The sequence below is a fragment of the Halobacterium sp. KA-6 genome, assembly GCF_021029015.1.
Classification (GTDB): domain Archaea; phylum Halobacteriota; class Halobacteria; order Halobacteriales; family Halobacteriaceae; genus Halobacterium.
Genome location: NZ_JAJJZH010000008.1, coordinates 1 through 57,671 on the forward strand (window position 1 = coordinate 1; position 57,671 = coordinate 57,671).

50 protein-coding genes and 4 pseudogenes (1 of these 54 running past the window's edge) are annotated in these 57,671 nt (G+C 53.7%); 31 read left to right on the plus strand and 23 right to left on the minus strand.

What is annotated here, in order from left to right; translation table 11 throughout:
• The 3 genes and pseudogenes from LPA46_RS14260 to LPA46_RS14270 all read left to right on the plus strand — a co-directional run.
• Positions 1-251 (plus strand): annotated as a pseudogene (locus LPA46_RS14260) (transcription initiation factor IIB); the annotation flags it as partial.
• Between the two features lie 462 nt (positions 252-713).
• Positions 714-1,262 carry a DUF7342 family protein gene (locus tag LPA46_RS14265; RefSeq protein WP_330166346.1) on the plus strand — a complete coding sequence of 183 codons (549 nt, stop codon included), beginning with the start codon at positions 714-716 and terminating at the stop codon, positions 1,260-1,262.
• A gap of 98 nt (positions 1,263-1,360) precedes the next feature.
• The gene (locus LPA46_RS14270; protein WP_230893055.1) at positions 1,361-1,819 is read left to right on the plus strand and encodes a hypothetical protein; all 459 of its coding nucleotides are present in this window, start codon (positions 1,361-1,363) and stop codon (positions 1,817-1,819) included.
• 49 nt (positions 1,820-1,868) lie between these two features.
• Here the strand turns inward: LPA46_RS14270 and LPA46_RS14275 are convergent, their stop codons facing one another.
• Positions 1,869-3,410, minus strand: coding sequence for a phytoene desaturase family protein (locus LPA46_RS14275; protein ID WP_230893056.1), 1,542 nt, complete (start codon positions 3,408-3,410; stop codon positions 1,869-1,871).
• A gap of 93 nt (positions 3,411-3,503) precedes the next feature.
• Here LPA46_RS14275 and LPA46_RS14280 point away from each other — a divergent pair, with 93 nt between their 5' ends.
• Positions 3,504-4,172, plus strand: coding sequence for a helix-turn-helix domain-containing protein (locus LPA46_RS14280; protein WP_230893057.1), 669 nt, complete (start codon positions 3,504-3,506; stop codon positions 4,170-4,172).
• 13 nt (positions 4,173-4,185) lie between these two features.
• On the opposite strand, the gene LPA46_RS14285 is transcribed toward LPA46_RS14280, so the two are convergent.
• Positions 4,186-4,854 carry a helix-turn-helix domain-containing protein gene (locus LPA46_RS14285; RefSeq protein ID WP_230893058.1) on the minus strand — a complete coding sequence of 223 codons (669 nt, stop codon included), beginning with the start codon at positions 4,852-4,854 and terminating at the stop codon, positions 4,186-4,188.
• Between the two features lie 98 nt (positions 4,855-4,952).
• Here LPA46_RS14285 and LPA46_RS14290 point away from each other — a divergent pair, with 98 nt between their 5' ends.
• From LPA46_RS14290 to LPA46_RS19240, 4 genes and pseudogenes are all read left to right on the plus strand, one after another.
• The gene (locus LPA46_RS14290) at positions 4,953-5,753 is read left to right on the plus strand and encodes an SDR family oxidoreductase (protein WP_230893059.1); all 801 of its coding nucleotides are present in this window, start codon (positions 4,953-4,955) and stop codon (positions 5,751-5,753) included.
• A 233-nt stretch (positions 5,754-5,986) separates the two neighbouring features.
• Positions 5,987-6,136 (plus strand): DUF1684 domain-containing protein, encoded by a 150-nt coding sequence (locus LPA46_RS14295; RefSeq protein WP_230893060.1) that lies wholly within the window; start codon positions 5,987-5,989, stop codon positions 6,134-6,136.
• Between the two features lie 32 nt (positions 6,137-6,168).
• A complete protein-coding gene (locus LPA46_RS14300) occupies positions 6,169-6,537 on the plus strand; it encodes a hypothetical protein (protein ID WP_230893061.1) in 369 nt (122 codons plus the stop codon).
• 254 nt (positions 6,538-6,791) lie between these two features.
• Positions 6,792-7,171 (plus strand): annotated as a pseudogene (locus tag LPA46_RS19240) (type II toxin-antitoxin system VapC family toxin).
• A gap of 146 nt (positions 7,172-7,317) precedes the next feature.
• Here LPA46_RS19240 and LPA46_RS14310 read toward each other — a convergent pair.
• Positions 7,318-8,133: a hypothetical protein gene (locus LPA46_RS14310; protein ID WP_230893062.1), complete on the minus strand. Its 816-nt coding sequence runs from the start codon at positions 8,131-8,133 to the stop codon at positions 7,318-7,320.
• Positions 8,134-8,369: 236 nt separating this feature from the next.
• Here LPA46_RS14310 and LPA46_RS14315 point away from each other — a divergent pair, with 236 nt between their 5' ends.
• The 4 genes from LPA46_RS14315 (at position 8,370) to LPA46_RS14330 (ending at position 10,696) form a co-directional block, all read left to right on the plus strand.
• Positions 8,370-8,621: a hypothetical protein gene (locus LPA46_RS14315; RefSeq protein WP_230893063.1), complete on the plus strand. Its 252-nt coding sequence runs from the start codon at positions 8,370-8,372 to the stop codon at positions 8,619-8,621.
• 270 nt (positions 8,622-8,891) lie between these two features.
• On the plus strand, positions 8,892-9,188 hold the full coding sequence (locus LPA46_RS14320; protein ID WP_230893064.1) for a hypothetical protein: 297 nt from the start codon (positions 8,892-8,894) through the stop codon (positions 9,186-9,188).
• A 235-nt stretch (positions 9,189-9,423) separates the two neighbouring features.
• Positions 9,424-9,840, plus strand: a complete 417-nt coding sequence (locus LPA46_RS14325) for a twin-arginine translocation signal domain-containing protein (RefSeq protein ID WP_230893065.1) — start codon at positions 9,424-9,426, stop codon at positions 9,838-9,840.
• A gap of 226 nt (positions 9,841-10,066) precedes the next feature.
• On the plus strand, positions 10,067-10,696 hold the full coding sequence (locus LPA46_RS14330) for a DUF3558 domain-containing protein (RefSeq protein WP_230893066.1): 630 nt from the start codon (positions 10,067-10,069) through the stop codon (positions 10,694-10,696).
• Between the two features lie 63 nt (positions 10,697-10,759).
• On the opposite strand, the pseudogene LPA46_RS19245 reads toward LPA46_RS14330, so the two are convergent.
• Both LPA46_RS19245 and LPA46_RS14335 read right to left on the minus strand, forming a co-directional pair.
• Positions 10,760-11,200 (minus strand): annotated as a pseudogene (locus tag LPA46_RS19245) (hypothetical protein).
• Positions 11,193-11,762, minus strand: coding sequence for a DUF7342 family protein (locus tag LPA46_RS14335; RefSeq protein ID WP_230893067.1), 570 nt, complete (start codon positions 11,760-11,762; stop codon positions 11,193-11,195). The pseudogene LPA46_RS19245 and the gene LPA46_RS14335 overlap by 8 nt, the downstream one beginning before the upstream one ends.
• A gap of 693 nt (positions 11,763-12,455) precedes the next feature.
• On the opposite strand from LPA46_RS14335, the gene LPA46_RS14340 reads away from it, so the two are divergent.
• From LPA46_RS14340 to LPA46_RS14350, 3 genes are all read left to right on the plus strand, one after another.
• Complete coding sequence (locus LPA46_RS14340; protein WP_230893068.1) at positions 12,456-13,115, plus strand: hypothetical protein; 660 nt, start codon at positions 12,456-12,458, stop codon at positions 13,113-13,115.
• 307 nt (positions 13,116-13,422) lie between these two features.
• The gene (locus LPA46_RS14345) at positions 13,423-13,944 is read left to right on the plus strand and encodes a hypothetical protein (RefSeq protein WP_230893069.1); all 522 of its coding nucleotides are present in this window, start codon (positions 13,423-13,425) and stop codon (positions 13,942-13,944) included.
• 60 nt (positions 13,945-14,004) lie between these two features.
• Positions 14,005-15,237: a hypothetical protein gene (locus tag LPA46_RS14350; RefSeq protein WP_230893070.1), complete on the plus strand. Its 1,233-nt coding sequence runs from the start codon at positions 14,005-14,007 to the stop codon at positions 15,235-15,237.
• Here the strand turns inward: LPA46_RS14350 and LPA46_RS14355 are convergent.
• The gene (locus LPA46_RS14355; protein WP_230893071.1) at positions 15,215-15,847 is read right to left on the minus strand and encodes a hypothetical protein; all 633 of its coding nucleotides are present in this window, start codon (positions 15,845-15,847) and stop codon (positions 15,215-15,217) included. The two genes, LPA46_RS14350 and LPA46_RS14355, sit on opposite strands and share 23 nt — an antisense overlap.
• A 164-nt stretch (positions 15,848-16,011) precedes the next feature.
• Positions 16,012-17,448, minus strand: coding sequence for a hypothetical protein (locus tag LPA46_RS14360; protein WP_230893072.1), 1,437 nt, complete (start codon positions 17,446-17,448; stop codon positions 16,012-16,014).
• 270 nt (positions 17,449-17,718) lie between these two features.
• Here LPA46_RS14360 and LPA46_RS14365 point away from each other — a divergent pair, with 270 nt between their 5' ends.
• Positions 17,719-18,243: a hypothetical protein gene (locus LPA46_RS14365; RefSeq protein WP_230893073.1), complete on the plus strand. Its 525-nt coding sequence runs from the start codon at positions 17,719-17,721 to the stop codon at positions 18,241-18,243.
• Between the two features lie 190 nt (positions 18,244-18,433).
• Positions 18,434-19,285 carry a hypothetical protein gene (locus tag LPA46_RS14370; protein ID WP_230893074.1) on the plus strand — a complete coding sequence of 284 codons (852 nt, stop codon included), beginning with the start codon at positions 18,434-18,436 and terminating at the stop codon, positions 19,283-19,285.
• Between the two features lie 232 nt (positions 19,286-19,517).
• On the opposite strand, the gene LPA46_RS14375 is transcribed toward LPA46_RS14370, so the two are convergent.
• From LPA46_RS14375 to LPA46_RS14390, 4 genes are all read right to left on the minus strand, one after another.
• Positions 19,518-19,808 (minus strand): MazG-like family protein, encoded by a 291-nt coding sequence (locus tag LPA46_RS14375; protein ID WP_230893075.1) that lies wholly within the window; start codon positions 19,806-19,808, stop codon positions 19,518-19,520.
• Between the two features lie 932 nt (positions 19,809-20,740).
• Positions 20,741-21,370, minus strand: coding sequence for a hypothetical protein (locus tag LPA46_RS14380; protein WP_230893076.1), 630 nt, complete (start codon positions 21,368-21,370; stop codon positions 20,741-20,743).
• Between the two features lies 1 nt (position 21,371).
• Positions 21,372-22,502: a hypothetical protein gene (locus LPA46_RS14385; RefSeq protein WP_230893077.1), complete on the minus strand. Its 1,131-nt coding sequence runs from the start codon at positions 22,500-22,502 to the stop codon at positions 21,372-21,374.
• Complete coding sequence (locus LPA46_RS14390) at positions 22,499-23,611, minus strand: hypothetical protein (protein WP_230893078.1); 1,113 nt, start codon at positions 23,609-23,611, stop codon at positions 22,499-22,501. Before LPA46_RS14390 ends, LPA46_RS14385 begins: the two co-directional genes overlap by 4 nt.
• A 7-nt stretch (positions 23,612-23,618) precedes the next feature.
• Between LPA46_RS14390 and LPA46_RS14395 the strand changes: the two genes are divergently transcribed.
• Positions 23,619-23,903, plus strand: coding sequence for a hypothetical protein (locus LPA46_RS14395; protein WP_230893079.1), 285 nt, complete (start codon positions 23,619-23,621; stop codon positions 23,901-23,903).
• A 50-nt stretch (positions 23,904-23,953) separates the two neighbouring features.
• Here the strand turns inward: LPA46_RS14395 and LPA46_RS14400 are convergent, their stop codons facing one another.
• From LPA46_RS14400 to LPA46_RS14420, 5 genes are all read right to left on the minus strand, one after another.
• The gene (locus tag LPA46_RS14400; RefSeq protein ID WP_230893080.1) at positions 23,954-24,529 is read right to left on the minus strand and encodes a hypothetical protein; all 576 of its coding nucleotides are present in this window, start codon (positions 24,527-24,529) and stop codon (positions 23,954-23,956) included.
• A gap of 871 nt (positions 24,530-25,400) precedes the next feature.
• On the minus strand, positions 25,401-26,231 hold the full coding sequence (locus LPA46_RS14405) for a hypothetical protein (RefSeq protein ID WP_230893081.1): 831 nt from the start codon (positions 26,229-26,231) through the stop codon (positions 25,401-25,403).
• Positions 26,228-26,494, minus strand: a complete 267-nt coding sequence (locus tag LPA46_RS14410) for a hypothetical protein (protein ID WP_230893082.1) — start codon at positions 26,492-26,494, stop codon at positions 26,228-26,230. Before LPA46_RS14410 ends, LPA46_RS14405 begins: the two co-directional genes overlap by 4 nt.
• Positions 26,494-26,910: a hypothetical protein gene (locus LPA46_RS14415; protein WP_230893083.1), complete on the minus strand. Its 417-nt coding sequence runs from the start codon at positions 26,908-26,910 to the stop codon at positions 26,494-26,496. Before LPA46_RS14415 ends, LPA46_RS14410 begins: the two co-directional genes overlap by 1 nt.
• Before the next feature lie 198 nt (positions 26,911-27,108).
• Positions 27,109-27,399, minus strand: a complete 291-nt coding sequence (locus LPA46_RS14420) for a helix-turn-helix domain-containing protein (RefSeq protein WP_230893084.1) — start codon at positions 27,397-27,399, stop codon at positions 27,109-27,111.
• 456 nt (positions 27,400-27,855) lie between these two features.
• Between LPA46_RS14420 and LPA46_RS14425 the strand changes: the two genes are divergently transcribed.
• From LPA46_RS14425 to LPA46_RS14435, 3 genes are all read left to right on the plus strand, one after another.
• On the plus strand, positions 27,856-28,104 hold the full coding sequence (locus LPA46_RS14425; protein WP_442908259.1) for an ArsR family transcriptional regulator: 249 nt from the start codon (positions 27,856-27,858) through the stop codon (positions 28,102-28,104).
• A gap of 220 nt (positions 28,105-28,324) precedes the next feature.
• Positions 28,325-29,569 (plus strand): AAA family ATPase, encoded by a 1,245-nt coding sequence (locus LPA46_RS14430; RefSeq protein WP_230893086.1) that lies wholly within the window; start codon positions 28,325-28,327, stop codon positions 29,567-29,569.
• Positions 29,566-31,326, plus strand: a complete 1,761-nt coding sequence (locus tag LPA46_RS14435; RefSeq protein WP_230893087.1) for a 5-methylcytosine restriction system specificity protein McrC — start codon at positions 29,566-29,568, stop codon at positions 31,324-31,326. The genes LPA46_RS14430 and LPA46_RS14435 overlap by 4 nt, the downstream gene beginning before the upstream one ends.
• A 14-nt stretch (positions 31,327-31,340) precedes the next feature.
• Here the strand turns inward: LPA46_RS14435 and LPA46_RS14440 are convergent, their stop codons facing one another.
• The 3 genes from LPA46_RS14440 to LPA46_RS14450 form a co-directional block, all read right to left on the minus strand.
• The gene (locus tag LPA46_RS14440; protein ID WP_230893088.1) at positions 31,341-31,724 is read right to left on the minus strand and encodes a hypothetical protein; all 384 of its coding nucleotides are present in this window, start codon (positions 31,722-31,724) and stop codon (positions 31,341-31,343) included.
• A gap of 488 nt (positions 31,725-32,212) precedes the next feature.
• Complete coding sequence (locus LPA46_RS14445) at positions 32,213-34,891, minus strand: DUF1156 domain-containing protein (protein ID WP_269073709.1); 2,679 nt, start codon at positions 34,889-34,891, stop codon at positions 32,213-32,215.
• Between the two features lie 483 nt (positions 34,892-35,374).
• On the minus strand, positions 35,375-38,581 hold the full coding sequence (locus LPA46_RS14450) for a DUF499 domain-containing protein (protein ID WP_269073710.1): 3,207 nt from the start codon (positions 38,579-38,581) through the stop codon (positions 35,375-35,377).
• A gap of 229 nt (positions 38,582-38,810) precedes the next feature.
• On the opposite strand from LPA46_RS14450, the gene LPA46_RS14455 reads away from it, so the two are divergent.
• From LPA46_RS14455 to LPA46_RS14475, 4 genes and pseudogenes are all read left to right on the plus strand, one after another.
• On the plus strand, positions 38,811-39,482 hold the full coding sequence (locus tag LPA46_RS14455) for a site-specific integrase (protein ID WP_230893091.1): 672 nt from the start codon (positions 38,811-38,813) through the stop codon (positions 39,480-39,482).
• Between the two features lie 327 nt (positions 39,483-39,809).
• Positions 39,810-42,476: pseudogene (locus LPA46_RS19250) on the plus strand (DUF1156 domain-containing protein).
• A gap of 75 nt (positions 42,477-42,551) precedes the next feature.
• Positions 42,552-44,300, plus strand: coding sequence for a DEAD/DEAH box helicase (locus LPA46_RS14470; protein ID WP_230893094.1), 1,749 nt, complete (start codon positions 42,552-42,554; stop codon positions 44,298-44,300).
• Positions 44,293-45,465 (plus strand): hypothetical protein, encoded by a 1,173-nt coding sequence (locus LPA46_RS14475; protein WP_230893095.1) that lies wholly within the window; start codon positions 44,293-44,295, stop codon positions 45,463-45,465. Before LPA46_RS14470 ends, LPA46_RS14475 begins: the two co-directional genes overlap by 8 nt.
• 410 nt (positions 45,466-45,875) lie before the next feature.
• On the opposite strand, the gene LPA46_RS14480 is transcribed toward LPA46_RS14475, so the two are convergent.
• From LPA46_RS14480 to LPA46_RS14490, 3 genes are all read right to left on the minus strand, one after another.
• Positions 45,876-47,219, minus strand: a complete 1,344-nt coding sequence (locus LPA46_RS14480) for a hypothetical protein (RefSeq protein WP_230893096.1) — start codon at positions 47,217-47,219, stop codon at positions 45,876-45,878.
• Positions 47,212-50,157: an AAA family ATPase gene (locus tag LPA46_RS14485; protein WP_230893097.1), complete on the minus strand. Its 2,946-nt coding sequence runs from the start codon at positions 50,155-50,157 to the stop codon at positions 47,212-47,214. Before LPA46_RS14485 ends, LPA46_RS14480 begins: the two co-directional genes overlap by 8 nt.
• 116 nt (positions 50,158-50,273) lie before the next feature.
• A complete protein-coding gene (locus LPA46_RS14490) occupies positions 50,274-50,624 on the minus strand; it encodes a nucleotide pyrophosphohydrolase (RefSeq protein ID WP_230893098.1) in 351 nt (116 codons plus the stop codon).
• Positions 50,625-50,926: 302 nt separating this feature from the next.
• Between LPA46_RS14490 and LPA46_RS14495 the strand changes: the two genes are divergently transcribed.
• Positions 50,927-51,499: a hypothetical protein gene (locus tag LPA46_RS14495; protein WP_230893099.1), complete on the plus strand. Its 573-nt coding sequence runs from the start codon at positions 50,927-50,929 to the stop codon at positions 51,497-51,499.
• Positions 51,499-52,125 carry a hypothetical protein gene (locus LPA46_RS14500; protein ID WP_230893100.1) on the plus strand — a complete coding sequence of 209 codons (627 nt, stop codon included), beginning with the start codon at positions 51,499-51,501 and terminating at the stop codon, positions 52,123-52,125. Before LPA46_RS14495 ends, LPA46_RS14500 begins: the two co-directional genes overlap by 1 nt.
• A gap of 130 nt (positions 52,126-52,255) precedes the next feature.
• On the opposite strand, the gene LPA46_RS14505 is transcribed toward LPA46_RS14500, so the two are convergent.
• A complete protein-coding gene (locus LPA46_RS14505) occupies positions 52,256-53,425 on the minus strand; it encodes an ISH3 family transposase (protein WP_230893101.1) in 1,170 nt (389 codons plus the stop codon).
• 313 nt (positions 53,426-53,738) lie between these two features.
• Between LPA46_RS14505 and LPA46_RS14510 the strand changes: the two genes are divergently transcribed.
• The 4 genes from LPA46_RS14510 to LPA46_RS14525 all read left to right on the plus strand — a co-directional run.
• Positions 53,739-54,110, plus strand: a complete 372-nt coding sequence (locus LPA46_RS14510; protein WP_330166347.1) for a nucleoside 2-deoxyribosyltransferase — start codon at positions 53,739-53,741, stop codon at positions 54,108-54,110.
• Entirely contained in the window at positions 54,110-54,709 is a 600-nt protein-coding gene (locus tag LPA46_RS14515; protein WP_230893102.1) for a 7-cyano-7-deazaguanine synthase, read from the plus strand. Before LPA46_RS14510 ends, LPA46_RS14515 begins: the two co-directional genes overlap by 1 nt.
• Positions 54,710-55,118: 409 nt before the next feature.
• The gene (locus LPA46_RS14520) at positions 55,119-56,345 is read left to right on the plus strand and encodes a hypothetical protein (RefSeq protein ID WP_230893103.1); all 1,227 of its coding nucleotides are present in this window, start codon (positions 55,119-55,121) and stop codon (positions 56,343-56,345) included.
• Positions 56,346-57,108: 763 nt separating this feature from the next.
• On the plus strand, positions 57,109-57,671 hold the 5' portion of the coding sequence (locus LPA46_RS14525) for a hypothetical protein (RefSeq protein ID WP_230893104.1). The gene runs 28 nt beyond the window's last position; 563 of the gene's 591 nt are visible here — the first part of the coding sequence; it begins with the start codon at positions 57,109-57,111; its stop codon lies off the right edge, out of view.

Here is a 57,671-nt window from a genome sequence, read left to right on the forward strand (position 1 = left end):
TCGCAAGCGACCTCGACCTTTCCGAGGAAACCACCGCAAAGGCCCGCGAAATCATCGACACCTCCGCCGAACAAGGACTACTCTCCGGGAAATCACCATCCGGATTTGCGGCCGCCGCCATCTACGCAGCAAGCCTCCTCTGCAACGAGAAGAAAACCCAGCGCGAAGTCGCCGACGTCGCGAACGTCACCGAAGTCACCATCCGCAACCGCTATCAAGAACAGATCGAAGCGATGGGCTTTGGAGTATAAGGGGTTGCGCGTCCGCAGATACGATTTCCCCGATATGCACACGAACCCGCGTTCGCTCGTGTGCAGATTCGCGCTCGACCGTGATCGCGAGCCCGCACACCTACTGCGTACGTGATAGCAGTAGTCATCAATACGGTTTCTTTATTCAGTGGATAAGGTGAAACGCCCGGTCAGTACAGGGGAATATCTTATCGGCGGTGGAGTTCAGGGTGGGGTATGGGACTGAAGTCCGTCATCGGGAACCTCGCCGGATGAGGACTGCTCGCGGGAGCGGTATTTGCGACGGGTGTCGTCGCCGTCGCCATCGTGGAGAGCCTCTTGTGGGGGCTCACCAGTGGACGGTTTCTCAGAATCTGGTTCTCGGCCGGGTTCGCCCTAACCGCTGGATTCGCCGGGTACGTAGTCCGAAACGTGTCGCTGGCAACGTGCTTCCACTGGATTACGACATTTCAGTCGCGTTCCGTGGCGGGCAAGGAGGGCTGTGATGTATTAGATACGTTCATCGACTCACATGAACCAACCAAACGCGTCCTTGAACGGCTCGTCGACGGCATCCCCCATCGTGACGAGAGCGGCCCACACACGACATATTACCCGGGTTACCGGCGTCAATCGATGCAGAAGGCGATGCGTCTTCGAGACAGCTGGCATTCTGTCGAGGAGCTCACGAACCGTCTCGTGGATATGAAGACCCAAATTCGGGACTGGAAGGACGAATTCGACGTCGAGTCACCGAACCAGCTTCGCGGCATGCTTGCTGACGAGTCTTTCGATGCCGGGGAGGAAGATCGTCGCCCTGAGATTGCCCGCGAATGGGAACATCTTCAACACCGCATCAAAACCGTCGGCTTCGCCATCCGCGAATGGGAACATCTTCAACACCGCATCAAAACCGTCGGCTTCGCCATCCGCGAATGGGAACATCTTCAACACCGCATCAAAACCGTCGGCTTCGCCATCCGCGAATGGGACTTCCTCGCCCCAACAGAGCCTGCTGAGGCCAGCAGCTAACCGATGTCGATTGTACATTCCGGTGGTGATCCGAACGCGAACCTCTACGCCCAACATGTTGGGAAAATTCTGAATGGGGTAGTGGACGATCCCTACCTATGGATATTGAAGACTGGCTCCCGTTCGAAGTCTCCGACGACACGTCCCTGACACCGTTAGTGTACGTGTTTGCCGCCGTTCCGACAGTGCTCGGGGCGGCACATCACATCGACCATATCATCCGGGGAAACCACGTCGGCTGGCCGCTCATACCCGAGGTAAATGCATTCACGTACAGCCTCGCTATCTATCCACTTATCGGAGTGAGTATATACCTAGCAGTCAGCGACCGGGTTGAGGCGAGGTACATGACGGTGTTTTTCGCGTTCAGCGCGGCGGTACTCGCGTTCTTCCACGTCAGCCCGTGGGCGGTCGAACCACCACAAGACGTTATTCAACCGTATGGGAACCCAGTCTTTGGGTACCTTGCGTTTGCAGTCTTGTTGGCGCTCATCGCGTCGGCTGTGATCGGATGCGTGTACTCCGCCATGCTCTGGCAGCAGAGCAAGTCATCGTGAACCGGTTTGACGGCTAGTCAACTGGGAATATTCGGCGATGACAGCTGTTCTATGTGAATTCCGACAGAATCGACTCTGCGGTGAGGTGGCCAGAGATGATTGCTCCGGTGAATCCGCCACCGGGGAACGTCCATGCTGAGGCAAACCGCAGGTTCGAAATCGGCGGTTCGACGCGCCGGTCGAACAGCGATTGGGAGGGGGTTTGGGCAAATCCGTACGCGGTCCCACTGGGGTTCATCGTGTACCGCTGGATGGTTTTCGGCGTCGCCAATTCGGCATGGGCGATTGCATCATCCAGCTGGGGGTACTGGTCCACCAATCGGCGGCGCAGAACCGTCTTGACGAGTGCTTTCTTCTCGCGATACTCCGCGTCTTTGAGGCCAGTCCACTCGTCAAGGTAGTCAATGGTGGAAACTGCACCGACGGATTGCCCATCCTCCGTGAGCTCGGCGTCGATCTGGCTGTAGTCTACGAAAGTGAGGGTTCGCCGCCCGTACGACACCCGCTGAACCGACGCGACGTCAGCAAGTGTGTCGACCGAGGGATGCTGAATTACGGTTGAGTACTGCTCACAGCCGAGGTTCTGTGGGGGTGTGTCGAACCCGAGATATAGCGTCGTCAACGACGGCGCCACCTTCCAGTCGTCAAACTGCGCACCGAGTTGGTTTCCGTGAGGCGCTGGCAGGAGGTTCTCAGCAACAAGGGGGACGGCGGCGTTCGCGACGACGGTATCGGCGTTGTTGGTCTGAACGTCCTGACCGGTTAGCGTGGTCGTTCCGGACCGAGAGTGTTCGTGGCGGACCCCGGTCGCCTGGCCGTCGTCGACGCGTATATCGGTGACGCGGCGGTCCGTCTCGGCCCGTCCCCCCGCCTCCTCAATTAGGGAGACCAAGCAGTCTGCGAGTCGCTGCGAGCCGCCCTTGATGTAGTAGCCGCCGTTGGCGATGTAGCCGCCCTGCGCCACCGCGAAAAACGGGAGCGAGAGCGAGTAGGGGTCGTCGTGATAGTAGCCGAGGTTGGCAGTGAGGACCCGCTTCGGTGCGTCGCCGTCGAGTACGTCGTCGAGGAACGACCCGAGCGTCTCGTTCCGGTGGCGGAGGAAGGTTCTATTCTGGAGGGCGAACAACAGTTTCGAGGTGACTGACGGTTCGCCGGCAGATGCGAATCCGAGGAGCGACTCGCGGAGGTCCAATATCACGTCGTAGAACGTTCGAATCCCCTCCGCGTCCTCAGGGAACTCACTCGCTAACCGTTCGCATGCGTCTTCCCGTCCGTGTGGGATAGCAATGTCTTGGTTTCCACGCCGGTACCGGTAGAAATCCGCGATAGGTTCGAACGAGAGGCGGTCGAGAACGCCGAGATCCGCGAATATCTCGCGTTTGATGTCATGTTCGTCGAAGCCGTCGATTTCGTGCAGACTCACATCAAACTCGAAGTCCTGCCGTTCGAAGGTAGTCGCACAGCCACCCGGGATTGAGTGTTGTTCCAATACGAGAACTTGTTTGCCTGCCTGAGCGAGTTTCGCCCCAGAGACAAGGCCACCGAGACCAGCACCAATCACGACAGCGTCTCGTACCTGTTCACTCGACATTAGCGATCACGGTCAAATATTGATAGTGTTGGAGCAGGAACGTTTGCCCAATATGTTGGCCAACCCTGCGACGGAACCAGCGGAGGTAGATAGATGATCGAAGCCCGATTTCGAATGCAGTTGCCGCCGGATCTCTGGATTACGGAGGTTTCGACATCGTACTCATCGGCGACATTCCGCTTGCTCACCGGCGCACCAGTAGGGGAGAGAGCTCTGGAGCTTGGCGAAGTCACGTACTCGAACCCTAGGGCTGTCTCTGATGCGATTCAAGACCATCCGGATGTCCTTGAGTACGAGCAACTGTATCTCGAAGACGGGACGGCGATCGCACAGTATGAAACGACCGAACAGCAACTCTACGAGTTCTTGGGCGACTCCTCACTGCCACCGGAGTTTCCGCTCATCGTCGAAGATGGCGAAATGGAGTTCGACGTGACCGCGACTCGCGACCAGTTCGAGACGATGGGAACAGCGCTGGACGCAAGCGGCTACGAGTATGAACTTCTTTCAGTCGTCGAGAGACGAAATTCGGAGACGCTGCTCACCGAGCGGCAACACGAGTGCCTCACCGTCGCGTTCCGAGAGGGATACTTCGAGGTGCCACGAGGATGCACTTTAGAGGAAGTCGCCCAAGTGATAGGGGTCGATACGTCAACGGCAAGTGAGACAATCCGTCGTGGAACTGCCCGCATCCTTGAGTGGTTCCTCGTCGGTACCACCGCGTCTATTACGGAGAGTCAAGGGGAAAGCCCCGCCCTTTAGCGCGGGGAGGATGTCAACGTTTGTCGGGGAAATGTGCCTGGAGTGTCTGTGCTTCAGCTTTCCTGAGGTGTTCGGCAACAGTACTTGGCGCACAGTCTAGTTCTGTGGCAATTTCTTCTTGGCTGGCACTGCGAGGAATGTCGTAGTATCCCAGCTCAACTGCCGTTTCGACGACTTCGCGTTGGCGGTCAGTAAGGCGGGCCTCGATCGCAGTTGTTGTCCCGGCAAGCCCACCGACCGCCTCGATAGTCACGTCAATTGGCACCGACACATCTTCGATTGCCTCCTGTACCTCATCGTCAGGACCGAACATCGAGAATACGACTGTCCCACTTGGTCTGTATTCGACTGGGGGGACGACGATTAGGCCGCCGGAGGAGATGGGGCTGAACATTTCTTGGAGCGACTCGGTCGTCGCATCCCGGACGTACACGTAGCAAGACCGTTCATCAATCCGTTCGATATCGTAGCCGACGACTTCTGGGATTTCTTGCAGCGCACTCTCAAGTGCATTCGCGTCGCCGACGACGTAATGGAGGATGCCCAGTGCGTCGCCAGTGTAGTTCCACTGTTCTGCCGTCGCTCGCTTGATGAATGTTGCCTCGGTCAACACGCCGTACATCGGGTGAATACTGCCCGCCCGTCCAGCATCGGCAGTGATGCGAACTCGGACGTGTTTCATGCATGACGATATGCAATCACGAACATAAACCCACCGAGCAAACTCGGCAATAGCCACTCGTGTTGAAGCGACGAATTACCCCTATGATTTGAACGCTGGTGACCGGCGCAACAGGGACACTCGGAACAGCACTCCGACCGCGACTCACAGCGGCAGACCATACTGTCCCGGCGGCGAGCCGCTCGCCTCCCAACGAAGCAAAGGGAAGCGTCAATTGGGTCGAGCTGGACGTGACCGACGGTTCGAACATCAAGTCGGCGCTGGAAAATATCGATGTCGTCATTCACGCGGCGACGGCGCCGCAAGGTGACACAGCGGCGGTTGACGTGCAGGGAACGAAGCGACTTATTGAAGCGGCCGAAGTGGCCGGTGTCGAACACTTCGTCTACCCCTCAATAGTGGGCATCGACGACATCCCCTACTCCTACTACGAACACAAGGCTATCGCTGAAACAGCAGTCGCAAAAAGCGATATCCCAACAACGATCATCCGTTCGACGCAGTTTCACGCGTTTATCGCGGAGCTACTGGATTTTGTAGCGAAACTTCCAGTGTGGCCCCTGCCAACAAAACTGCAACTCCAGCCCATCGATGTCGGTGAAGTGGCGGATATCATCGTGGAGCACGCGACGCTGACAGCAAGCGGCCGGACCGACCCGATCGGCGGTCCTGAGGTTCGCTCAGTCAGGGAACTTGCACGGGCATATCGCGCTGCACGTAATCTCAGACGGCCGATTCTTCATGTTCCCCTCCCTGGGGACACTGTGGCGGCGTTTCGGGCTGGCGATGCGACCTGCCCCGATCACAGGGGTGGAGTGCTCACGTGGGAGGAGTGGCTCGCGCAACGATACGTGACCGGACCAAACGAGACCACCACTCAGATGGAGTCATCGATGTGACTGCTGGTGGCGCAACGAAACCTCATTCTCACTGCGGTGGATAGTTTCCCACTACTGGCAGTTCTGCCTACGCTGGATCACGTTTCTCTATCCTGGCGCCCAAATGAACAGGTAGCGGCTTTCGCTACAATCTCAGTATCCCTTGTAGCAGGTGCGGGTCTTCCGGTAAGTGGAGACGACCTTGCTATCGTTCGGTAAAGGACGAGTACTTCGCCGACCACCCTCGGTCGCCGATGGGGAAGCGCGATGGCGTCTGGCTCCTCGACTTCAACTGTGCGTACAATCCCTTCTGCACGTACTCCGACGCCGACGACTGCCCGTTCGTCTCCTTCGAGAACCACCTTGACGTGCGCATCGAGGCGGGCGGACGCTACGCGGAGTAACACCTAACTTTCCGCCCGAGAGACCCCCGCGTATGAACCGCGCACGCACCGTCTGCGTCCTTCCGCGCGTTCTCGCCGCCCTTGCCCTGCTCGTCCCGTTCGCCGCTTCTCTCCCCGGCATCAAACCTCCACCCGCGACTGCCACCCTTCTCAGCCCCCTCGTTCTCGTCGCCGCCGTCCTCGCACGCGCTGCTGTCACCCGCAACCCCGTTGACATCATCCTCGCCGCCGTCACCGCGCCCTGCATTCTCGCCGTCGCCTACGCCCTCTACGAACACCTCGCCCTCACCCCCGGCGTCGTCTGGGGCCCGCTCTTCGTCGCGCTTGCTACAGCCCTCCTCGTCCTCGCTGTCCTTGCCGACGCCGCCATCGAACGACTCACCGACGCACAGACAGCCTAACCGCAGGCAACACAGTTTCTTCAGCAGAATGGGCGGAACGGCCGATCGATACGCATCCCGACTGAACGGTTGTTTCACGTCAAGTATGGTGATTTCCGGAATGTACACACGGGACGGCGAGATTCGTGTGAACAAGACCGAGCGCCAATCGCACGAATACACGCTATTAGGCCTGGTCTCTGATATCCGGGGCTGTGGGGGAGGTGTTGTTCACACGACAGTCGGTATGTAGGTAACGGATATACCGAAACAATATGTCCTTAATCAACAATGAACCCGCTCGGGAGATCGTCCGAGGAATCGATCACGGTGCTCTCCCCAACGCCATCGTCACGAACTACGTTGTCGCGGAGACGTTGAACCTGACGCGCGAGCGACTCGGTCCGATACCAGCGAACGAATTACTGGACCGTCTCATCGAGGGCGCCCATTTCGAGATCGTGCACGCACCCTAGGCAGACTTCAACGCCGCACAAGCGATCTTCCGCCGGTACCCTGACTTGTCGTTCGTCGACGCGTCCATCGTCGCGTACATGAACCGCGACGAGACCAACTATCTCTATTCATTTAATGACGGATTTGGCCGTGTAACGGGCTTACGCGCCTAGACACTGCTGATAACCCTTTCAACTGAGTTTCTGGAGGTCGCCGTCCAGGAGCTCATCGGAGCAACCTGACTGGGACTTCGGTCTTTCGCGGTCGGAGTCCAGAGTGGATTCGAGCTGCCGGTGAACTAGGTACAGATTAGGTACGGATCGCTACGTTTGGAGAATTCGTTACCTAGAGTGCAACCTCGTGGTTAGGAACATAGTTTTCCTTCGCTCGCCTGGTCTCTGGTCCTTCTGGAACGAGGCCCGGAGACGAGGTGTCGTCATCGAACCGGTCCGGATTTGGAGTGAGTGAATCCAGGATCTCTGCGAAGGTCGTGCCGTCCCGCCCGGTGATGTGTACGAATCCGCCATATTGTCGTTGCTCGCGCGGAGTTGTTTCTGGGTCCGGGAACGCGTCTCGAATACAGGTGACGCGCTCACGAAGGTATGCTGAAGCCTCGTGCTGTGATTGCTGACAGTCTGCGTAGTACTGTTCTTGGTGGCGGTCGTCGAAATCTGCCTCGAGGTGTTTGGTGGAGTCGTATCGAACTGCATCGGAGCTGATCTCGCCGGTGAGGAAGCTGAGGTTCACCGTGAAGCAGTCCGGATATCGCAGAATTACCAAGCAGAAGATTTGGTCGTCAACAGTGTAGCGTTCCTGCAGCCGATAGTAGCACTCCAGATAGTACGCTGCGAGGGCACCAATCCAGTCGTCACGCTCACCGTCGAGGTACGCGGTTGCGACTTCGTAGTAGTCCTCGCCAGCAATCTGTTGTAAGCGATGCTTAAAGCTCTGTCTCATTTCGGCCAATTCGTCCTCGTATACCTCCGTTAACGGGATATCTGGGTCATCGAGCAACTTGCTCTTTCGATCGCCAGCGGCCGCAATTCTCTCCATGTTCTCGTGGAGGGACCGTTCTGCTTGCACGTCTGGCAGCGGAATTCGAACTGCCTGTTCGGACAGGAGCTTCGTCCCGGCGTCCATCCGTTCACTCCAGTCGTTCATAATCCATTATCTGACCGCACTATGTATCAGGAGATATTGAACTCGGCGGTGGCGTTGGTATTTTCGCAATCCTACTGAGCGGCTGTTCTACGCCAAATCCAGTTTGTGAAAACCCGCTTCTTTGGGTTCGGTGAATCGCTAAGTACAGGCGGAGCAGGTATTGACGATCCCACAGGCCCCGTACTGGTCTATCAACACCAAGAGATATTTACCAGTGAAGTTGAAACTGTCTCGAGATGTCTGATAAGCCCTCCATTCCTCAGGCACAAGCGGTATCGTCATATATCGAAGATGGCGCACGGATTGCGGCGATCCTCATCATTTGGGGACTGATCTCTGCGGTGTTCACATACGGCGTGAGTGATCTTGGATTGCCCTTTGAGCAACTCTGGCTCCAGCTCGGGCAGGTCTTTGCTGTAACTGGTGTCCTTAACGCTGTCCTATATCTCCTGTATCGCGCCACCGATTACTGGCAGAACACCGCCTGACTCTTCCCATACCTTTCGATTAGCGATCAATCTAAAGAAACCGCCTAGCAACTACTGATAGAGCAGCTAGGGACAGGAGCTGGAAGCAAACTGAAGGCATTCAAGCACAAGTCCCGATTCTTTTTCTACACACCCCCAAATGGGTAGGTGCTAATGCATCGACGCCGATTCCTCACCGCGGTTGGAGCCACCACAGCATTCGCCTGTGCTGGGTGTCTGTCGTTCCCACGCGGTGATTCCGCCCCTGAATACCCCCGCGGATCGCTCTACGTGTACAACACCTCCCAATCCGCCATCACGGTTGCCGTAGAGACAGTCAACCACGACCCACCTGCGTCCATCGAAACCACCGTCCCTTCCGGCGAGCACATCGTCGAACGCGAGTTCGTCACTGCCGACCCCGGGACGACGGTGACGCTCGCCGCACGCATCGGCGAAACCGGCGAGACGACGTTCGACTTCCTCCCCGGTGGCGACGAATCAGGCGACTCCCCCGAGTACGCACGCCTGGACATTCGGAACGCCGTCGAAATAAGTGCCGAATGGTCCGCTCGAAAGGGTACCTGACGGGTCGTCTAAGGATTTGTCTCGGGTAGCCAGACCGCTTTCTGCATGCGGTATTCAGCAGTAGTTCCAAACCTGGTTTATCTACTTAGATTTGGAGGTAAAACAGCCAATCAGTACGCACACTCACTTACCGGCTGTTTCACACCGACACAGTGGGGAGAACCGGCCTCGATGTGGTTCGTCGTTTCGCTAAGTACAGGAAAAGGACTTACCGGAGCCGCCGGAGAATTTAGTCATGAATCGACGGCAGTTTCTTCGTAGTGCTGTGGGCGGAGGAATCGCCCTTCTGGCGGGATGTTCCTCCTCTCAGCAACGCACCGACGCAACTGTATTTCTCGCAAATCTTTCGGAAAGTCAACAAGAAGTGGTTGTCCGAATCTTCGACGCTAATGATTCCAAAGTTTGGGAGCAACAAGCAGAACTACCTGCTGCACCACCTAACGAGGCCCCATCTGTCAACACAGTAAACGCGTTACAATCCGTCGAGATAGATTCCAAATTCAGGATTGAAGTCGATGTTGAATCAATCGAAAAAACAGCGACGAGATATATTACGATTGACTGCAAGGATAGCGAATTCGTCAGAATCCGGATTATGAAGCGATATGAAGGGGGAAAACCGGTAGTCGATTTCAGAGAGCCTTCTTGTTAGATGAAGCACGCCATAGTGCCAGAACGGAGCCACAACTTTCGAGCTTAGTTCGCACACCTACTGAGCGGTTGTTTCACTCCGGATTTCCGCGGTGAAAACCCGACTCGATGTGGTGTGTGACTTCGTTAAGTACGGGGGAGGGTGGTATCTGTCAGTCTCGAAGTGACTTAATTGTGTTTTCTGGTGGCCCACAAAACACATTATTGCTGGTTTGGGAACTCACAGTATGCGCCGTGAATTGATGGTTATTCTCCTCGTGTTGCTCGCTGGCTGTAGCGGGCTGAACGGCGGCACTCCCTCCACGCAACCAACAGAGACCACGGCCCCAGACCCAACAACAACGTCCAACGCGGCGAATGCAACGCCGAGTAACACTATCAACTACACCGAACTCTCGGACACCGAGCAACGAGCGTTCGATACCGCCCAGCAACGACAAGTCGGGTTCGCTCCCGACGCTATCCGTGAGTCACCATACGTCAATCGGACGTACTTCCCGACTGACGCTCAGGACGTTTTCCAGAATCACAAGTACGTCCTGAAGAACGGGACGTACTATCGCCTCACGTGGCATGCCGGACCAATCGTGGCAACGTATAGAATTGAGGTCACTCAACAAGAGCCGCCTGGGAATGCCACTGTCGTGTCACTGGGGAATCTCACACCACGGGTCCGACAGCCTGTCGAAAAAGCCATTCAGAACGGAACGTACGATACGCCGTTTGGTAAATGGGGCTCGTTACCTGATAGCTTAGATGGTGTTGATTACATCCGGGATGGGGAACAATATTATAAAACCCACATTATTCCGGGTGATTTCTGGGGCGAGGAAGTGCGCGCAGAACCGGTCGAGTAGGTAGGTCAGTACTCGATACAGGCGGAGCAGGGCGAGTGCCTCAATGTCAAGCCCCGGGGCGGTTCATGATTCGTTCCAGAAGGCTTCGATTCGTTCATCGAGACGAGTAAGTACCAAACTGAGGACATTCCGCCACTCTCTGGGGTAGTCGGCGTCCTCGCCTGGCGTTACTGCATCTGGTGGTGGATGGTAGTGCTCGTGGGTGTTGTGGTCGTTGGGGTGCCGGCCCCAGCGGCACTCCCACGAGCGTTCTGTTCGTTACTGCTCAGCGTAGTGAATGCTGAAGTCGTCCGTCTTGAACCACCGAATTCGAAGTGAGGCACGCGTGACTCCGCCAGGGAAGTACCCGAGGTCGTACTCGGCAACGACAGCGTTTGGCGCATACGAGGGACGTGCGTGGACGTTCTCGAAGCGAGTGCTTTGGGCGAGACGAGCGGCGATCCGATCAAAAAGCTCCGCATCGATCGGGCCGGTGCTCGGCGGGTCAGCCGACCGATCAGGCATCGACAGAGCCGGGAGTGCGACCGGCGGGTGGATGGTCACGTCGCGCCGCGTCGAGTAAGTCTGCCCGTGCTTCGAGTGTTTTCCATTCGGAGAGGGCTTCCCACGCGTCTTCGGTGGGCATCTCTTGGCTGGCTTTGACGAGGGAGACGTCATTAGGCTCGTCGGCGTCGAATTGGTCTCTGTAGTCGTCAATTTGGTCGAGGGCGTCTGCCAGTGCCTCAACAATTTCTTGCTCGGAGTACTGTTCGCGGATGCGGTTGATGCGTCGCCACTGGAAGTACGCGTCGTTGCGCTCGTAACGGACGGGCCGGCCGTCGTGGCGGTGTACCATGCCCATGTCGTCGAACCATTCGAGGTAGTCGCGGGCAGTTTCGGGGTCGCAGTCAGCCTGGTCGGCGATGTCCGAAACCTTCGTGGGGGTTCGTAATGCGACGACGACATTGAGGAGTCGCTCGCGGATTGGGCCGCCTGTGAACAGCGCGTCAGGTGACTCTAGCTCGTCAAGATCGGGCGGTGATTCGTCGCCAGCGTACGCATCATCGGGGATCTCAGTGATTTCCATTCTGTCGCCTCGTACCAGGGCCTAACATCTGAAGCGACATATATCTATGGCTCTCTGAATTATTTCTGCTTCAGATCCCACGGCCATGAGTGAACCCTGTCAAATTACCGAGTGAGCTAGCTGGCATACCCGACACATCTTCTGGCAGGTCTGTCCAAGCATTCACGCCGATATTCTGGAGTTTCAAAGCCTGAAAACCCGAAGCAAGGAATCTGTCCAGACAGCCCTGTCCAGACAGTGATTGGCAGGACTCGCCTGTCCAGACAGAACCACCAGACTTCGCGGCTGTCCAGACAGAAACCGCGAAATTAACAACTAGTATAGGCGGGAATTCCCGCCTAGACGACTGTCCGGACACGACCACCTAACGTACTCGGGTTTGACGGGGGATGCGAAGTTACAGAAGGCTGATGAGAAGCCGATTCCAGATCCAGTTCGAGACATCTTCTTGGGAAAACAAAGAAGCCAGAAGAGCCCCCATCCAAACGCATGCCCTCCAGACGAGCCGTCGGTTTCAGTCTCGCCATCGGCGTGGTTCACGCGGCGGTGTTGCTACTCGTCGCTCTCCGTCTCGGCTATTCGATTGGGCCATCGCAATATTCGTTCGGTGGCCTTCTGTGGCGGTATGGTGGGCTCGTCGTTGTCGCAGCAGTTCCAGTCTGGCTCACGGTTCGATTCCACCTCGTCACCCCCGTGGTTGCGCTCGTCCTCACGACGGCCTACGTCCTCGGGATGGAACTCACGCCTCCGGGACCAACGTTTCGCGACGTCGCCGAACTGGAACGACTCGCCGAACCGACCGGCATCATGGTCGTCGAGAACGGGCTGTACATCGTCCGGTATATGGTCAACGCATCGGTCTGGGCGGTTGGGTTCCTGTTCCTCGGACTCGTGGAGTACGTGATTCGAGATCTGTGGGCTCGAGTGCCGTCAGTTCCGGGATCCATCCCGTGGTTGTCGGTTCCGGCTTCACGACGCCGAGCGATCGCTCTCGCTTCTACAGGCGGTCTCCTGCACGCCGTTGTAATGGTATGGTACGCTACCCGTCTCGGGGTAACAGTTTCAGGGGGCTTCGACTGGCTGGTGTATCTGTTCGGTGCCGTCGGTATGTGGATGCTCGCCGCGATTCCACTTTATTTGTTAGTTCGATATCGCCTGATCGCGCCAGCGACGCTACTGGCGGTGTTCATCCTCGTCGACGTACAAGCAGCATTCACAGCAAGTGTAGAGGATCCCCACGCGCTCTACTTCGGCGGCTGGTACCTCTACCTAGGAATCCTACTCATCGTAGCGGGAATCGAATCCGGTCTCCGCCGCCTTAACGTATCTCAACGGCTCGCTTCCAAGACCTGAAACAGTATTGCTACGGCATAGAAATCCAGGAATCCCAGAGGCTCGTGGATTGACGCACAACGCCTATCGATTGACCACCGCCTGAAGACGGACGTATGCGCTACCGATCGATATCAGCCAGTGAGGCCGCGCTTCCCCCAAGGTTCGATGAATCGCTAAGTACAGGAATTGTACTTAGCGAATACTCCTCCGTTCATATTCGTAGAGAGCACGCTGGGTCGGTTTAGCATCTGAGGATTTCAACGGAGGACTTCTTCATATTAGCAAATCAAGTCTTATCAGTCACCGGTCCATTCCGGCCGGTATAATGCTGGAACAAGTGCATAACTTGATAGATGAAAGCAAGCAAGATAACTGGCAGGTTTACTTACTTCTTGGAGCGTCCGGCGTCGCATTCAGCGAATACGCTGGAATCTACTTCATCACAGGACTGCTGCACTCTCTCGACGGTACCGTAGTACTATCAGGATACACAGTTGACGACTTATTGATTTCGGCGTGTCAAGGTTCGTTCATCGCTATTCTTGGGAACTGGATGTTCTCACAGGGAGATTCGTTCTTCGCGTTCGGGACAGACTCTTTCAATACGAAGGAGGTAGCTGTCTTGGTCCGGGTCGGGTTGATGACGTTACTCGGTGTTCTCGGTGGCTTGGTGATCCCTGACCTGATCCACAGCCACGCCGAGTTTGTAGTAGTGCAGACCTTTGGATTGGTAATCTTGATTGGGTACTCCTTGGTTCACACAGATATCGTTGATTGGAATATCTCAAATGAGATCCCTGTGATAGTCGCAGGTTTCATTCTCGCCGGTTTCCCGTTCGTAGTCTGATGCCACTGGTATTCTCCGTCGATAAAATAATGAGAGCTGTCAACGTTTAACCCGTAAACTATGGATGAGTGCCGGCTCTGTAAGGAGGAAAAAGAGCTGCAGAACAGCCACATAATCCCGAACTTTATCATCAAATGGATGAAGAAGTCCGGGCCGACGCCATTTCTGCGAAGGGCTGTTGAGCCGGATACGCGAATTCAGAATTATCACGAGAAGTTGCTGTGCAGAGAGTGCGAGCAGATATTTTCGCCGTATGAGGGTAAGTTCGCTTCCAAGGTGTTCTATCCTTATGTCCGTCGTGAGAAAGAGGAATTCGAATATGGGGAGTGGCTACTTCGTTTCGTTCTTTCTGTATCTTGGAGGTTGATGGAGTCTAAACTCGCTGTTTGGCAGGATTCAAATCATTCAAAGATAGATGTTGTCAAACAACGTTTGGAAACGTGGAGGCAGATATTACTTGAAGAAAAGCCGCTATCCGAGGATCCGTCGAATCACCATATCTTCTTCCTTGATGAGCTGGACTTGGCTGAGTCCGATCCTGAAGGACCTGAGAACTTCGAGATTTACATGCAGCGGAATATTGACGGTACCAGCGTCTACGACGATAACGAAATACATGTCTTCTTCAAATTCCCGAAGGTCCTGTTTTTCTCCACTATTGACCCGGTGAATCCCGGCGATTTCACCAGGACTGAGATCGATCCTGGGGGAGGGAAAATTGAGCACCCTCAAGAACTCGGCGGGAAGTGGGGTAATTTCCTGTACGGAAGAATTGAGAAGATGAGCGATGTGGCTATGTCTGAAAGTGAGCGAGAGAAAGTGGAGGACAGGATTATGGAGAATCCTGAGAAGTATTTGAAGTCTGATTTCTTGGAGGCTCAGATTTCGGAGATGCGGAGGCAGTATGCAGAGCACGACTTAACGGATTACTTGGATGTGGAGGAGTGCCCGGTTTGCTCTACGAATCATCGAGTGGTAGAATCGTTACCGGATAAGCCGTTGACAAAGCCGTATGTGGAGAAATTGGATGATCAGCTGCCGTACGCAGAAGCGACGTTCCCGCCTGAAGATAAGGTTGTGGATGCAATTCCAGCCAATATCACGGATACTTTGATTATATCAACGGAGCCGTCTACAAGGATTCTCCAGTACATGATGGAGTATGGCTGGGTAGTCGGTGAAGAAATCAAGCATTATGGCGAGGCGGAACCGGAGGAAGTCGGGAAGCAGGCTTGGAAGTATTATAATGAAGACTTCCAGGAGTGGATCATCAACGAATACGGTTGTAGATGATAGGCAGTGAAAGTAAAACGATTCCAGAAATAATCGGGTTTACACGCCCGCCAGCAACATTCCTCGTAACAATCTCCCCTTGGACGTGCCCACCGCTGACGAGCACCTGAAACACAACGCCAATAGCGAATAGGACGAGAGTAATGTTTGTGTTGACGCTGGTGAGAGCTCTGGCCCGATAATCAGCGGGCATGCCGTCTTCATCAACTGCTCCTTCGAGCTCTGCGGCCATTCTCAACGGTGCACGGAACGTGGACAGGAACCCGTTGACAGTTGCGAACGCGATGAAGTAGATTCCATAAATTCCGGGACTGAGAGGGTACAGAAGATCAAAGCCGACGATGAATGTTGTTACCCAAGCAAAGAATTTGAGTTTGGGACTACGCTCATAGGCTTGGTAGAGCGCGATTTGCGCGAGAATTTCGGATCGTTCATCGACGTCGTAGCGCGACTCCGTTTGGAGTGATAGCTCAAGCATGGACGTAAGCGCCACAATCATTAATCGGTCAAAGTCGGTGACGTCGAACTGTTCGTAGAGGTCTTCACGGAGACCGCCCCCCTCGTTCTCAGCATCGTCGGGCTCCTCTCGCCCCTCCACTGCTTCAGGCACATGAAACTGTGAACTCTGCCGTCTTATAAACCTGCTCGGGGCTGTTTCCTTGAGTATTACCGGTGCTGGAAGTGGTCGTAGACTCGTTCTGTCATCGATACGCGCTGATATCAGAGGGGGTACGCAAATCTACGAACTGAGTATTCTCGCTTCGAACTTTGACGTCATTTCTCAATCGTAAGTCCGAGGTATTCAGCAATATTCACGCAGACGATCACTAGCCATAGAATCCCCGCGAATCGATAGGCCAGCCTCAAGAAACGGATATTTACTGGAAGCCAGAACTCCCGAATCTCGGCGGGCAACCATTGAGGGCCTCTGAGATATGCAGGCTTCGGAGGTTCAGTTGTGGTGATCGCTTGAGTTAAATTGAATTCTGGGGGTGGTGATGTAGTATGGTTTGTTTCTCTTAACGTATGGTTTTGGAATTGATTGAGAGTGATTCCCTCCCGGTCTGTTTCAGCATGATTCATCCATCGGAATGTATCTAAGAGCGTCTGACTAGTGGTAGACTGCATCCTTGCGTCTACCTTTGATAGGATTAGTGGTCCCCAGACGTAGGCCACCCGGGAGTCGCTGTGGTTGGCAAGTTGTTTGGCGTAGTTCCGGCCGTGATTCCAGGCTAAGAGTGCATCGTACTCTCTTGGTGAGATGGACCCGCTATCTAACGCAGTCCGGTACGCAAAATAATTCGCCGAGGCTTCCCGAACCCATTCTAGTTCTGACGTTAACGCGAAGCTCTGGCGCGTATGGATATACTCGTGCCGCCACGTAAATTCAAGTGGCCCACCAAGAGGTGCCTGATCTTCAATTATGACCTCAGGTCCAGCATTCACACCATACTCCGTTCCTCGGACAAAACCTGCTACATCTCCTAAGTCACCAGGATAGCCGAAAACTCGAACGTGGTCATAAGCTCGCCCCACTGGTAGCCGATATGCAGTCTCGTTGAGGGCGTTTAGAATCTGGTCGGGGGGTTTGACGAGTTCAGCGTTCGAAGGGATAATTAGCGTGATTTCTTGGCACCCAGCTTGGATTGACCTCGTTTCATACTCGCCCAAATATGCGAATCGAGAGCCAAGGTATCCGTGTTGAGCAGGCTCAAATGCAACCTGTACTGCCCCTCCATAAGCTGGCAGAGGAACGATTTGCGAACCGTTGGCCTGGTTTGTGAGATCTATCTCGTTGGGCTCCGAGTGTGTCTCGTTAACGCGGTATTCTATCCAAGGGTCCGCTGACCTATCCCAGTTGTAGATGCCGTCCGATTGTTTGGAGAACCCCTCTGCTTTAGTGACGTTCCCAAATGAACCAAAGCGAAGCTGGATAGTACCGTCTGGGATCGCCCTATTTGAGGTCCGGGTAAACTCAATTCGGACGATGTTTCCATTTGACTTCTTTGTTGAAACTTCCCCCACCATCATAGGTGAGTTTCCAGAATGGGTTTGTGTAGCGCGAGGAGAGGGAATACAATTCTCAGGTGCCTTTTCAGCCATGTCAACGTCATCATCCAGAGGCACGCCACTACTCGGGGCCGGAATGAAGAGAGGGGAAAGGAGGATTACGGACAGAAATAGAAAAATTGTCCCGTCTCGTCGGTCCATTATTTTGGTGTATTTGAAGGGAGTAAATAGACTTGTTGTCTCTCCGCCAGGTAAACTACTGGGCGACAATCTACTAGTAGGCTTGGTGGAAGTGGAATGGCGTACTCAACATCGAAACGCGCTCGGGCCGATTAGCTCTAGGGAAATCTCACAGAACACGCCGCCCGCCAGTATCACCGGCAGAGTAGATCGCTAAGTACATGCAGACACATAATCTCTCGGAGGTGAATCCTGTATTTATATATTTCCTCTAAGGTCACTTGTTATTGTATGCACCCACGAGATCGGGAAGTTCTACTTGATGCCCTCAAAATCTCAGACGTAGAAGAACGACGGCATGTTGAGAGAATCCATATTCTTGTCACCACTGCGATTATTGCGAGTTACTTCACTCCCGTTGCTCGTGAGCTCGTAAAAACTGAGAATATCGGCGAGTACACCGAGGGCTTAGTTATTCTCTCCATTGTATACCTAGCACTCCGTCTTATCGACATCACTATTCCTATCCAACAGCTTGACCAGCGACTCGCAACCGGTTTGCGGATCTTGTCACCAATTCTCTTTCTTGTAGCCGTCCTGCTCTATCTTCTCCTTGCGTTCATTACCGTTGCTGGCATCACCATCAGCACCCCTGTCGCCGCCATGTTAGCGATCATGATAATCGGCATTATTTCCGCCATGGCCTTCGAGAGTTACCGCAACGGCCCGGTCCTTGGTCAGGCTGTCTACAGGAGGACAACGTCGGACTCAGGCGTAGGCCGTCTCATCTTTGCGCCTAGGATGATCGGGCGATGAGGCTGTTAAAGGGTGAGTTGATTACTGACCGTGTGGTTGATGGTCGACGTCGAGGGATGGAGCGTACCGTTGGTGTGACGGCGGAGTCCTTTTTATTCGTGGATGAATTCTGGAGAGTATGTCTACCTGTATTCGTTCTCTTACCGACCGTCTCCGGTCGCGCCTCGCTGTCGCTCGATCGAAGCTGCATATGCGGAGGGCTGGTCTGAAACGGCACATCCGCTTTGGGTTGGACAGCTGGAAGCCGAAGGTAGTCCTCGACGAACGGTACAAGAGCTTTGTTGTGTGGGGTTCGAGAACGATCACCGCTCTCGGGATTGTCACGAGTCTTCTCCTAATTCCTCCGCCTATCAGTATCGTCCTCGCAGTCATGGTGGCGGCCCTTGACCTGTTCTTCGAACGCATCTCTCTGATGGTGCAGAGTATGTTTGTCCAACCCTTGCCGGAGACGTGGGATTCGGATGCGTGGCAGGGCAACCTCTATCAGTATGAGCGCGGAATGTGGGGCATCGGCCTGCTGTTCGATGATGAGAAGATTGCCCGAGTCGCGCTCGAAACCATTCGTGCGTGGAACTACGACGAGGACGTTGACCGGGATGGCAACATCAAAATGAGTTTTGTCGAGATGAACGACGGGGGGTACATGACCTACATCTACCCCTCGGATGAACGTGAGAGCGTGAAAGAGGCAGCGAAGGAGGTAGAGCAAAAACAGATTGAGGAAGGGAAGATCAGAGAGCACTACCAGAATCGATTTCAGGTAGTTATGGCACAGGACTTCGATAATCCGCCGGGTTCACACTTCAGGCGCTTCAAGAACCACTACGAAGGCGACCGGGTAATGCTGAACACGTTCACTACCGAGCGATTGGTGGGCAAAGGTTCAGGGCCAATGGAAGGCCTCCCGGACGAATTCGGTGGTGTGGAGTCGATAGATCCAATTTCGCTGAAGGAGGTCAGGATTGCGCAGGAGAGCAACCTCGAACGTGAATCGATAGAGTATCAGCATCTGAAGTACGTGATGCCACTGTTTGAGAGGTAATTACGGCTGTTCACCGGCATCCAAACCTACGGAAGAGGTTTGCAAGCTGTGCGTCGAATCCTACGGGTGGGGCAACTGCGCTCTAGACACCTAGAAGTCGTCTGTAAGGAATCGTTCCCGGCCAGCGTCTTCACCTCGGCTGTTGCTGCAACTTCATCCGGGTGATAGTCAGGGAGTATGGTAATCCGCTTGAAGAAGGACAATTCGCGAGAAGCATGACCGTTGCATTAGGTTACGTCGCTTCGCCCGCCATTCTGCGGTTCCACCTGTGCCTGGGACTCCTGGTCAACCGCTGCTCGAAACTTGGTGTCTCGTCGAACCGCTGCTCGTTGGCAGCTAACTTCCTCTCGACAGCCTCCTCGAGGTCGACGTCTAACGTCGACGTCATCCCCAGACAGTAGATCACCACGTCCGCTAGTTCCTCTTCCACGTTGTCAACGAGTTTCTTGTCGTTGGCGAAGTCCTCAGCGTCGAGGTTGTCGTGCCAGAGGAAGCACTCCAGCAGTTCGCTCGCCTCGATCAAGATCGCCTCCGCGAGATTCTCCGGCGTGTGGAACTGCTCCCAGTCCCGCTCCTCTACGAACTACTGGTACTCGGACTGTAAGCGAGTAAGTAGATTTCTCATGTGCTCAAGTGGCTCACGTCGCGGGATAATAGTTCGGGGATTCCGAGGCAACGCGCTTGCTGTTGCAAACTCGATATGGAGATCGTTGAAGAATGCTTGTGACTTCCTGTCTCTGAACTTCACGTGTTGTCGTAGGAGAAGGAGGTTCGCGAGGAGCAAGACAATAATGAGCGCGAAGCCGGCGAAAGGAGGAATCTGAACTGAATAATACGCAGGAAGGACGAAGAGGGATAGAGCGGAAACGAGCCACAAGTTCGGTAAAACGTAGTCAGCATCTCGTACTTCCGATATAGCGTGTTCCGTCCGTACAGGAAGGATTCTCCGAAACGACGGAATGGGTCGACGTCATCCGGTACCCCCTCGCTCTGGGCTCCACTCATGCGCTTCTCTAACTTCGCTACGACCTTAATCACAATCTCGTCGTCTACACTATCAGCTCGCTCAGACGAACTCTCGTCAGTGTCTCCCTCGAACGCGGCTGCGATACGAGATTCGGCAGATCGCACCTCACCCTTGCCGTCGACGTGGTCGCCAAAGATGACGGCCGGCAAGGTAGCGGTCAGTTCTGCAGGACCCCCCAAGCGAGCCTAACGCATGTAGAATCCGCCCAGCGACGTAACCGGCAACCAGTAAGAACAGACCACTAATCATGGTCAAATTTTCCGGCCAGAAGAGAAGGAGTCCTATCCCGACTGCGAACGTACCGGGTATGAGGTCCACCAGAACATCATACAGATTCAGGTTGCTAACCGGCACGTCGGACGATTGTGTAGGTTGGAAATCAACTTTGTCATCGGTTCAACGATAAGTCGAATTTTCTGCCGTGAGAATTAATCTTCCCCAGAATTCTCCTTACCGTTGATGGCCGCATACTTCTGCTGAACAATATAGTACGCGGCATAACTGGAAACCAAGGCGCCCAGCAAAACCACAAGACTAGCACATATTATGGATAAATCGAAAATCAGCAGAAGAAATCCGATAGAGATGAATATCACGGCGGATAGTAGACTTGTGAGTGTATATCGGAGTCGGCGAGATTTTGCTTTCAGGACTTTATTGTTCTTTCTGATGGTATTCGTGTATGAATCGATAATAGTAGACTGGTATTCTTCGGTATCTATCGAATCATTATCTCCAATATGGTCTCCAATATCTGTGGTAGGCCCAAATCCGACAATAGAGCTTAGGTAGCTAATTATAGAGAATATTAAAGCGGTGATAAGGCAAGCAAATCCAACAAAGAGAGCAAAGATAGACGGAATTTGGTCGATGTTAGCATCGAAGTTTTTCCCCACTAGGAGAGAAACACCGGTTAGAATGGCCCCGATTATCAGGCCAACAACTCTAGCTGCTCTCCAGGCCTTGTTGTCGAAATTCATCACGGCATCAACCTGGAGTTGAACCATCTCTTGATAGCGATCAGCAAGATCGGATTTAGGAGAGCGGTCAGAATCCATACTAGAAGTCAGTCAGTTCAGCTTTCCCCAAACCATCGAGAGAATTGGAGTCCACGGAGTCAGCAGCTATGAACTCGGCCAGTTCTTCTCTACTCTTTTGTGTTCTATTCTCACAGTGCCATTCACTAAGCAACCAAGCGAGGTCGGAGACCTTACTGCGGGCACTAGAGGTGTCATTATATTCTCGCTTCTTATCCCGAAGGTTTTTGAATTCAATATTGAATTCGCCATCTCCCGACTTTTCCGCTACACCGCAAATCGCGAGATATTCAAGTGCATCAATAACCCACTTATCATCGACGTTCGCACCAGGAATCAGCTCTTGATTTATCTTCTCGCGTATTTCAGAGGCCTCAACTATTTTGTCAATTCCACCTCTGGAACTACCCGTTTTCCAAGCCTCTAATTCATCATCAGAGAGGAATTCGATGAAGACACCGTTCCAAAGCCGGCAGGCAAGATAAAGCTCAGATGGAGCTTTATTTGTAATCATACCCGTAGCTTTGAACTCGGAGAAATCTTCGTTCGTGGGAATCTGAATATTCTCGAATTCTTGACCTTGTTGGGAGAGTTTATTGCTCAGTTTCCGACCTCCGGGGAGGGCTGCATCCTCGAAATTATCTTCAAGAATAGAGGATCGGCGAAATCGATACCGAGGGCGATCATTACGTCCAATAAAGTCGAAGTCAAGGAGGATAATGTTGGAATCACAGTCCAAATTCCCCGCCTCAATTTCCTCTTTCAGAGAGTGACCGACGGTCTGAACTTCATCAGCATCGACGAGTAAAGCGATGTCAAGAGTCTCTGGCCTTCTATCCCGACCGCGGTCGGTAGCTAACTCACAGTTGCTTAACTTTTTGAGACGGGAAACTTCCTCATCGATCTTAGCGATGCGGTCATGGTAGGTTTCAAAAACGATTCCGTACTCATCATTAAAATACGCTGTAAACGACGGGTTAACCCGTTCATCAAGAATATTCGGGAATCGGTCAAAGTTGAAACTCCGGAAATGATATCCATATTGGTCACTCAGGAAGACTTCCCAACAGGTGACCACGTCAACATCCCTATCGTAGCGATCAAACTCCCTAACCGCTGATCTGACGCAACGCTTGAAGCCGCGTTCCGTCATGCCTGTTGGCCTCCGCTGAAGTAGCTATCAAACTCGCGTTTTGAATTCTCACCTTCTTGAACTTCACCTTCACCAAATCCTTGTGTAATACTATCGCAGATTCTGGTTAGAGAGCTCCGGGAGGCACTAAATCCAGGAATTATCGATATTTTCCGGTCAGAGGTGATGAATACGTCAGCTGTTGATCCATCCTCAAAATCGAGGATAGACGCGTGCATATATGGGTTAGAATGGTAGACAGTAACCGACGAGTGAGTCATACCCCGAAGTGTATCAATTAAGTCTTGGTTAGCATCGACCCCTTTGATTTCGCCAGGATCGTACTCAATCTCCAGCCTCTCCGCCTCTCGTGACCCGTATTCTCTACTTTTTCCGACAAAGAGTTGTCCTTTTTCGGAAATCGACTTAGAGAGGTTCCGTAGGAGATATTGGAAATATACCGATCCGGACCCGCTAGTAAACCGAGTATCGCCGTTTCTGGAGAGGAACCCTGAGAACGAGTCCCTGCCATTCTTAATACGGAACTGGACTTTGTCGACGAAGTAGTCATCTTCGGCGACTTTCTTACTACTAAAAAGACTATAGTAAGGTTCGTTCAGATACTGGATATCAGTCTTCGAATTGGGAGATTTGATTACAGCTTCCTCAACGATTACATCTCCCTGAACCTCACTTTCAAGACTTGAGAGCAGCTTCTTTATTTCACTAGTACTCAGGAAAGACGTAGTTGCCCCCGGCAGCCCGGTGAAGAACCGCCGAAGACCGTACAGATAGAAATCCTGGTCACTCAAAGCGTATGCCGTGAAAACCTCCTCTTCCTCATTACTGAAAAGGTAGACCTTCTCTTGGAATATTTTGTAGCCATCATCATACTTGGAGCTTTCACGACGACGCTGGAGATCTAGAACAGCAAAAGCATCTCTCCGATCTAATTTAACCGTGAATTCCGGGAAGTCAAATTCGTCAATTGTGTCTAAAGGATTCTGATCGGATATAAAGGTTAAACCCCTCGCCGTTTTCTCCTCCTCGTTCACCTGTTCGAACGTATGGAGTTGTAACTGCCTCAGCGACTCAGATTGATAATCCCAGAGCGTATGGTCATCAGACATTTTTATAATGGAGGTTAGCCGCTGGACAGTACACTTCGAGTTATCTTATCCTCATCCCGGAGGTTACAAAAAGGTGATCATTCGGGAAGTCTTCGTCATAGAGCTTCTTAGGCTGGCGTTTACGCGACTATCCGCGCTCGTAGAATTGAGAACTATGGAGCAGCTCGCAGATTACGTCGATACGCTCAACGGCCGAATTACGGGAACCGCGGAGCGACGGTTCGGGATCGGCCAAGCTGCCGACCAGTGGGAGGGGGACATCGAGGCATCCGACGACCACAACGTTCTCTAAACAGCTTGCCGGGAGAAAGCCTCAGCCAGAAGTGAAGCTGCGTAGAGTGCCTACTGCGTGGTAGATTGTTCTGGGCCAGCCTTCCAGAACTCGAATTCGTCTTCGTAGCCGCACTTGGTGCGGTTCTCTTCGCGGCGGACTAGGAGATCATCAGGTTTCCCCTGAAATTTGTCGCGCTCGACTTCACGCTCTTCCCGCCGAAGCGCAAACAGCGACCCGCACTCCGGACACTGTGATTGTTCCCGAACGGAGAGGTAAACTCCGCCGACGAGTGCTACCCCGAATGCGAAAATCGCATACTTTGGTACTGTAACAGATGCGTCTGGGAAATTCGAGTATAGACCGGCCCAGAGCCAGTAGCCCATTACGAGAAGCCCACCGACCGTGGACGTACCGAAGATACCGTCAAAGTACTTCGCGGGTACGTAGTTCGAGAGCACTTGGAACAGAAACGCGATTCCGTTGAACTCGCCAGTTCCCTGCTCGTTGTGCGGCTTCGGTTTACTGTGGCGCTTGACCTCGGTCTGGACGTTCGCCTGACTCCCATCCGTCGCCTCGATATCGCGGACGTTCGCTGCGTTTCCATCGCTAGCTCGTGCATCAGCATTCTGGCGGTCATCTCGCATAGTCGTCAATAGAAGCTATTCGAAAGTAATTCTAGGCCAATAAGTTGCAGTATAAGCTTACGAGATACCGTATCGACAGGAATCCATAGGTGGATCTAACGAACCTAAGTGGAGACGAAAGGGATGCCGCCTCCCGCCTTACAGTCTAGCGAGCGAGATGACGACGCGAACGATGCCGAGAGAGACACGGATGAACGTCGCCCAGACATCCAGCGCCTCTTTTTTCGACTTCAGCCACGAAGTGGCTTTGGCGGCTCGCGCTTGACCTGCTCGGAACAGCGCTGCCGCTCTCGATGTAGGTTCTTTCATATCGGGCCTCGTCGCCGCCCACGACGGCGGAAGCCGCCCTGAACGACGATAGTTGGCACGCCGCACTAGAGGTTAGTAGTTGCGTTTCCCGAGCAGAAGGACTGAAAGTCATAGAACGGCGGTAGAACCCTTCTAAATAGGTCTTTGATGAGAGAGTATATTGGCACCCAGAGCGTAGTGAAAGTGAAGGTCTGGTTTCGATGAGGTACGTCCCTCCCGAGGATTCTATTGTCACTCCTGCAGTCGAAGCTAAGGCTTGTAGCGTGCGAAAACACTCCGGGACCAATCCTAAGCGAATCTCGCGTCACAGTGTTGTGATTCTGGGAGAGAGGTAAGTGTGACGCGAAGCATGCTCTGCTCGACCACAAAGAATTCTTAGAAGGAGGGGTGTCAGTCGGGGCTGTGAGTTTACCGTGCGGTAGGCAAACACAGTTTGCAAGGGCGGAGTGGGTGGAACTCGTATCGACGAATTTGTCGCCGATAGTCACCGTCACACCCGTCCGGGGAGCTGGCATCACAACACCGTGACGCCGGAGGCCTCTCTGGTTCTATTCCTCTGTAGTCATGGTTGGTCGTTCTGGAGTTGGTCGTAGTACTGTTGGTAGTCCTCGAGATCCGCGACAAGCTCTAATTCGCCGTTTCGGCCAGTGCGAAGTGTGAGTAAGTTCTGGTCGTCGCGTGGCCGCAAATTCTGGGTATTGTCGCGGCGGGAGGTGAGTTTCGCCGTCCACTGCATCACCCGCTTGATCGTCTCGTTCGGCCACTCACAGCGATCAGTCGTCTCTGCAAGGATTGTGCGGACGTCCGAGGAGGATAACACGAGTTGTGAGCCGCCATGTGTCTGGGCGTGGGTGCCGAATTTTGGGAAAACGAGCGTGGCGCGGGCTTTGTTTGCTGTGAGGTCCCCGCCGGCGTTGCGTTCGGCGATCTTGCGTTCGATCGGCAGTTCCTCGCCGTCAAATTCCCCCCGGACGACTATGTCGACGTTGCCGTCTTCGAGGTCGCGAACGCGTTCGTCCAAGTGGTCGAATTGGTCGGTTTCCACGCGATCGCGGATCGCCTTGTAGGGTTTGACCGTATTCCCGGCTGCTGTCGCCGTGATCGCGAGGTCCTTCGGGTCTGGCCCCTCCCACTCGATGTTAGGTTGGTTTTCGAGGTCGCGTTCGAGGTCGGTTACGCGCTCCTCAAGGTGTTCGTAGTCGGGTTTCTGGTCTTGGTTGTCCTCTGGTTCATGTTGCTGTTCGAGTTCACTGACACGCTCGTTGAGCCGTTGATTCTCAGCGTGGAGACGTTGGACTTCCTCAGTGAGTGTTTCGAACGCAGCCGCTACCTCGTCGTTCTGGAACTGGTGTTGGGCTTCCGTGACAGCAGTCGGGGTCTCAGTAGTACTCATTGATGGCTTAGAAAGTAGGAGTCGACTGAAGGGGCGATACGAGGCTGAGGCGAGTGAATGGTCGTCCGGTCGGGAGGCCGGAAGACCAGTTCTATAGCGTCGAGGATCGGCTTGTGACCTGCTTGGCCCATGGTGTGCTCGACGAGCGGTGGCTCGTGGGCAAGGTCGAACGACCACTCCTCAGTACCATGGGTAGTGAGTGTGGTTGTGTTCTTGAGCGTCGTGTGGCCGCATGGCCTGTCTTTGAGACTGGTTGCGGCCATCACGCATCTCCTCCATCAAGTGCGTGGAGTTCGGTGACGAGCTGGCGGAGCCCCTCTCTAGTTTCGGGTGGTGTTGAGGTGAGTTCTGTTCTGGGATGGATGGTGACCGGGAAGCCGCCCTGGAAGGCATGCCAGTCAGCGCCGTCCCGAACTTCGACACCAGGGTAGGACCGAATTGCGTACCGGGTTGCATCCCCGGAGACGTACGCGACGTGAATCCGCGGCTGACGCTCCTCGGCGTTGGTTATGTAGGTGTCGCCGCGCTGAACCGCATAATACCGATGCTCTCCGGGTGTTGGGTCGTGGATACCAATGGTGATTTCGTCCCGCGTGAGATTCCGAGGCCCACGGACGAACTTCCCGGTGGGAAGAAGACTGCGTCGTTCAGGAGGCGTGGGATCGGCGTTAGACTGCATCGGCTGCCTCCGTGGTCTTGGAGATGTCAGCTTCGACAGTTCCGGTGAGGACGTCGCTTTGTCTGTCTTCGTGGGTCAGTAGCTCGCTCAGGCCAGGGGCACGGAGTTCAGTGCGTGTTTTCGCAGTTGCATACTGGCCAGCGGTTTGGAACTGACCGGCAACTTGGCTAAGGAAAGACGAACGTGGGGTATATTGGGTCACTCGCCCACCTCATCAATTTCGCCGACAAGCTGCTGGCCGTCCTCCGTCAGTCCGTAAATCCGTCCCTTTTTGCGATCCTCAGGAACGAGCAGTTCAACCACGTCGCGCTCACGCAGTTCCGTGAGCGTCCGCGAGACGTGCGTAATCGCGAGATTGGTGCGCTCGCCGAGCGTGGTTGGGGTCGCGGGGCCGGCGTCGTCAAGCGCGTCGACAACCGCGCGCCGGTAGTCCGAAGCCACCACGAACCCGAGCACGTCCCAGTCGATGCGATTGTCATCCGCGGTCATCACGTATCAACCACCGTGTACGGGAAGTTTCGAGCGATCGTGTCCCCTACCCGGTGACCACATAGGCTGACCGCTACGTCGCCCAGGGCATGTCGTTCAACTGCGAGAATCAGCGCTCTGAAGACTGAGCAGCCGTCGTTCTCGTGGCGCTGTACAGCAGAAGGCTCTTGATGGCCGTCGTTGGATTCGTACATGGCTTCTGTAGCTGGAGTACAGGAGCCCGCGCGAGCCTGCTGTCTCAGCAGCGAGGCTCGCACTTTCCTGAGAAGATGACTCGGTGTCAACCCAATAGGGAGCTCCTGATAACCACAATACTGTGCGCAATTTACTTAGTGTTTACCCATTATACCGTGCTTCTACAAGACTGTATAGTGTTCATTCCTCAGCTTGCGAAAATTGTAAGACGGCACCGCTCACCTAACTTAGTGAATGCCCCGTGTGGAACTGGCGTCGTGGATGACCCCGATGGACAGAGACATTCTCGAACGCCTACAGAATCCGGGGAATAAGGAACTCGTTCTGTCGCCGCGACTGATCGCAGAAAATACTGACTGGGGGAGAGACGCTGTTCGCGACCACGTGCTTCGTCTCCGTGAACACGGTCTTATCGAGTACTACGATGAGGAAGGTGGAATCTACCAGCTCTCAGACCGCGGTCGGATGTGGCTCGAAGGTGAACTGCCAACTGAGGAGCTAGAAGACTGAATTCCCCGCATAACGGTCGAGAATAGCCACGATACCACAGACTTATTATTGAGTCCTCAGCCGTCTCCTCCCCTTAGTAGTCTGACAATGTTTCGAACTCTCTTTGCCGGTAGGGAGGTCCGTGTCTTCTAGTCAATTGCCGATTGTAGTGAAACCCAACCTGTGTCGAGATAAGACACACCACGCACACTTTTAACCCGCGCAACAGTAACTGAGTATAATGAATTCGCCATCGGACGACGGGTATTCCCTCGAAAAGGCAAAGGAGAACCTCAACGTTCTCCGGACGGTCGAGGGACAAGTCGTCGAAGCAATCGAAGCTGCGGATAGTGAGGAAGTCCTCGAGTATCTCATCCTCGACCAGCAACTGGATATCCACCACGAAGGCGGACAGGGCGTTGGCCCAATCCGTCGGGCAGTGCTGCGGTCTTCGAAAGCGTCCAGAGAGCTCAAGCGGACGGTAATCACTCGTGGCGACGATACCCCCGAATCAATTCTGGTTCCGGACGACGTCGAGCGGAATGCTCGAACCGCTCTCAGAACTGGCAAACCAGTTGTTCTGTATGGCCCGACTGGAACTGGCAAGACGACGTTCGCAAAGCAGCTTGCTCTCCGCCACTGCGTGGGTTACTCGCTTCACACCGCGACGCCGTCTTGGACGGCAAAAGACATCGTCGGTGGTATCGGTCCGAATCTGTCCGGGTCTCGGATGAGTTCGATCACCTACCACACCGAGCTGGGCGCGGTAACTTCCGGGGTAAAGCGAACTCGCGACTTCGGGATTCCGTACGCGGTCATCCTTGACGAAATCACTCGTGCCGACATCTCCCAGATTTTCGGGCCCCTGTACACGGCAATAGAGAACCGTAATCAGACGCTCATTGAGACTGACGAGGGAGAGGCAATCGAGCTCGACGAAGACCTCAGCATCATCTGCACGATGAACATGTCTGACCGGACTGTGAACGAGTTGGACAACGCAATTACGCGCCGGTTCGCCATGGTGGAACTCGACGAGTACGAGGACGACGACCGGCAGACCCTGTTCCGGGATTGGCTCGACTCGAATCTCAGCGACATCCCACTCGTCGACAACGACGACCTGCTGGCGCTCTTCGAGGCTGATTACGATGGCATCAACAACGGTTCCGAGCAGGCATCACGAGGCCCCATAATGCGGTTTGGACCGATGCACTACCGCGACGTAACGGTCTTCCTGCGAGAAGCCCTCCAGGACGAGGAGCTGTACATGGACGCACCTGCTGAGGCAGTCGGGCAGGCGTTCCGGACCTTCATCGTCCCTCGATTGCTGAATTCCGCAGCGTTCCCACAGATCGAACAGATCGAAGAGCACTATCGGGCGCTGGACAAGTCGTTCGAGATGTTCGACCTTGCACCCGCAGCAGATCTCGCGAGCCGGGAACTCGATGCCGAGCGCCGCCAGATGGGTTCCTACGAGCAATGAGCGCCTCTGACATCGACGCATCGTACACCTACGAACCAGGGACTTTCAGCGTCCCCGAACACGGTGAAATTCGAATAGAGGGTTGTCCATCCACGATTGCTGACCAGCTTCGCCGCGCCTCGTTCGAACAGGAAGCGGACAACATCTTCGTCAAGACCCAGGCATCCCTCGACGATCGGGACATGGAGTATCGGGTCGTTCGTGTTCGCCTCGACGGCCCGGTGATGCACGTCACCGCGCGCGACAACGTCGGCATCATCAGCCTGACGCCGCGCTCCAACCTCCGCATCGAGCCGAAAATCGACTGGGACAACATCTTCGACATGCTGCTGGCGGTTCACGGTCGGAAGCGGTCGGTCGAATATCACGGGATCCCACTCGACGAGTTTCGGACGGAAGATGTGGACTTGGAAGACGTCTTTCTGATCCTCGGAATCAATTATCTCAACGGACTGGAGGACATACACCGGAACGGCTTCGTCCGTAGGCTCGAAACGCGCCGGGCCGACCTCGAACACCCACGCGGTGTTATCGACATCGGCCAATCCTTGGTTAACCAGGCAGAGGGGCGTGCCACACAGCACTGCCTGTTGAAAGAAGTCAACTACGATAATGCAGCCAACTCTCTCCTTCACTACGCCGGTACGCACCTCCTCCGGCTCTTCCAACAGCACGAGGAAAAGTACGACCACCAAGCGTACTACCACATCTTCTCACAGATACACGAGGAAGTCCGCCACCTGGAACAGCTCGGCGTGACTAGCGGCCGCCGACGAATTCCCGAATACCAGCGCTTCTCGTTTCAGGACCTGCCCAAGCAGCGCCACTACTACCAACAAGCGATCGAGGTTTCCAAGGCGCTGGTCGCTTCCTCCCTCGGGACGCCTGCAACGCAAGGAGACCGTCAGTTGGTCGTCGACTACGTGCTCAACATGGAGTCGCTGTTCGAGCAGTATTCACAGGTGGTCATCGAGCGCGAACTTGAGAACGTCAAAGCCTACGACCATCTGGGTGCGCTCGACGACGTCAACTCAGTCCGGTCGCCATCGGTCAGCCCCTTCGAGGGAGAAAACGAGGTGTACCACCAGCCCGACCACGCCGTCGAGGAGGGCAACGAGACGCTCGCGGTGCTCGACTCGAAGTACTACGCGGAGGGCCACGATCCGGTCAAGGACTCGTCGTCGCGGTCGCGTTTGTTCAGCTACGCGTATCTGCTTCACACTGACCGGCTCGCGTTCCTCTGTCCGCTCCTCGAACCGAAGCGACGACGAGTCAAACAGACGGATGCGGCCCTAGAAATCGTCTCACCGCCGGGCGATTTCTCGTTGGATACGTACGACCGCGTCGTTCAGGAGTACCTCCACGACGTCCTCGTCGAAGATACACAGGAACTCGACGCGTTTCGCGCAGTCGCGAACAACCAGCTCTGTCTCGACGGCGTAACGGAGTCCGAGTTGAGCGAAGCGACGGAGATGAGCGGTCCGTTTACCTTCCGTGACGCGCGCGACTTCTCGCTACGGGTGCTGAAGGCCGCTGCCGACGAGCACTCCTGGGACGTGCGTAACCGATACGACCTCGAACAGGATGGCGACTGGACGCGAGAACAGATCGAAACCCGCTGTGAATCCCGGTACGAGCACACGACGACCTGTATCCCCGTCTTCTGTCGGTCGGATGGCAGCGAATGGATCGACCTCTACTTCCTCAAAAACGGGACTGGCGAGGTCGAGAAGGAAGGGCCGTTGAAACTGCTCTGAGCGATATTGTAGAGTTAGAAGGGCGCGACGAGCCAATCACCCTGCTCTTTCCGTTCTAACTGGGGCCCGAAGACGTTCTGCAGGGAGTAGAGCTCGTTGTTGTATCTGAGGTCGTAGGTCTTCCCTTTCCGGTGGAACGACCCCTCGACGACGAATTGGACTGTAGGACTCTGATATTCCAGATCGTTGGCCCGTCGGTCCATCTCGCGAGCAAGTTCGTCTGCCAACTCGCCGTCTTCGAATGCGTCACCCAGTCCGACGACGGTGACCGCGTCTGGAACGCCGTCGTCTTTGAGACGCTTGACGAATTCCTCGACCGGCATCTGGTGGTCGAATACGTCGTACTCGCCTTCGACGACGACGTTGTATCGTCCCGGAATTTGTCCTGGTCCTGCCATTCTTATTTAGAAGTAATCCTACCGCGTTAAGTAATTGTACTGTCAGTCCTCTTTTTCCGATTCGGACTCAGTTGAAGTGAAGCATCCTCGAGCCGGCCTATACACCCGCTCGCCATTTCACGCTCGCAACAGCAGACCCGACCACTACCGCGAGCCCAATGCTCATCACAACTTCCTCGAACCCCGGTGCAGTGAGGAACTCGTCCAACGGGAACGGTGAGCTTCGCGATATAGTAATCAGTTGCAACTGATATTGCAGCATCTACCGACTGCTTCACGGCAAATGCATTTAGAAACTCCCAGCTCGTTAGGATCCCACTTCCGAATACGTACATTGGGAACGTGTTCAGGAGAATCACTCCAAAGAAGTATTTCACCATCCCCCAGTTGTATCCCATACTCCATAGAGTGTCTAATTATCTAAGTGTTTTTGGTGATGACGATAGGCTGCTTGCTGCCCCGGGCGAAGCAGGAAAAGTGAGAACGGGTTAGTAGTTCGTGATGTCGCGATCGCCCAGCACTCGCGTGTACGTGTCGTCGCCGGTCACGTCAGCGAGCCGGCCAGCCAGCTCACGCAGGTCGTCGTCGACGTCCCACTTTCCGACGTAGTTCTGGACGGATTGGCCCTGTTCGTAGCGGTAGCGGAGGAACTGGAGCTTGTCGAGGTTGGAGAGATGTTCATCGCTGTCGCCGTTGACGCGCTCCTGAATGTACGCCTGGCGTTTCTCGTTGTCCCAGGTGCCGAGTTCGAAGCCGTCGTCCTGGTTGTACAGGCGCATCTCTTTGAGATCATCCGGGGTGGCGTTGGTGCCGCGGCAGAGCTTGTTGACGTCGTCGTAGGAGACGTTCGTGGTGTCGAGGAGGTCGATGAAGACGTCCTCGACGCCGATGTCGCTGGCCTCCTGGATGATGCCGTAGATCTCTTGAACGACCTCTTTCGCGTCCATGATTTCGCCGTCGCGCTGTACTTTCCCGTGGTGCTTGGAGTACTCGCGGAAACACGCGCCCATCTCCATTACACCGATGTCGCCGCGAGAGAGATCACGGTTCTCTTCGAGTTGCTGGCGGGTGCGACGGGCCGTACGGTAGATGTCGCGGCGGACCGAGTTCCACGAAGCGGGTTCCGTGTCGTCAATAGGGCGGGCGACGACGACAATATCGAAGGAGACTGCTTCGCCTTTTGTGAATTTATTGATGTCCGCAGAAATTGGATACGTTGCAGTTACCTCAAATCCGACATCGCAAAGTGCCTCTAGGAGTTCTCCCCAAGACTCGGAGTTACTATGGTGGTAGGTAAATGTCAGAGAACCATTTTCTTTGAGGGCACGTCGAATCGTCGAAAAAGCTTGTCTTAGTTCGGATTCGAATACTTCTACGTCCTTGTCTTCAGCGGGATTTGAGACGATACTCTCCGCACGTGGTGTATCTTCCGGCTCAAATGTGGAGTACGACTTTTCCAATACTAAACGCTGCCATACATAAAAGTAATTTGATAACTCCGAGTAGATAACGTTATCGTAATACGGGGGATCAGTAATTACAGCATCAAATTCGTCTTCGTAGTCAAGTTCTCTTGCATCCCCCTGCTGGATAGAAACATTTTCACCGATGGATTTCTCGAACCCGTCGGTCTTTATTGTTTCACCGTTAGTAATGTATCGTTCATTTGGACTGTTTGCGTATTCGACCCCAGAAACCACCATGTCAAAGGAGGAGGTAAAGCTCCCTCGACCAAACTTCGTTCCCCAGACGTTGTTCTCCGCGGGATACATTGGTGGGTTGAAGGAGTTGTGTCTGAAAACGTGATCCATTCCGTTACGAGTCGGGTCATACGTACAGAACATAGAGTTTGTACGCAAGGCATCTGAAAACGCTAGCAAGAGGTACTCCTTGAGATTCTGATCATCAACCTGATCGATGGACTGCAGAAGTGTGGATAGAGACAACAGCTGTCTTGGGTTATACATATCCTCCCAGGTCTGATACCCGTGGTCAAACACATCGTGTCCGTCATACTGGAGCCCATCGCCTGTCGCGGTGATTGCTCCTCTTGGGATCTCCCCCTCCGGAATGTACTGATTTAAATCATCATTCTCTTCCCACTCTGTCTTGGCTTCGTTGAATAGTGCTCTATCCGCTTCCTCTATCGATTTGTACCCTTTCACTTCGTCCTTGTCACGGTCCTGTTCGTCGCAGGTATGGCAGTAATACTCAACTGCATATTGACGCAGACCGAACCCATCTTGTTCGTGGATTGAGTCAATCACCCCATATTTCGAACCGCACTCGGAACAGGAATATTTAGATCCACTAACATTTCCTTCCGATGGAACAAATGAATTAGCACATTCTTCGCAGATAGATTCGCTCTGCCAATCATTCACTAAAGTGATTGATTCACAGTCCGGGCAAAGGACGTTGTACTTGTCGTCGTTTCCGTAGCGTCCCTTCGCTACCCGATAGTCCTTGAATAGTGGAACTGTGTGGCCGCAGGAGACGCAGTCTAATTCTTTCACCCAGAAGTTGTACATCACGTCAGCCTCGTGGTCTCCGTTCGGGCAGGGCGTCCTGTAGTACTGCGTAATCTCGTCGGCGACATCCTCTTTCACTTGCTCGAAGGCTTCTTCGAGTTCTTCGACGTCGGTCTGACCCGCTTCAAGTTCCTTCTTCGTGACAAACCATGCAACAGGATTCAAGTCGTTGCCGACGACCTCCGCGCCGAAGCGAGAGGCTTCCACAAGTGACGTACCCCCTCCCATGAAGGGGTCGAGAATCTTCTTGTCTTCGACGCGAACGTCCTTCGGGTAGAGTTCCCAGAGGCTCTCCGGATCGGTCATGTCCACGCGTTCGAGCAACGAGGCGACGTCGAGGTCAGACTGCCCATCAGAGTCGTCGCCGTAGTCCGCGAGCGTGCCGCCTTCGTGGCCAGGCTCGAATACAGAGACCTTCTCCGGGTCATCCAGCAGCGTATAGAGAGAGATTGCACGGAAGACACAGCCGAGACGTCGTGCCCACCACTTGTGCATCGTGTAGATCGGGCGGTAGTACATCTTCGCTCGCCCCTCCTTCTCAGCAATCTCGTTCACGCGCTCAATCGGAAATCCGCGTTCGATGGGAAGTTCTGTTCGTGCCGGTTGCTGGTCACTTTGGCCACTTTCACCGGTCATAGGTAGCCAGCAGAACCCATGAGAGCCGCTTTGGATCCCGGATCTACACTAGGCGTGGGAAACGTACATCCATCCGGGTTGCACAATAGAGGGTGCGTATTAAGCTGATCAGGCGGTCCGTGGCTGCTCGTTTGAGCGCGTTTCTTACCTAGTTCTCATTTGCAGTTCAGGGGTCAATGTGACCATGATACGACAGTGAAGGTCGGGATACACACGGTTCGAAGAAAATTCTGTAAGGTCAAACGTAACAGAGTGCGTTCGGAAGCACGTCTCGCAGCCGTATCTGATTCTGAGAACGAGTGTGGAAAGTCTATCTCGCTCGTGTAGATGATTAGTTAAGGAGAACGTGGCCGATCAACTAGTTCACCACGACCAGTTGTCTCGCTTCTCGACATCGAATGAGGACGACTCAAGTTGAAGAGCCCATGACTGCGATACGTTGAGTAGTAATTTTCTGGTCACTGATCTACCGAGGCGTGACCACTACTTCTGGAAGCTTATCTCTATCTTCAGGCTCGACGCTTCATCGGGCATCCGTTCGAACAGATCCTGAACCCTCGTGTAGTCTTGTCCCGATCGAAGGGTTAAGCTGACCTGTGAGCGCTCGACATCGGCCGTACCTTGAAGAGCACCAGGAACACCTTCCTTGTCCGGTAGCATGAACGTGATGTCACCGTAGTCTACGGTGCCTTCCTGATGGCCGTGACGCCACTTGCTACGCATTGTTGAGACATCGTCGCCGTTATACTCGAAGCGCCAAGTCTTCGTCCCCTTCTCGGGCTTTCGGAATGGATAGCCCGGCACCCAGTCCGCCGTGTTATCGGAACCGGTGGGACCGACGACGTAGATCGGCTCTCCTTCACGGCCGAGGTTTTGCAAGAGGAAGGTCTTCACCATGTCCTCGGTGACAGTGCTGTCGAACCGATCCACGATCTTTCCGACGGTGAATTGATCCCCTTCATCAAGTCCCTTGATGTAGTCCAGTATCTGGTCACCGATGCGGTCGGAAACTGTCGGTATCAGTTTGACCGTTGTCGGGTCGCGGTCGCCGAGTGTCTCAAGATAACGACCGCCTGCTTCAAGCACATAGTCATCAACTAGGAAGTCATTTACTGCCTCACGGGTCGCCGTCTCTGTTTCGTCCGGTGGGAGAAATACTGTCTCGTCTGCACGAATATCGCCGATGATGGTGTCGAGGTTCGCGTATCCTACCTTGTCGACCGCATCTTGGATACGGTCGACAAGGTAGGATGCGCTGACTGTGGTCGCACTACCAACATCGCGAAGCGTCGCGTCTGACTGTGGTTTGTCGAGAATTTCGTTACCGTGTACCACTACGTATTGATCTTCTCTGTTCAGCCGGCCCACGGCACGCATTACGACGTCATGGCTATCGCCGTCGATCCAGATGTCGCCCTCCTCTAGCAGCTCCAGTTCGAAGTCTCCGATGTCGACGGCAGTTGTGCCACTCCCGAAGCGTCGACGCAACTCTTGTTCGACATCGTCGACGCCCCATACCTCCACACCATCCTTGTGGACGAGCACTGTATCCAAGGAGCTTCCTGAGAGATTGTCACGAAATCCACTAGTATCCCGGGCAAGGACCGGCCTGTCACTCAGCGCGTCGACAGTAGCATTTAGTACGTCGTTTGCGCCCCCGGGGATGGGAAGCTCGGGATCACGCAGGAACTGCTCATAGACGTCCTCAATGGAGATCTCTCCTCTGCGGTCTAGTAGGTCCTCGACGATTGGCCAGACGTGCGACTGGAGGTCGAACGGGTCAGCGGCCGCTGAGTCAGCAATGTTCGACGCGTCGAGTTCGGCGCCATCGAGCACGAACACGTCTAGATCCATCGGTGCTACGAGGTCAAATTCGTTGAGTAGATCGTCACCGTCTAGGACTTCACCGTAGAGAAGCTGGAGCTCCTCCCGGAGCTCGCTCTCTTCTTGCTCCTTCATCCCACGGATAGAATCTCGAATCTCTTCGTCAAGTGACTCGTCGGCAAGTACTTGCCGTGCACCCTCGATGTACCGCGCTTTGTCGATGTAGCGAGTACCCGACTCGATGGCTTTGTCGCCAGATGGTTGGACGAACACGAGCGTGTTGCGCCACTCGCGACCGCGCCCATCGTTCGTGATGACGCGCTCGACTTCTTCCTGTGTCCATTGGTCGTCCTTCACCACCACCTTGATCTCGCGGTTGTCCGGGGTTTCACGAATGTCGTCAGTTCGGAAGCCGACCGGGTATGCATTCGAGCCAAAAACACCCTTAATGAAGTCGGCAATCTCGGCCTTCGAAGATTTCTCAGAGACATCGGTTGCAGCGTTCCGAATAAGCGCGTTCGGGTTCTGTCGGTCTCGAATCGCGTACTTACCGTTGAGCTTGTGGAGGTGCCACGCGACGCCGTGCAGGCGTTCGAGGTTGAGCACGACGTCCGAGACGAGATCGCCGGACTGGTAGGCACCCATGACGATCTCTGAAGTGTTCGCTCCCTCCCCCTCGCTAGGCTTCAGAGAGTACAACAGAATCGTGTTCAGGATGCGTCGGCCATGGGGTACTTCATCCACGTCAACGCGACTCTTAATGTCGCTCATTGCCGCGTTGAGCCGCTCGTAGTTGATCTTCGCCAGTTCGTCCTCAAACTTGATGGCGTCGATGTCGCCGTGAGTGATGAGGTCGGTCTGGTTCTGCATTTCAAGCAGAACCTTCGAGAAGAGGTAGATCATCCCTCGGGTATTCTGATTCCCCTCGTCGGCGTAGTAACGAGTCTCGAGAGCGTCAAGGAGAACAGGGTGGAACGGATAGAGGTCGTGCATTTCCGACAGCAGGTTGTCGGGGAGGTCGACATGGTCCGATTGGTCGTAAGCGTCGAAGTACCCGTTGACGATCTCGCGAGCGGTGTTCTCGTCGATGGACTCAATCAGCCGATGGTGCAGGACCTCACGTTTGTCCACCTGGTTGTTCATGTTGACCTCGACCGCCTGTTCGCGATTCAGGATGTCGTGAACCTCAGACTCCTCACGCAGAACTGAGACGATAGTGTAGAGTTCGAGATCGGAGAGCGCCGTCGACTCAAGGAGCGCTTGAAGGAAAGCCTTGTTCGCACTCTTGCGGTCGCCCTGGAGCGTATCGAACCAGTCCTCCAGTTCGTCGACGAAGAACGCGACAGTCTCGTCACCGACTGCGTCCTGGATCGTCTGCATGTCGGGGTAGCCACCCGACTCGTAAGTACCCGGGTCGTAGTCGAGGGCCTCGAAGAACGGCTCCCAGAGATACTCGTACTGCTCGTTCTGCATCGCGACCGTGATCGGGATCGCGGACTCAGGCAGCTCATCTTCAAACTCTTCGATGGAGTTACCAGCCCAAGTGCCGGCGGCTGTGGGTTCATCGAAGCAGTGGTACAGCGCCACCATCTGGTGGGATTTACCACTGCCGTACGGCCCGTAGAGGATATGCGTGCCCCGGGGATCGTCCCCAGTCAGCGAGTCACGCAGAATGGAGAGAGCTTCCCTGAGTCCCTGCGTCATCAACGTGCGGTCGAAGAAGAGTTCGGCGTCCGACTCGAACTCGTCCTCGTCATCCACGTTGTAGAGTTTAACTTGTCCATCTATTTGTCCTTCCTCCCGAAGCTCACGGCTCAGGGTAACCGTGTCTTCGAGAGTTTGGGACAAGGAGTCGGATTCAGCCATAATCTGATACCTAAATAGAGAACCACGAGATGGGATAAACACTATGGTGTCAGTGACACCGAACTCTTATCGGTGGATTGGGCCGACTCCTCAAAACCGAATTGATACGCTCGTCATCTTCTACGAATTTGAACGTCCTGCTTCCTGGGTTGTTCGCTGAATACGACGTGAGCTGACAGCTCTCGCTGGATTTCGCAGATTCCAATTTCAGTACACAAGTATCGAGGATATGGCTCCGACACGCGAGAAAGCACTAACCGAACACGATTTCGAATTCCTCCTTGAAGGTGCACGAAGAATTGAGAACTCGTCACATCGCTTTGAGGCCTATGCGATCATCCTCATGGCTGGTCGCCTCGGTTTTCGGCCTGGAGAGCTGACACACTTTACGTCTTCCTGGGTTGACTGGCAGCGGCAAATCATCACTATCCCCGAACATGCACCTTGTCAGAAAGGACGCGATGGTGGACTCTGCGGATATTGTCGCCAAGCAGTAACACAACGGACAAACTACAGCACGGGTGCATCATTCGACGAACTCGCCTCACAATACTGGCAGCCGAAAACACCTGCGGCTGCTCGTCCGATTCCATTTCATTTCTCGTCTCGTGTTCAGACTGCTATCGAGTTACTCGCCGACGAACACGATGGATGGCCGTACTCGTTTTCCACACTACAACGACGTCTCGATACGGCTCTTGATAAAGCACCCTCACTTGATTCCGACTCCACCTCACTTCATGGCCTCCGCGCAACCGCGGCATCCTACCACGCCAGTCGCGGACTCGACCTTGCTGCATTCCGATCGATGTTTGGTTGGGAGGATCTCGAAACCGCACGTCAATACCTCAATATCGATGGGGCGATGACCCGACGTGCGCTCAGCAACATTCACAGCTGAGATCATTCTAAATTCGTAGTCCAATCACTGTAGTGTACACTGAGGCAGGGAGAAACTACGGACAACAGATGAACTAGAAAGACACGGCCGCAAAGGTATCGAGCACTATGCATAACTTTTTGAGTCCGATTGTTCAATCAGAGAGTCAATGAGAAGCTCCTATCGAACCGTTCTTAGTGTACATTCTATGCCTAAAAAGTCCATCACCGGGGCTCGAAAGACGGAAAATCAGCACCCTCTATTGTGCAACCCGGATGGATGTACGTTTCCCACGCCTAGTGTAGATCCGGGATCCAAAGCGGCTCTCACGGGTTTTGCTGGCCGCCTATGACTGACGAGCGTAGTCGCAACGATCGACAAACGGAACGGACAGAACTTCCCATCGAACGGGGATTTCCGATTGAGCGCGTGAATGAGCTTGCTGAGAAGGAGGGGCGAGCGAAGATGTATTATCGCCCGATCTACACGATGCACAAGTGGTGGGCACGACGCCTCGGCTGTGTCTTCCGCGCTATTTCGCTCTACACCCTCCTCGATGACCCAGAAAAGGTTGAAGTATTCGAGCCTGGCCATGAAGGGAGTACACTCGCGGATTACGGTGACAATGGCCAGTCCGAGTTCGACATCGCCTCACTTCTTGACCGAGTCGATATAACCGATCCGGAGAGTCTCTGGGAACTCTACCCGAAGGATGTTCGAGTTAAGGATAAGAAAATCCTCGACCCCTTCATGGGTGGCGGCACTTCGCTCGTTGAGGCATCGCGTTTTGGCGCGGAGGTCGTCGGCAACGACTTGAATCCGGTCGCGTGGTTCGTCACGAAGAAGGAACTTGAAGCGGGTCAGACCGATGCCGAAGAACTCGAAGAAGCCTTCGAGCAAGTGAAAGAGGATGTCGCCGACGAGATCACCCAGTATTACCGGACTCCTTGTCCGAACGGAGACCACGAGGCTGACGTGATGTACAACTTCTGGGTGAAAGAATTAGACTGCGTCTCCTGCGGCCACACAGTTCCACTATTCAAAGATTACCGTGTAGCAAAGGGTCGATACGAGAACGGCGATAAGTACAACGTTCTTTGCCCTAGTTGTAATTCGGTTACGCTCGTAGATGACTGGCAGTCTGAGAGCGTCTGCAACGACTGTGGACACGGCTTCGTCCCCAAGGAAGGAAACGTCTCACGCGGTGGGAAATACAATTGTCCCGACTGCGGACAGAAGTACGCGATTACAGATGCCATTCAGGAACAGGGACCGCCCGATCTCCGACTGTATGCGGTCGAATATTTCTGTGAACACTGTGAAGAGACCAGCGACGAGCGAAGTGAGTATAAGGGCTATAAGAGAGTCGAAGACGCCGATCTCGAACTCCTCGAGGAAGCGAAGGAAGAATGGCAGAATCGCGAAGAGCTACACGAATATGTCCCTAGCGAAAAGATACCAGAAGGCGCTATTACCGCGACCTCTAACCTGACTGGGAACGACGTCTTTGCTCACGGATACGAATATTGGACGGACATGTATAACGAGCGCCAGCTTCTCTCGATAGCCAAACTAATGTAATCTATTGAGAAAACAGAGCCTTCACACCGAGATTATCTTCTTTTGGCTCTGACTGACTCTCTCATGTTCCAGAATCTCTTTTCCATCTATAATCAGTCTGCTAACAAAATTGAGGGTGTTTTCCGAATGAACTCCTTCGTCCCGACATCCGAAGCCATCGAGAACAATGTATGGGGAGCGAAGGCGGGTCGCGGTACGTTCGCAAATTCGGTTGACAAGGTTCTCCGTGGCGTGAAGTATGGATCCCATCCAACAGAGAGGTACATTGAGGATGAAGAGACTCGGGAGACGGGGAAGTTCTCACAGCCGATCGGTGAAACCTTTACTCTCCACCAAGGGGATATGAGAAATCTCGAATACGAAAACGAATTTGATGCAGTCATCACGGATCCACCCTACTACGACAATATCATCTACTCCGAGGTCTCAGACTACTTCTATGTCTGGCAGAAGATCCTACTGGGGGACGAATATCCAGGGTTTGATCAGGAACAAACGCCGCGGGCAGAATCAATCGTTACTAACCCGTATCTAGACAAGACTGCTGAAGACTTCGAGACGGAGATCGGCCAAGCCTTCGCGGTTATTCGTCGAGCGTTGAAGGACGATGGCTGTCTTACATTCACCTACCACCATTCTGATTCAGAATCCTGGGGAGAGCTGTTAGCATCATTGTGTGCCAATGGGTTCGAGGTAACCGCAACATACCCAATAAGTGCAGATTCTAATAAATTCATCACAGGTGAGGCAGTCTCGTTTGACATTGCAGTAGTGGCCCGCCCAATCGACAATACAGAACCGGCGTCGTGGAAGTCACTCCGTCGTGAAATCTACCGCACAGCTCGCCGCACTCAAAGCCAGCTTGAAGAGAACCGCGAGTTGTCTCGTGGCGACATCGGTGTGATGGAGATGGGCGCGTGTTTCCGGGAATACTCGAAGCATCATGGGAAGGTCCAACGCGACGGGGCGGTCATGAGCGCGAAAGAGGTCGTTCAAGAGATCTACGGCATCATCCAAGAGGCCAGCGACATCGGCGTCGAGGACGTCTTCATCGACCTCCTCGACACGCCAAGCGCATCCTTCGACGATGTGAACAAGCTCTGCCGTGGGACGAATGCCACTCCAGAAGACCTCAAGGAAATGGGTCTCTACAACCAGGACAACGGTTTCGCGCTTGGCACTTGGGATGACGAGAAGCGGCAGGCGTACATTCAGGAGCGCGTCAACGGCGATGGTGGTGAACACCTCTCGAACCTCGACAAGCTCCAGTTCCTCCGCTACCGCTACGAGCAGGGGAAGACCATCGAGAACTACCTGAACAAGTGGGACATCGATGACGATCTTCGCGAACTCGCTGGTCGGCTCGCCGACGTGACTGGTGATGATACGTATACGCGCGTTCTCGGTGGAAGTCGATCGCTCGGCGAGTTCTAAATACGACATCGGGTACCTTCTTCGAGCTCAATTCTTCACACAACGTATATGACCGCTGCTTGACTTTGCAGACGCATGGATAGTTATGACCTCGTAGATGTCGAGGTCACTCACGAGGAGAACGAGGATCTCTTTGACTCACTGGGTGAGCCCGGTGATGAGCATTTGCAAACGCTTCAGGCAGTTCGTCTCCAAGCTGGCCGACCGGATTCAGAACTGCGGTCACTGAAGCAGCTTGACGAGGACTCGGTCAAGCTCCTTGAACACCAGGTCGACGCTGCATATCGCGCCCTCTTCGAGATGGACGGGAAAGCGCTCCTTGCTGATGAAGTCGGCCTTGGAAAGACGATCGAGGTCGGAATGATTCTCAAGGAGATGCACTTCCGGGACACCGACGACTCGGTGCTGATTCTCACGCCTGCGCAACTGGCCAAGCAGTGGCAGGGCGAGATGCTGGAGAAATTCGGTCTCGAATTCGTGTGCAACTACGACGATGAATTCGAGGGATTCGACGCTCATAACCACATCATCGCGAGTATCGACACGGCAAAGAGCGAGCGCCACCGCGAAACCGTACTCAGCCGTGACTGGGGCGTGCTCGTCCTCGATGAAGCCCACTACGTCAAGAACGAGGAGACGGACCGATACAACCTCATTGACCAGATTTCCTACGACTACGCCTTCTTCCTCACCGCGACGCCGATCCAGAACGAACTCACCGACCTCTACAACATCGTCTCACTACTTCGACCCGGATTGTTCGGGACACGCGACGTCTTCCATCACTACTTCGTCAATAGCAGCCAGGAAACCTTGGTCAATCGCGAGGAGTTGCAGGATCAATTAAACGAGGTGATGATCCGCAACCGACGCGCTGACACAGACATCGACTTCACCGACAGGACCATCGATACCCGAACCTTCGAACCGACCCGCAAAGAGCGAGACCTCTACCAGGCCGTCTCTGACTACGTGCAAGGTGCGTACAGTGAAGACCAGGGTCAGAAGTTGGTGTTGATGCTCCTTCAGAAGGAAGTCGTCAGCAGTCCCGCGGCGCTGAAACAGACTATCGAGAAGCGTCTGCACGACCAGTCTGAACTCACGCACGCAGACGAACTGGAGTCGATACTCGACATTATCGATGACATCGACATGGTGACCAAACAGGAGCGGCTGCTCGACATCGTCGAGGAGGCGCGGGACCACGTCGAGATGGGGCGGGTTATCGTCTTTACCCAGTTCCGCACGACTCAGCGAGAGCTGCTGGATAGACTGGCGACCGAGGGCTACACGGTCCACGTCTTCCACGGTGGCCACTCCAGCGAAGAGAAAGAGCAGATCGTCTCGAACTTCGAGGAAGAGGGCGGCGTACTCGTCTCGACAGACGCGATGAACGAGGGAAGGAACCTCCAGTTCTGCAATATCATGGTGAATTACGACCTGCCGTGGAACCCGATGAAGGTCGAACAACGTATCGGCCGAATCCACCGCATCGGCCAGAAGCGTGAGGTCTACATCTTCAATATGGCGCTGGAGGACACCATCGAAGAGTACGTCCTCGAACGACTGTATCACAAAATCGACCTCTTCCAGCAGACTGTCGGCGAACTCAGCTCAATACTGACCCGACTGGAAGATACGGGGACAAGCTTCGAGGACGAAATCTTCGAGCGCCTGGTCAATGCGGATTCCGAAATCGACCTCGAGAACGACTTCGACGCGATGTCAGTCGACCTTGAGGAACAGCGAGAACTGGCCGAGAAAGTAGAGGAGTTCAACAGCGGCGTATTCCAGGGGTTCGACTTGGGGGACAGCGATGACTGACGCAGCACTGTCGGTGACTCAACGTGCGGTCGAACAGTTCAGCGAGCGATACCTAGAGACAGTCGGGTGCAAGGTCAATAAGAAGGGGAATCAATGGAACGTAACTATCCCAGAAAACGCAGAAACCGGCGTTGCAACTAGTGATCTCACACTGGTATGCTCAACTGGCCCTGACGATGTCGGTGATGATGTGCCGCTCAACCCCGAGAGTTCGTTCTTCGATTCACTGCTTGATGAAGCCGCCGAGAGGTGGCCTACCGGGAAGATCGCCGTCACAGCGGCGGACACTGAGATCACATTGCCGCCCTGGATCGTCAATAGCGAGGCTTCTGTCGAGAGCGCGAATTTCACGCCGTACTACGATCGCACGGCGCTGGTGGTGCTTTTCAGAGTGAGCATCGAAACGGTAAGCGATTATCAGACTGAACTGCTTCGTACCAGTGCGATTGACACTCATTCTAAGGAAATCCTCACGGAACTTGCGGAGACTGTTCTCGGGCATATTGACCCAGAGCAAACGACCATCGACTGCACACCTACTCAGGTATCCTCTGAAGATGCGAGACAGCTCTTGGGAAGTGTCCGTGCTGACATCGTGTCCGATGTCGAGCCCACGATCGACGAGATCCACGAGGCCGCATCTCGATCTGCCGACGCTGAGATCGAGGAGTATCGGCAACTCCAGCAACAGCGTATCGAAGAATTAGAAGAGGAGAAAGAAAACTTGGAGCGCCGAATCGACGACCTCAACGATGCGATTGAAGCGAACGAGGGCCAAGCAGACCGGGCCGAGGCTCTCAAACAACGGCGAGACCTCCGGTCGGAATTGGGGGAAATCGAGACAGAACTAGACGACCTGCGCCAACGCCGTGAGAGAGGGTTTCCCGAAAAACAGCACGAAATCCGGGACCGACACGCTCTCGAAGTTGTGGTTGAACCTGTGACTCTGACCGAGGTCGTATACGAACGAGGAGAAATCGACCTCACACTAACTAATCAAGGACATAGGCAAACGCTGACCGTGGGATACGGTAGCGGCGTCGGAGTTACTGAGGACGTAGAATGCGATCGGTGTGGGGAACATATCTCCGAGGTGAACCCACTTCAGCTAACAGACGGCAGAGTTTGCTGCTCGGAGTGTGTAGAATCAGGGCTATCCGTCTAGTCTGTTAAGGTCGTCGCTGAGTACGTCATCAATCGTTGACTGGGTTGACTCTGCCTCAATAAGTCTCTCCTTGTACGCTGAGCATAGCCAGAATAGGACGCCGTCGTCGATAAGTGGAATCTGATACCCGATTTCCCCTGTACCATCACAGACGACACAGAGTGCGGGTTCGCCATCAGAGCTACCGTCCGATTGGGATGTCATCGGAAAATGAGTCCGGCTCACCATCGCCGACGGTTCCCAGGACTGAATCAGCATCAGCGATTGTGTTCTCGAATTCGTCGCAATCAACGACGCCGAAGAATCCTACTTCACCTTCGTTTACAATAACGAATACTTCCTCTCAATCGGTTAATACAAAGAATTCTGGACGTGGCGAAAGCAAATACCGTCTATTTCATGATACACTATTATACGAGGTTGTCGAGGAGTTGGTGGAGGTTGTTGTCGAGTTCGGAGGCTTGGAGGATGTTGATTTCGTTGTGTTGCTGTTCGTTGATTGAGGCGGTTTGGGTGTCGAGGTCTTGGATGACGAGGAGGCCGTTCCAGCCGTCGCCGAAGATGTCTTCGTTGTTGGGGTCTTCGAAGACGAAGTTATTGTTGAGGCGGAGGAAGGCGACGTATTCGAGGGTTTCTTTGATGCCTTGGCGGATGGTCTTTGTGCGAGTGCTGTTCTTGACTTCGGTGATGAGGTAGTCGTAGCCGTCTTCGGTTTGGACTTCGAGGACGATGATATCCGGTCGGCCAGTGTGGTTCTGGAAGTCCGTGTTGAAGTAGTCACTCGCGACCTTTTGGGCGACGAGCTGAACGCGGTCTGTGCGTGATTGGACGTCCTCAGCGGAATCCACCCCCGTCCGGAAGGAAAGCCCACGGTCGATGGCGGAGTTGTCGTGGTAGAGGACGATGTCTTTCTCGCCGGTGAAGCGAGCGACCTCCTGACGTCCTCGAGTTATGGTTTCGAGTGTGAACGAGCCGTCGCGCATGTCGTCAATGGTGGAGATGTATTTGAAGAGGACGAATAACTCGAAAAGCGTGTCATCGTCGTCGGGCGTAATTGCGGTTTCCTCGAGCAACTCCTTGAGGAGTTCCTCGTCACCATCATGCAAGCGTTGGCGTCGACGGACGAGCTGTGCTGCCTGCCGATAAATCGGCTGGCGTGCGTTCTCAGCTTGCGTGAGCATCCGCTCAGTCGGCTCATATACTTCGGGATCACGAATGCGGTGGATGTGGACGTTGCGCTCGACGATGTCGCTGAGCTCGTCGATGAGTGCGTCGTCGCCACGCCAGGTCTGTTGCACCCATTCGTAGTCGCCACGGAGATACGACTCCGCCGCATTTAGCGTCTCATAAATCACCGCGAGCAAGCGCTTCAGAACGATATTTTCGGGGATGTCGTAGTCCTCGGATCGGTTGTCACAGACGAAGAGGCTGCGATCGTTCGGGTTGCGTGAGTAGCGTTGTTTGATCGTGGCTGACCAATTGATGCGGCCGTCCACTGTTCCATGGCGGGTTCGTGAGATGTTCTCCGTCTCCGTGCGGATTGAGCGGAGGTGCTGGTGGAGGTCACGTACGAACTGTGTGACGTCGTCTTGGAGGATGAAGTGGAGATCGAGCAGGCGTTCGTATTCCTCGAAGCGGTCATCTAGCTCCTCGGGTTTGAGCGCGAGCGCGAGGTCGCGCTCCGGGAACACCCCGTCCATCGCGTACGTGATGATGTCCGTGGTGAGGTGCTCGAGGAGTTCGGCTCTACGCATGGTCGAGGGATTCGATCTGCAGCATATCCTGGCCCGCCCGCTCGAGCACCGCTGCATCAATTTCTGGGACGTCTGCGATTGCGTTGAGGATGTCGCGGCGTTTCGGGACGCCCTCAAGCTGGGGGAAGACGAAACTCACCACCGCATCGGTCAAGCGTTCCTCCAGCGGGCGATGGCCCTGCTCGATGTATCGGAGGATGTCCGCAACGATTGCGGGGCCGATCGAGCGCTGATCGACGGCCGTGTTTGTCGCCCGCCAAACACGCCCCACAGCCAAGCGTTCCTCGGGTGTAGGATCTACGTCCTCCCAGACGGCGACGTATCGCTGGATAACCGCATCTAAGTCCTCATCAGTGGAGGGGAGTGTGGGGACGGCGATGCGGATGAATGCGAAGCGCCGCATGAACGCGTAACTCATCTCGTAGAGTGAGGTCTTGTCGTACGTGTTCATCGTCGCGAAGATTCGCCACGACGCAGGCACCACATACTGATGGGTTGCTGGTAGCCCCGTGAGGTTACTCGCGTTGAGTAGTTCGACCTCTCGACCGTTCTGGCGGAAGGGCAGCTGCACGGATTGCCCGGAGAGCAGCGTGAACAGTTGACCGAATGCCTTGTCAATGTCCGCGCGATTCAACTCGTCAATGATGAGTGGTTCATTCCGCTGGGTGTCGGGGTGCTGGCGCTTGAGCCGATTGAGTACCGCGCCAGGCGAGAACTCGAGGGATTCAGTCTCGGCCTCGGAGTTATTCGGCATGTAGCCACCGACGGTGTCGAACGTCGACCAATCCGCCGTCGCTGTCGTCAGCCGGGAATCCGTATACAACGAAAGATTCGTCTCAACGAGGTGGTTTGCAACACGGCGCGCAACCTCAGTCTTCCCGGTGCCCGGCGGTCCAGTGAACACGATGTGTTTGCCAGCACGGAGCGCACTCTCGATTTGCTGGACGATCTCACGTCCCTGGCCATCCTCAAAGTGCAGTCCCTCCAGAACCCGGTCCGTATCTAGTTCGCCCACGAATTGCTGGGAGAGATCAATTGGCGGAACCGACGTTAATCCAGACGAGGCCATCGCCTCGATCAACACTCGTGGCCGCTCGTAATCGGGTTCATCACCGTCGAGGAATGGTGACGTCGTCCCCGAGACTGCAACGCCATCTCCGGTCTGGGATTCGCAGAGTTCAACAGCAGTCTCATACTCCAAGAGATCGGCAGTCAACGCTTCAAACCGCTCCGGGAGGTCGCCAAGGCTGGTTGCTGCCGTGATCGCACGTTGCTCCTCGAGGGTCGCTGCGTCGCCGGTGAGATACACTGCATCGAAACTCACCAACAGTGGAGACGACGCACCCTCGTGGTATTCGTCCCACCACCACGCCTCGTCATCCGGCTTCTCGCCACGCCGATTGACGATCCCGGCACCGATGAACCCGTGCGGGAATTCCTCGTCGATATCAAGGTCGGTTTGCTGGCTATAGAAGAGCACAACATCGCCCGGCGACAGGGCTGCCCAATCGTCGCGATCAGGCGCTCCAAACCCGATTGTCCCCGTTCGAACACTCGTCAGCCAGTACTCTGGTGGGGCCGTAAACCGATGCACCAACGCATCCTGCTCCTCATCCAGGTACGTCAGGAGCGGATGATCGATATCCAACCCGACACCGCTCGCTTCGTATTTCTCCTCGAAGATGAGTCCAAGCTTCACCTGATTCGCATTCGGCTGCAGCCCAGCCTGGGATTGGACCTGCCGCAACAACACCATGAACACCGTCTTCGGCGCGGACAGCTGATTGAGCGACCCAGCATTAATCTCCTCAGCAAGTTCGGTAAGATCCCCTTCTAATGCTGTATAGAGGCCACGAATCTGGTCAAACCGGACTTCTCGAGCACCATCTACGACCGATCCAGGTTCGAGATTCTGGAGCGCTTGCGTCCAGTCCTCGACCACCGATTCGGCGAACTGGTCGCGAAACCACGCTAAGCGGTCATCTCCCAATCGGTCAAGCCGTTCTTGGATATCCTCGCTGGCCGCAGACACCGAGTCATACCCCTCAACAGGCTCAAACTCGGGCTCATACTCCCCAAAGACGATTCGCTCGTAGTCTGCTCGATCGATCTTAATGATGCCATACTGAATCGGGAACGTCGGCGACAACGCATCCCGGACATCCCCAAAGGAAACCGGCTCAATCTCCTCGTACCCCTCAATCGAGGCGAAATAATGAGTTGTCCCATCCCGCGTTTCAGTCCGAATCTCCCCGATCTCCCCGGTCGCATAGAACGCCTTGTCCTCGAGATACACGAACCGGGCATCCCCAGCCGCATCACGGAGTTGCTTCGACCCCGGGATTCCCTCCTTGAAATGATACTCCTCCGCAGGCGCATCCTCATACTCACCAGCACCCGTCTTCAAAATAAAGTACGACGACACCGCATCCGATGCCGAGTCAGCATCCGTCCGATGCGTTTCAATATACTGTGAAACGGAGCCGAACTCGTCACGAATCCGCTTGAGCCCTTCCTCGTTGAGTGGCTGCAGGCCTAAGGGAAAATCACGGCCGTAGCCAGCGTAGCCGTGGAGTTCCTCTGAGGAGATATCGACTGGAATCGGATCGCCAAGATAGAAGATATACTTCCAAGTGTCATCGAACCCCGGCCATAGCGCCTCAGCGAGATCGGCGTTTTCCTCGGTCGCAAGCACCTCTACCGCATACGTATACTGCGAACCCCCCGTATAATAGAGCAAGTAATCACCCGAAGACACCTGCTTCCAGGTCCCTTCAACCCCCTCTTTCCCACCCCAAATAGAGACAGACTCCCCAAAATTAATCGACGTATGATCCCCATACGTCGATTCTGGAACCCCATCCAGAACAGTCCGCTCAAGATGCTCTTGTGCATCAGCGTTCGAACACGGCGCAAGGAAAACCCGAGTGTCAGCCATTAGCAACACATCCGAGGACCAATGGTTTAACTCTTACATGCGAACCAAGTCGAGATAAAGTGCGTTCAGACCGTAACTTTTCCAATTAACAAGGGGCGTAAGCGGATGAGACTCTCTTAACCTCGAAACCCAGAATCTCCAATACGCGAGAAACCACAGTATTCAGGCAGTAAACCAACATCAGCATTACTTGCCGATTTCTTGTTTACTTTCCTACACCATTTTACAGGGTGAAATTTCCGGTTCTCCACCAAAGCCCGCTCGAAGGCCTCTTCCAAGTCAATATCGCGCAAATCAGCGAACCGCAGCAAGAAAAACACATCAGCCACCTCCCCCCGCTCCAGATCCTCCAAGAGTACTAGTTGTTCGGTCTCATTCTTGAACCGAAATTCGTCAAACAATTCGCTTGGTTCAGTTACCCGGTCAATCCCGAGCACCTTTGGTAAATGAAGACTGCCCTCACTCACCTTACAAACTCTCGCAATTGGCGATTCAACTCATCCAACTTCATACATTACCATTCACCATCCACCCAGTAAGAATACAGGGAAGTAAATTTCCAATTAGCAAATTAGAGAAAGTCGCGTAATATGGTAATGCCCCTTCTTATTAGCAAAGCGGATGTCCTTTTGCCTAACCTTACTTCACAGCAACACTTAATCCGGCAGAGAAAATATGTTTCCTTATCATGTGTGGTGGAGGAAGCAGTAGTTGGAACACTGGATCTGAGTCAAACACTTCGAGAGATGACGGTGGTAGTCCGCAGAGCGTGCCACCAGAGAACGGAGAAGATCCCCAAGATGAACAGGTAGAGGATCGGTGCGTTATCGAGGAACAAACGGAGTTAGATTCTACGAACCCCGATGCGCTTAGGGACTTGTCTGAAGGTGATATTCTACCAGTTGAAGTGCGAGAGGGGGTTCCGAGCTTAGTTGATGAAGACGACAGAGTTGTTGGTACGATCACAGGCGATATTGGAGAAGTATTGGTAGAGTGTATTGAATCTGAGCACAGCTACCGAGCGAGAATCGCAGAGATAGATGGGAGAAGATGTACCGTTTTAGTTGAGAACAGATGTTTCCTCCATAGCCGTGCGACGCTTGCCTCCCCTAACCCGGAGAGATTGAGTGAAGTCTCGGTAGGCGAGGTGTTCTCTGTAGAGATTCAGGATGGAAGCCTCTGTGTTGTGAATTCCCAGAATGAGAGAGTTGGGTCGTTGGCTAAGCCCTGGTCTAACATCATTAAAGGATGTGTTGAATCTGGCTGGGAATATGAAGCAGAGGTTACATCGATTGATGGTGGTGTTTGTGAAGTGGACGTCCGAAATAACCCTTCCAAATAATGATTGTAGCTGGCGGTACATATTTCGAACAGTGCGAGTTCCCGAATGAGGAACAGTTGTGGGGACCTGGTCTAAGAGGCGTCTGTGCAATACAAAATATTTCGGCTGGACAGAATACCCTATACACATGTGCTGGCTCTTCAGAAATGACGAAGATAGATCTGAAATCTTCCTCGTATAACTTCTCTCCTGAGGTGGCTGAGATTCCGGAAACAATCCGATACCGGTATTTACATAATCACTCTAATGGAAAACTTTCAACTCCCCGAGCGAAGTCCTATGGCAAAGAAATTGGGCCTGTCGAGGGAGATTCTATCCTCCGATTTGGACTAATAGAAGGGTCAGTAGTTGTAGATGGAGATCGAGTCGTGTATGATCCTCAATCTGATCAGGCTGAAGAATTTCATGAGAACGGGTCCGACGCAGAGGACTTAGCTCTGGTTCTGAACCAACATGAAGCCAGAGAATATTCCGGTAAGGATTCTGTTCATCAGATGCTAGAGTACCTAACCACCGGAAAGAGCAGTGCTGATGTGGCAGTCATTAAATGTGGTGCTTCTGGAGCTGCGTTAATCGAAAACCAGTACCTCACAAAGCGTCCTCAGTTGAGTCAGTCTGAGGTCTGATTTCTGTTGCGGAGTGCAGTGACCGACCGCGATCTCCTCACAGATCGACGGGAAGCTGTCGCTGTCGGCGGCGCTTAGCCCCCGCCGCGACAGCGTCGCCACTCAGTGCGGGGGCTGTCCCGGTCAGTGGTTAGCGGTGGAATCGGTCGTCAGGTGGTCGGTTCGCGGGGACGGCCCGACGCACCGCAAGGGCCGTCCACGCAGCCCGTTGAACCATATTCACGAACTCCTTGTACGGCCACCACCATAGGCGACGCCCGCCTCGGCGCGGCGTCGCCACGTATTCGTAGTGGAGATACCGCCAAACATTCTGTAGCAGCAGACTCACTACGACGTACAGCAGTCTCACCGTCGCGTCTCGTGTCGTTGTCGTCGCTATCGCTTGCTCGGACAAGCGATAGCTCGATTCGATACCGAAGCGTTTGCTGTAGTGGTATCGCGCTTCGCGTGGCGTCTCGATGAACGGCGCGTCAGCGGCGTAGCCGTGACGCGCTACACCGTTCTCGTCATATCGTCCGTTCAGGTACGTACAGTCGATGTAGACGGGAAACTCGACGGTCCAGCTGTGACCGTCGAGTTTCCCCGTCAGATCGTGTTGAATAATGCGACTCCATCCTTCCGAGAGTTCCTGCTGAATCGCCTCACCCCACTGAATGATTGGGACCACGTAGGCGTAGTTGTGCGCCTGAAGCAGCGTGAGACACTTGCTGTCGTAGAATCCGCGATCAAGGTAGACGGCCTTGACCTCGGTGTCAAGGCCGTCGAGTACACCAAGGAACTCAGCGAGGACGCTGCTAGCGGTGTCGCCGTCTTCGAGACGGCGCACCGCCAGCGTGTAGCGTTTGTTCTTCACACGCGCGTAGAGTGTGGCGTAGGCGTGGAACGAAGTGGTTCCACGCTTCGCTTCCGAGTGGTAGAGAGCGTCTGTGTCGTCTTCATCACCGTAGTAGGGTCGCAGGTGGAGGTCTGCGCAGACCTCCACCTGCTCGGGGAGCAGTTCGACGATGTCTCGTCGAAGAAGCGTGTTAGCGACTCGTTCGAGCCGTTCGGGCTCGAACTTCGTCCGTAGATGATAGAGAACTGTGTTCGCCGATGGCGAGTCTTCACTGGAGTTGCACAGCGTCGAGATCGAGGTCCCGTCGGCGGTCGCGCCGACGAGGACCTCGTAGATGTCCTCTGCACCGATTTCAGCGTTGTTGGCGAGATTCAGAGAAACTTCCTCGTCAAGGCAGTTGACGAGGAAGTTAAGGAGCTGGTCCTCGTGGATTTCATTGTCCGCTTGCTTTGCTTGCTTGGACACAACTCAGCAAGCGGACTCCTTCAACTTGCGAGCTTTGTGAGGTACTGAAAATGGAACCATCCATGAAATCCCGGTTTACGAAACTGAAAGTATCTGGAACATCGGCTCTGGCGACATATTTGCCTCAACGTTTGCAGCTTACTGGGCCGAAAGAGGGTTATCAGCTGTTGACGCAGCAGAGAAAGCATCACTCTCGACCGCCTACTACTGTAGCAGGCGACGACTTCCGATCCTCGAGGAGCCGCTTGAGGTTACTGAGTTTGATCCTAAAATAAGGGAACCGACAATTGGCGAGGAGGGACCGACTGTCTATATCGCTGCGCCTTTCTTCTCAATTGGTGAGCTATGGTTTGTCGAGGAGGTAAGACGGATTCTTATTGAGGAGGGTGCTAATGTGATTTCTCCGATTCATGATGTGGGCCAAGTTGATGGATCTATGACTGCAGAGGAGATCGCAAACAAAGATCTTGAGGGCATTGATAACGCCGACGTGGTTTTAGCATTAATCGATCAGTGTGATTCTGGAACCTTCTTCGAGCTCGGATACGCTAATAATGAAGGTCAGCCGGTAGTTGCCTACGGGAATAAAATAGATCGCAGCGAGTTTACGATGTTGGAAGGCAGTGGTTGTGGATTATATAATGACCTTTCAACTGCCATTTTCAAAACCCTATGGGTGAATTGATGGTTGAAACTGTTCTTCTCTTTTCCGGTGGAATAGACTCCACTTGTCTGGCCTATTCAAAAGACCCTGATTTGTGTGTAACTGTAGATTATGGCCAGGCCCCCTCTGAGGCCGAGATAAGGGCGGCGACGAAGATTACCGACGAACTAGATATTCCTCACTCGATTATTGAAGTGGATTGTAGTGAACTTGGTGCAGGGTCCATGTCTGATCAAGACCAACTGGATGTTGCCTCGACTCCTGAGTGGTGGCCATTCCGAAACCAGCTTATAATTACTGTTGTGGCTACTGAGGCAGTTAAAAGAGGGGGTTCAGAACTCATCGCTGGATCCGTTAAAGACGATCAAGAACACGCAGACGGACGAAAGAGGTTCTATAAGATAATGGACAAACTGCTCTCTTTTCAGGAGGGTGAAATCGGTATTTCTGCTCCTGCAACTGATCAAACCTCTGCCGAACTAATTCAGGAAACGGAGACCCCTTACTCATTACTTGGCTGGGCTCACTCTTGTCACAAGGCAAATGTCCCTTGTGGGGAATGTCGTGGATGCAGGAAACGTCATAGGGTTTTGAGTGAGGCATTTGATGATAGAGTTTGAAATTGGATATGAGAAGAAACGATGGGCTTTGGTTTTCAACACGTAGCGCGCCAGCCCGTAATCTTGTTTGCAGGAGACTATTACAACGTCCGGGGATTGTATGACGAAGACATCGACAGAAGCGTATCAAAATGACTCGCTGTTTGAGTCTTATCGTATTCGCAGACTGTGAATGAGTGATAACGTGTATCTGATGCTGGCTAATTGTTGAGATGCCGATGTGATGTGTGACGTATTCTTCTTTAAATGTACCTCGTTAAGGTATATGTCGGTGTTTCGCCACCCAACGTCGTTATAGACAAAGCAGCCCCGTGAGCTGTCCGCGACCATTTTCCCGTATTCGGGAGTAGCCTCTGTTGTGATGTCTGATTACGCATATATTTATCTTCTCGTTGTTCATCTTTGAGATGTGGACGAAATACCATATGTGAATGGGGCGCCGTTCTTCGCTAATGGAGGGGGAAATCCATACACGATGGATTCACCGCTCCAAAGATTACAAAATCTAATCGAACAGGATGTGATCGCCGAGGGTTCGCCTGCATTCATTTATTATCTTGACCGGATGTCGGAAGAGATGGTTGATAGCTTCAATGCGGATTTGGGGCCAGATCCGATGGTTAGTTTACCAATGAAATTGTTTTATGAACTGAATAATGGGACGGATTTCCCAGATGAAAAATATGAGTTCTATGTTTTCTATCTGCTCTGTAAGCTTCATGAGGAGATAGACGATTATCAAGGAATGCGGGACCTTATAGAACGACTTGAGCCGAGATTCGATGATGAGCAATATTTTGGGAAGGTCAAAGCACGTGCCTTTTCGAATTCAGCGGATCCGGATGATCTACGAAATTCAATAGAAGTCGCTTTTCAATACTCTTCCGACTATCCAGAATATCTCGACTTGAAGAAAACTCTATCTGAGATGATAGTGATTTGCGTTGAGGAGGGAGTCAGATATGAGGGGTCTGTTCTAGCAATTCCAACTGGTGAAACTGAGTTGCTTGAACTCGCTGATCGATCGATTAACGATGCCGTGAGCAGCGAAATCTATCCAGCTGAATATACGCTGGTTCATTCTCAGGTCGAAGCGCTAAAAGGCAATTACGAGGCAGCAAAAACCCGGATCTCAAATGCCATTAGTGAACTCTCTCGTAACCGCGGTCAATATACAGAGTTAAAGGCGGAGTTCGGGCTCGTTCGAAACAAAATCCTCGCGGAAAGCCATAAGAGCGAGCTTGACGAGAGAACTGAGCAAATATCTGATTCACTTTCCAGTTTGGATGGCAGGCTTGAAACCTCAAGAAACGACATCAATGAGCTCAACAAGGAGATAGACGGAATACGACAGGATTTCCAAAGAACTATACTTGAATTTCTGGGATTCTTCTCAGCGATTATCGCTGTAGTTGTAATCACCGGCCAAATAGCTCTGAGTATTAACGATCCACAAGAGGCAGGACGGTTATTTTTGGTTAGTTATGGAGGGCTTTTATTCGCGTTCGGCGGATTTGCGACTATTCTAGCCTCAGAAAACTCTAGCCGTTATACTCGCGGGGCACTTTCTACTGGAGGCCTTATTGTCGCGATGGTGCTCCTCTACAGCGAAGAGATCACGGCCGTCGTCTTCTAACGACGTTTCACCGGGAACTGACTCACCAAAACCGCATTCTAAACCCTAGAAGGACATGCCGGTTGCGGAAACTAGTCATGACACATTCCGATTTGTTCACCTAATTGCATCGGAAACTCTCAATCCAAGTGACTGCTACTATGACTCTGATGAATGCGAATGCAGTGACTATACACCAATCATTGGCACGTTCAAAGTGTGAGCTGTCGGCAGCAGGCCAGTCATCCGATTTACAGAACTAACACCCGGAGTGCTGTCGTTCGAACGACCCGCACGGTGTGTAGTGCAAACCTCGGAAGGTCTGGACATACCATCCTTCACGGTTGTACTCGATTGTGAGCACTAGAGGGTGGTCCTATTTCTGCGCTGGTCGTTTATTAGTTATAGTAACTATCGAGAGGGACCAGTTAGGATTCCATCAGGTGGAAAGGTATTAAATGAGAAAGCACGAAATATTAACCATGCCACTGTGTCCCAGCTGTCGTGGCGACGCAGAAACTGACGTAGAACAGAAACAGTACCGCACTTGCGACCGCTGTGGGAATGAGTTCTAATGGCGCTCTGTGACGAGTGCAGGACAACGGCAGATATATCGGTTGAAGCGTTGAGGAAGGTAGACACATTCAGCACAGATCGATGCCAACGATGTGGGAGTAAGCTCTGATGGCACTCTGTGATTCCTGTAAGAAGAAAGCACAGGCGAATACTCGAAGATTAGCCAAAGATGACGAAGACCGGTGCGGTCGCTGTGGTTCTTTGTTAGATGACTGAAGATGCCGACACAGACAAAGATATAGATCCGAGTGAGTTCCCCGGTATTGAAGAAACACTGGTTGAAGCTCGTCGTCGTTTTGATAACGAAGAGTCTAGACGGGATAGTATTGAACGGAAAATTGGTATTATCATCACTGCAGACGCACTCTTAATATCTCTCGGAACGCTGTTTCTGAGTGAAGAAAACCAACTTCAGTCAATTGTCTGCTTAGCGCCTGCACTAATTTCTGCACTCATCGGGCTGTTCGTCATTCGACCACAAGAATACTCTAACCCTCTCAAATCAGTAGACAATTACTACGGCTATGCGAGACAGGAATCAGAAGACCTCCATGATACCTTCTTGCTCGCCTATACGCAAGCAATCGGCCATAACGTCCAACGGAACAGTCTCAAAGTTTTATTCCTTCACATTTGTACTTCGCTCGCCTTCTCAACGCTCGTTCTACTGATTGTCACACAATTTATATCTGCCAATCAAATTCTAATCCTCGTCGCATTTCTATCACCACATCTCATTACTGGATATATAGCCACTCAGTTAGAAGAGCT

Excerpts from the sequence above, each read along its gene's own strand:
- LPA46_RS14360 (WP_230893072.1), bottom strand. The coding sequence starts at position 17,448 with ATGGACCGACGAGACGGGACAATTTTTCTATTTCTGTCCGTAATCCTC.
- LPA46_RS14365 (WP_230893073.1), top strand. The coding sequence starts at position 17,719 with ATGCACCCACGAGATCGGGAAGTTCTACTTGATGCCCTCAAAATCTCA.
- LPA46_RS14475 (WP_230893095.1), top strand. The coding sequence starts at position 44,293 with ATGACTGACGCAGCACTGTCGGTGACTCAACGTGCGGTCGAACAGTTC.
- LPA46_RS14315 (WP_230893063.1), top strand. The coding sequence starts at position 8,370 with ATGTCTGATAAGCCCTCCATTCCTCAGGCACAAGCGGTATCGTCATAT.
- LPA46_RS14500 (WP_230893100.1), top strand. The coding sequence starts at position 51,499 with ATGATTGTAGCTGGCGGTACATATTTCGAACAGTGCGAGTTCCCGAAT.
- LPA46_RS14515 (WP_230893102.1), top strand. The coding sequence starts at position 54,110 with ATGGTTGAAACTGTTCTTCTCTTTTCCGGTGGAATAGACTCCACTTGT.
- LPA46_RS14280 (WP_230893057.1), top strand. The coding sequence starts at position 3,504 with ATGATCGAAGCCCGATTTCGAATGCAGTTGCCGCCGGATCTCTGGATT.
- LPA46_RS14450 (WP_269073710.1), bottom strand. The coding sequence starts at position 38,581 with ATGGCTGAATCCGACTCCTTGTCCCAAACTCTCGAAGACACGGTTACC.
- LPA46_RS14345 (WP_230893069.1), top strand. The coding sequence starts at position 13,423 with ATGCTGGAACAAGTGCATAACTTGATAGATGAAAGCAAGCAAGATAAC.
- LPA46_RS14295 (WP_230893060.1), top strand. The coding sequence starts at position 5,987 with ATGGGGAAGCGCGATGGCGTCTGGCTCCTCGACTTCAACTGTGCGTAC.
- LPA46_RS14415 (WP_230893083.1), bottom strand. The coding sequence starts at position 26,910 with ATGCAGTCTAACGCCGATCCCACGCCTCCTGAACGACGCAGTCTTCTT.
- LPA46_RS14470 (WP_230893094.1), top strand. The coding sequence starts at position 42,552 with ATGGATAGTTATGACCTCGTAGATGTCGAGGTCACTCACGAGGAGAAC.
- LPA46_RS14395 (WP_230893079.1), top strand. The coding sequence starts at position 23,619 with ATGGAGGTTAGCCGCTGGACAGTACACTTCGAGTTATCTTATCCTCAT.
- LPA46_RS14430 (WP_230893086.1), top strand. The coding sequence starts at position 28,325 with ATGAATTCGCCATCGGACGACGGGTATTCCCTCGAAAAGGCAAAGGAG.
- LPA46_RS14440 (WP_230893088.1), bottom strand. The coding sequence starts at position 31,724 with ATGGCAGGACCAGGACAAATTCCGGGACGATACAACGTCGTCGTCGAA.
- LPA46_RS14270 (WP_230893055.1), top strand. The coding sequence starts at position 1,361 with ATGGATATTGAAGACTGGCTCCCGTTCGAAGTCTCCGACGACACGTCC.
- LPA46_RS14435 (WP_230893087.1), top strand. The coding sequence starts at position 29,566 with ATGAGCGCCTCTGACATCGACGCATCGTACACCTACGAACCAGGGACT.
- LPA46_RS14275 (WP_230893056.1), bottom strand. The coding sequence starts at position 3,410 with ATGTCGAGTGAACAGGTACGAGACGCTGTCGTGATTGGTGCTGGTCTC.
- LPA46_RS14485 (WP_230893097.1), bottom strand. The coding sequence starts at position 50,157 with ATGGCTGACACTCGGGTTTTCCTTGCGCCGTGTTCGAACGCTGATGCA.
- LPA46_RS14330 (WP_230893066.1), top strand. The coding sequence starts at position 10,067 with ATGCGCCGTGAATTGATGGTTATTCTCCTCGTGTTGCTCGCTGGCTGT.
- LPA46_RS14285 (WP_230893058.1), bottom strand. The coding sequence starts at position 4,854 with ATGAAACACGTCCGAGTTCGCATCACTGCCGATGCTGGACGGGCGGGC.
- LPA46_RS14425 (WP_442908259.1), top strand. The coding sequence starts at position 27,856 with ATGACCCCGATGGACAGAGACATTCTCGAACGCCTACAGAATCCGGGG.
- LPA46_RS14405 (WP_230893081.1), bottom strand. The coding sequence starts at position 26,231 with ATGAGTACTACTGAGACCCCGACTGCTGTCACGGAAGCCCAACACCAG.
- LPA46_RS14420 (WP_230893084.1), bottom strand. The coding sequence starts at position 27,399 with ATGACCGCGGATGACAATCGCATCGACTGGGACGTGCTCGGGTTCGTG.
- LPA46_RS14400 (WP_230893080.1), bottom strand. The coding sequence starts at position 24,529 with ATGCGAGATGACCGCCAGAATGCTGATGCACGAGCTAGCGATGGAAAC.
- LPA46_RS14300 (WP_230893061.1), top strand. The coding sequence starts at position 6,169 with ATGAACCGCGCACGCACCGTCTGCGTCCTTCCGCGCGTTCTCGCCGCC.
- LPA46_RS14455 (WP_230893091.1), top strand. The coding sequence starts at position 38,811 with ATGGCTCCGACACGCGAGAAAGCACTAACCGAACACGATTTCGAATTC.
- LPA46_RS14325 (WP_230893065.1), top strand. The coding sequence starts at position 9,424 with ATGAATCGACGGCAGTTTCTTCGTAGTGCTGTGGGCGGAGGAATCGCC.
- LPA46_RS14445 (WP_269073709.1), bottom strand. The coding sequence starts at position 34,891 with ATGACCGGTGAAAGTGGCCAAAGTGACCAGCAACCGGCACGAACAGAA.
- LPA46_RS14335 (WP_230893067.1), bottom strand. The coding sequence starts at position 11,762 with ATGGAAATCACTGAGATCCCCGATGATGCGTACGCTGGCGACGAATCA.
- LPA46_RS14480 (WP_230893096.1), bottom strand. The coding sequence starts at position 47,219 with ATGCGTAGAGCCGAACTCCTCGAGCACCTCACCACGGACATCATCACG.
- LPA46_RS14350 (WP_230893070.1), top strand. The coding sequence starts at position 14,005 with ATGGATGAGTGCCGGCTCTGTAAGGAGGAAAAAGAGCTGCAGAACAGC.
- LPA46_RS14390 (WP_230893078.1), bottom strand. The coding sequence starts at position 23,611 with ATGTCTGATGACCATACGCTCTGGGATTATCAATCTGAGTCGCTGAGG.
- LPA46_RS14385 (WP_230893077.1), bottom strand. The coding sequence starts at position 22,502 with ATGACGGAACGCGGCTTCAAGCGTTGCGTCAGATCAGCGGTTAGGGAG.
- LPA46_RS14370 (WP_230893074.1), top strand. The coding sequence starts at position 18,434 with ATGCGGAGGGCTGGTCTGAAACGGCACATCCGCTTTGGGTTGGACAGC.
- LPA46_RS14380 (WP_230893076.1), bottom strand. The coding sequence starts at position 21,370 with ATGGATTCTGACCGCTCTCCTAAATCCGATCTTGCTGATCGCTATCAA.
- LPA46_RS14410 (WP_230893082.1), bottom strand. The coding sequence starts at position 26,494 with ATGGCCGCAACCAGTCTCAAAGACAGGCCATGCGGCCACACGACGCTC.
- LPA46_RS14310 (WP_230893062.1), bottom strand. The coding sequence starts at position 8,133 with ATGAACGACTGGAGTGAACGGATGGACGCCGGGACGAAGCTCCTGTCC.